Origin of the sequence: Staphylococcus borealis (genome assembly GCF_001224225.1) — a bacterium.
Lineage (GTDB): Bacteria > Bacillota > Bacilli > Staphylococcales > Staphylococcaceae > Staphylococcus > Staphylococcus borealis.
The window spans coordinates 1-56,305 of record NZ_CUEE01000002.1 but is presented as its reverse complement, the minus strand read 5'-3'; the positions used below and the strand labels follow the sequence as shown (position 1 = coordinate 56,305).

General features: G+C 33.3%; 77 protein-coding genes and 2 tRNA genes (1 of these 79 cut by a window edge). 13 read left to right on the top strand and 66 right to left on the bottom strand.

The window, feature by feature from the left end:
* From AK212_RS02985 to AK212_RS02970, 4 genes are all read left to right on the top strand, one after another.
* Positions 1–618, top strand: partial view of an LCP family protein gene (locus AK212_RS02985; protein WP_053029120.1) — the end only. 639 nt of this gene lie to the left of the window's left edge; only the last 618 of its 1,257 coding nucleotides appear in the window; the start codon falls outside the window, past its left edge; its stop codon occupies positions 616–618.
* 18 nt (positions 619–636) lie between these two features.
* Complete coding sequence (locus AK212_RS02980) at positions 637–1,107, top strand: DUF2538 family protein (RefSeq protein ID WP_053029119.1); 471 nt, start codon at positions 637–639, stop codon at positions 1,105–1,107.
* 141 nt (positions 1,108–1,248) lie between these two features.
* Entirely contained in the window at positions 1,249–1,671 is a 423-nt protein-coding gene (locus AK212_RS02975) for a GNAT family N-acetyltransferase (RefSeq protein ID WP_053029118.1), read from the top strand.
* A gap of 236 nt (positions 1,672–1,907) precedes the next feature.
* Positions 1,908–6,029 (top strand): GW dipeptide domain-containing protein, encoded by a 4,122-nt coding sequence (locus tag AK212_RS02970; protein WP_053029117.1) that lies wholly within the window; start codon positions 1,908–1,910, stop codon positions 6,027–6,029.
* Between the two features lie 189 nt (positions 6,030–6,218).
* On the opposite strand, the gene AK212_RS02965 is transcribed toward AK212_RS02970, so the two are convergent.
* Positions 6,219–6,638, bottom strand: coding sequence for a MarR family transcriptional regulator (locus AK212_RS02965; protein ID WP_053029116.1), 420 nt, complete (start codon positions 6,636–6,638; stop codon positions 6,219–6,221).
* Between the two features lie 182 nt (positions 6,639–6,820).
* Positions 6,821–7,267, bottom strand: coding sequence for a TspO/MBR family protein (locus tag AK212_RS02960; protein ID WP_196781150.1), 447 nt, complete (start codon positions 7,265–7,267; stop codon positions 6,821–6,823).
* 426 nt (positions 7,268–7,693) lie between these two features.
* Between AK212_RS02960 and AK212_RS02955 the strand changes: the two genes are divergently transcribed.
* Positions 7,694–8,701 (top strand): acyltransferase family protein, encoded by a 1,008-nt coding sequence (locus AK212_RS02955; protein ID WP_053029115.1) that lies wholly within the window; start codon positions 7,694–7,696, stop codon positions 8,699–8,701.
* Positions 8,702–8,825: 124 nt separating this feature from the next.
* Positions 8,826–9,986 carry an aminotransferase class I/II-fold pyridoxal phosphate-dependent enzyme gene (locus AK212_RS02950; protein WP_053029114.1) on the top strand — a complete coding sequence of 387 codons (1,161 nt, stop codon included), beginning with the start codon at positions 8,826–8,828 and terminating at the stop codon, positions 9,984–9,986.
* A 108-nt stretch (positions 9,987–10,094) separates the two neighbouring features.
* Here the strand turns inward: AK212_RS02950 and menB are convergent, their stop codons facing one another.
* Genes menB through AK212_RS02930 form a run of 4 tightly spaced genes read right to left on the bottom strand, consistent with a single transcriptional unit; the run spans position 10,095 to position 14,723 of the window.
* Entirely contained in the window at positions 10,095–10,913 is an 819-nt protein-coding gene (gene menB / locus AK212_RS02945; protein WP_053029113.1) for a 1,4-dihydroxy-2-naphthoyl-CoA synthase, read from the bottom strand.
* Positions 10,906–11,709, bottom strand: a complete 804-nt coding sequence (menH, locus tag AK212_RS02940; RefSeq protein ID WP_053029112.1) for a 2-succinyl-6-hydroxy-2,4-cyclohexadiene-1-carboxylate synthase — start codon at positions 11,707–11,709, stop codon at positions 10,906–10,908. Before menH ends, menB begins: the two co-directional genes overlap by 8 nt.
* On the bottom strand, positions 11,696–13,366 hold the full coding sequence (gene menD / locus AK212_RS02935; protein ID WP_053029111.1) for a 2-succinyl-5-enolpyruvyl-6-hydroxy-3-cyclohexene-1-carboxylic-acid synthase: 1,671 nt from the start codon (positions 13,364–13,366) through the stop codon (positions 11,696–11,698). Before menD ends, menH begins: the two co-directional genes overlap by 14 nt.
* On the bottom strand, positions 13,356–14,723 hold the full coding sequence (locus tag AK212_RS02930; RefSeq protein WP_053029110.1) for an isochorismate synthase: 1,368 nt from the start codon (positions 14,721–14,723) through the stop codon (positions 13,356–13,358). The genes menD and AK212_RS02930 overlap by 11 nt, the downstream gene beginning before the upstream one ends.
* Before the next feature lie 179 nt (positions 14,724–14,902).
* Here AK212_RS02930 and AK212_RS02925 point away from each other — a divergent pair, with 179 nt between their 5' ends.
* On the top strand, positions 14,903–15,841 hold the full coding sequence (locus tag AK212_RS02925; RefSeq protein WP_053029109.1) for a 1,4-dihydroxy-2-naphthoate polyprenyltransferase: 939 nt from the start codon (positions 14,903–14,905) through the stop codon (positions 15,839–15,841).
* A 105-nt stretch (positions 15,842–15,946) separates the two neighbouring features.
* Here the strand turns inward: AK212_RS02925 and AK212_RS02920 are convergent, their stop codons facing one another.
* The gene (locus AK212_RS02920) at positions 15,947–16,501 is read right to left on the bottom strand and encodes a GNAT family N-acetyltransferase (protein WP_053029108.1); all 555 of its coding nucleotides are present in this window, start codon (positions 16,499–16,501) and stop codon (positions 15,947–15,949) included.
* A gap of 184 nt (positions 16,502–16,685) precedes the next feature.
* On the opposite strand from AK212_RS02920, the gene AK212_RS02915 reads away from it, so the two are divergent.
* A complete protein-coding gene (locus AK212_RS02915; RefSeq protein WP_053029107.1) occupies positions 16,686–16,910 on the top strand; it encodes a TM2 domain-containing protein in 225 nt (74 codons plus the stop codon).
* 89 nt (positions 16,911–16,999) lie between these two features.
* Positions 17,000–17,101 (top strand): SAR1012 family small protein, encoded by a 102-nt coding sequence (locus AK212_RS13765; RefSeq protein WP_231119772.1) that lies wholly within the window; start codon positions 17,000–17,002, stop codon positions 17,099–17,101.
* 78 nt (positions 17,102–17,179) lie between these two features.
* Here the strand turns inward: AK212_RS13765 and AK212_RS02910 are convergent, their stop codons facing one another.
* Positions 17,180–17,398, bottom strand: coding sequence for an IDEAL domain-containing protein (locus AK212_RS02910; protein WP_053029106.1), 219 nt, complete (start codon positions 17,396–17,398; stop codon positions 17,180–17,182).
* Positions 17,399–17,611: 213 nt separating this feature from the next.
* Here AK212_RS02910 and AK212_RS02905 point away from each other — a divergent pair, with 213 nt between their 5' ends.
* The 3 genes from AK212_RS02905 to AK212_RS02895 all read left to right on the top strand — a co-directional run bounded on the left by AK212_RS02905 (position 17,612) and on the right by AK212_RS02895 (position 18,515).
* Positions 17,612–18,196, top strand: a complete 585-nt coding sequence (locus AK212_RS02905; RefSeq protein WP_053029105.1) for a competence protein ComK — start codon at positions 17,612–17,614, stop codon at positions 18,194–18,196.
* A gap of 152 nt (positions 18,197–18,348) precedes the next feature.
* Positions 18,349–18,423: transfer RNA gene (locus tag AK212_RS02900), tRNA-Asn, on the top strand.
* A 3-nt stretch (positions 18,424–18,426) separates the two neighbouring features.
* A tRNA-Ser gene (locus AK212_RS02895) sits at positions 18,427–18,515 on the top strand.
* Between the two features lie 488 nt (positions 18,516–19,003).
* On the opposite strand, the gene AK212_RS13325 is transcribed toward AK212_RS02895, so the two are convergent.
* From AK212_RS13325 to AK212_RS13600, 57 genes are all read right to left on the bottom strand, one after another.
* Entirely contained in the window at positions 19,004–19,132 is a 129-nt protein-coding gene (locus tag AK212_RS13325; RefSeq protein WP_126565426.1) for a hypothetical protein, read from the bottom strand.
* 608 nt (positions 19,133–19,740) lie between these two features.
* On the bottom strand, positions 19,741–20,274 hold the full coding sequence (locus AK212_RS02885) for a Panacea domain-containing protein (protein WP_053029104.1): 534 nt from the start codon (positions 20,272–20,274) through the stop codon (positions 19,741–19,743).
* A gap of 432 nt (positions 20,275–20,706) precedes the next feature.
* Positions 20,707–22,155, bottom strand: a complete 1,449-nt coding sequence (locus AK212_RS02880) for an N-acetylmuramoyl-L-alanine amidase (RefSeq protein WP_053029103.1) — start codon at positions 22,153–22,155, stop codon at positions 20,707–20,709.
* Between the two features lie 8 nt (positions 22,156–22,163).
* The gene (locus AK212_RS02875) at positions 22,164–22,460 is read right to left on the bottom strand and encodes a phage holin (protein ID WP_053029102.1); all 297 of its coding nucleotides are present in this window, start codon (positions 22,458–22,460) and stop codon (positions 22,164–22,166) included.
* A gap of 135 nt (positions 22,461–22,595) precedes the next feature.
* On the bottom strand, positions 22,596–22,895 hold the full coding sequence (locus tag AK212_RS02870) for a DUF2951 family protein (RefSeq protein WP_053029101.1): 300 nt from the start codon (positions 22,893–22,895) through the stop codon (positions 22,596–22,598).
* A gap of 190 nt (positions 22,896–23,085) precedes the next feature.
* Complete coding sequence (locus AK212_RS02865) at positions 23,086–25,038, bottom strand: phage tail protein (protein WP_053029100.1); 1,953 nt, start codon at positions 25,036–25,038, stop codon at positions 23,086–23,088.
* Positions 25,039–25,056: 18 nt separating this feature from the next.
* Complete coding sequence (locus AK212_RS02860) at positions 25,057–27,123, bottom strand: right-handed parallel beta-helix repeat-containing protein (protein WP_053029099.1); 2,067 nt, start codon at positions 27,121–27,123, stop codon at positions 25,057–25,059.
* Between the two features lie 15 nt (positions 27,124–27,138).
* Complete coding sequence (locus AK212_RS02855; protein ID WP_053029098.1) at positions 27,139–27,972, bottom strand: phage tail domain-containing protein; 834 nt, start codon at positions 27,970–27,972, stop codon at positions 27,139–27,141.
* A 2-nt stretch (positions 27,973–27,974) separates the two neighbouring features.
* The gene (locus AK212_RS02850) at positions 27,975–32,429 is read right to left on the bottom strand and encodes a phage tail tape measure protein (protein ID WP_174841942.1); all 4,455 of its coding nucleotides are present in this window, start codon (positions 32,427–32,429) and stop codon (positions 27,975–27,977) included.
* A gap of 267 nt (positions 32,430–32,696) precedes the next feature.
* A complete protein-coding gene (locus AK212_RS02845; RefSeq protein ID WP_053029096.1) occupies positions 32,697–34,775 on the bottom strand; it encodes a phage tail tape measure protein in 2,079 nt (692 codons plus the stop codon).
* A gap of 60 nt (positions 34,776–34,835) precedes the next feature.
* Positions 34,836–34,991 (bottom strand): phage tail assembly chaperone GT, encoded by a 156-nt coding sequence (gene gpGT / locus AK212_RS13320; protein WP_017175428.1) that lies wholly within the window; start codon positions 34,989–34,991, stop codon positions 34,836–34,838.
* A 47-nt stretch (positions 34,992–35,038) separates the two neighbouring features.
* A complete protein-coding gene (gene gpG, locus AK212_RS02840) occupies positions 35,039–35,401 on the bottom strand; it encodes a phage tail assembly chaperone G (protein WP_053029095.1) in 363 nt (120 codons plus the stop codon).
* A 62-nt stretch (positions 35,402–35,463) separates the two neighbouring features.
* Positions 35,464–35,631, bottom strand: coding sequence for a hypothetical protein (locus AK212_RS13610; protein ID WP_174841941.1), 168 nt, complete (start codon positions 35,629–35,631; stop codon positions 35,464–35,466).
* A 13-nt stretch (positions 35,632–35,644) separates the two neighbouring features.
* Entirely contained in the window at positions 35,645–36,259 is a 615-nt protein-coding gene (locus AK212_RS02835) for a major tail protein (protein WP_053029094.1), read from the bottom strand.
* Positions 36,260–36,667, bottom strand: coding sequence for a hypothetical protein (locus AK212_RS02830; RefSeq protein WP_053029093.1), 408 nt, complete (start codon positions 36,665–36,667; stop codon positions 36,260–36,262).
* Positions 36,664–37,086: a hypothetical protein gene (locus AK212_RS02825; RefSeq protein ID WP_053029092.1), complete on the bottom strand. Its 423-nt coding sequence runs from the start codon at positions 37,084–37,086 to the stop codon at positions 36,664–36,666. Before AK212_RS02825 ends, AK212_RS02830 begins: the two co-directional genes overlap by 4 nt.
* Positions 37,076–37,447, bottom strand: a complete 372-nt coding sequence (locus AK212_RS02820; protein WP_053029406.1) for a head-tail adaptor protein — start codon at positions 37,445–37,447, stop codon at positions 37,076–37,078. The genes AK212_RS02825 and AK212_RS02820 overlap by 11 nt, the downstream gene beginning before the upstream one ends.
* On the bottom strand, positions 37,437–37,733 hold the full coding sequence (locus tag AK212_RS02815; RefSeq protein WP_053029091.1) for a hypothetical protein: 297 nt from the start codon (positions 37,731–37,733) through the stop codon (positions 37,437–37,439). Before AK212_RS02815 ends, AK212_RS02820 begins: the two co-directional genes overlap by 11 nt.
* A 16-nt stretch (positions 37,734–37,749) precedes the next feature.
* Complete coding sequence (locus AK212_RS02810; RefSeq protein WP_053029090.1) at positions 37,750–38,928, bottom strand: phage major capsid protein; 1,179 nt, start codon at positions 38,926–38,928, stop codon at positions 37,750–37,752.
* 64 nt (positions 38,929–38,992) lie between these two features.
* Complete coding sequence (locus AK212_RS02805; protein ID WP_053029089.1) at positions 38,993–39,847, bottom strand: head maturation protease, ClpP-related; 855 nt, start codon at positions 39,845–39,847, stop codon at positions 38,993–38,995.
* On the bottom strand, positions 39,840–40,985 hold the full coding sequence (locus AK212_RS02800; protein WP_053029088.1) for a phage portal protein: 1,146 nt from the start codon (positions 40,983–40,985) through the stop codon (positions 39,840–39,842). Before AK212_RS02800 ends, AK212_RS02805 begins: the two co-directional genes overlap by 8 nt.
* 19 nt (positions 40,986–41,004) lie before the next feature.
* Positions 41,005–42,666: a terminase TerL endonuclease subunit gene (locus AK212_RS02795; RefSeq protein WP_053029087.1), complete on the bottom strand. Its 1,662-nt coding sequence runs from the start codon at positions 42,664–42,666 to the stop codon at positions 41,005–41,007.
* Positions 42,663–43,022 carry a hypothetical protein gene (locus AK212_RS02790; RefSeq protein WP_049379143.1) on the bottom strand — a complete coding sequence of 120 codons (360 nt, stop codon included), beginning with the start codon at positions 43,020–43,022 and terminating at the stop codon, positions 42,663–42,665. The genes AK212_RS02795 and AK212_RS02790 overlap by 4 nt, the downstream gene beginning before the upstream one ends.
* A 151-nt stretch (positions 43,023–43,173) precedes the next feature.
* Entirely contained in the window at positions 43,174–43,500 is a 327-nt protein-coding gene (locus AK212_RS02785) for an HNH endonuclease (RefSeq protein WP_053022130.1), read from the bottom strand.
* A gap of 123 nt (positions 43,501–43,623) precedes the next feature.
* On the bottom strand, positions 43,624–44,058 hold the full coding sequence (locus AK212_RS02780) for a hypothetical protein (RefSeq protein WP_053022129.1): 435 nt from the start codon (positions 44,056–44,058) through the stop codon (positions 43,624–43,626).
* 13 nt (positions 44,059–44,071) lie between these two features.
* The gene (locus tag AK212_RS02775) at positions 44,072–44,293 is read right to left on the bottom strand and encodes a helix-turn-helix domain-containing protein (RefSeq protein WP_048680209.1); all 222 of its coding nucleotides are present in this window, start codon (positions 44,291–44,293) and stop codon (positions 44,072–44,074) included.
* Between the two features lie 13 nt (positions 44,294–44,306).
* Positions 44,307–44,495 carry a DUF1514 family protein gene (locus AK212_RS02770; RefSeq protein ID WP_053029086.1) on the bottom strand — a complete coding sequence of 63 codons (189 nt, stop codon included), beginning with the start codon at positions 44,493–44,495 and terminating at the stop codon, positions 44,307–44,309.
* A gap of 3 nt (positions 44,496–44,498) precedes the next feature.
* Positions 44,499–44,726 (bottom strand): hypothetical protein, encoded by a 228-nt coding sequence (locus AK212_RS02765; protein WP_049379151.1) that lies wholly within the window; start codon positions 44,724–44,726, stop codon positions 44,499–44,501.
* A 4-nt stretch (positions 44,727–44,730) separates the two neighbouring features.
* A complete protein-coding gene (locus tag AK212_RS02760; protein WP_053022128.1) occupies positions 44,731–45,153 on the bottom strand; it encodes a hypothetical protein in 423 nt (140 codons plus the stop codon).
* Positions 45,153–45,335: a transcriptional activator RinB gene (gene rinB / locus AK212_RS02755; RefSeq protein WP_053029085.1), complete on the bottom strand. Its 183-nt coding sequence runs from the start codon at positions 45,333–45,335 to the stop codon at positions 45,153–45,155. Before rinB ends, AK212_RS02760 begins: the two co-directional genes overlap by 1 nt.
* Positions 45,328–45,606, bottom strand: a complete 279-nt coding sequence (locus AK212_RS02750; protein WP_053029084.1) for a hypothetical protein — start codon at positions 45,604–45,606, stop codon at positions 45,328–45,330. Before AK212_RS02750 ends, rinB begins: the two co-directional genes overlap by 8 nt.
* A 5-nt stretch (positions 45,607–45,611) precedes the next feature.
* A complete protein-coding gene (locus tag AK212_RS02745; RefSeq protein WP_053029083.1) occupies positions 45,612–45,821 on the bottom strand; it encodes a hypothetical protein in 210 nt (69 codons plus the stop codon).
* A 50-nt stretch (positions 45,822–45,871) separates the two neighbouring features.
* Entirely contained in the window at positions 45,872–46,186 is a 315-nt protein-coding gene (locus AK212_RS02740; protein ID WP_053029082.1) for a MazG-like family protein, read from the bottom strand.
* Positions 46,187–46,333 (bottom strand): hypothetical protein, encoded by a 147-nt coding sequence (locus tag AK212_RS13315; protein WP_154392010.1) that lies wholly within the window; start codon positions 46,331–46,333, stop codon positions 46,187–46,189.
* A complete protein-coding gene (locus AK212_RS13760; RefSeq protein WP_231119765.1) occupies positions 46,326–46,613 on the bottom strand; it encodes a hypothetical protein in 288 nt (95 codons plus the stop codon). Before AK212_RS13760 ends, AK212_RS13315 begins: the two co-directional genes overlap by 8 nt.
* On the bottom strand, positions 46,600–46,797 hold the full coding sequence (locus tag AK212_RS02730) for a hypothetical protein (RefSeq protein WP_053029081.1): 198 nt from the start codon (positions 46,795–46,797) through the stop codon (positions 46,600–46,602). Before AK212_RS02730 ends, AK212_RS13760 begins: the two co-directional genes overlap by 14 nt.
* Complete coding sequence (locus tag AK212_RS02725; RefSeq protein ID WP_053029080.1) at positions 46,794–47,474, bottom strand: hypothetical protein; 681 nt, start codon at positions 47,472–47,474, stop codon at positions 46,794–46,796. Before AK212_RS02725 ends, AK212_RS02730 begins: the two co-directional genes overlap by 4 nt.
* 2 nt (positions 47,475–47,476) lie before the next feature.
* On the bottom strand, positions 47,477–47,923 hold the full coding sequence (locus AK212_RS02720) for a DUF3310 domain-containing protein (RefSeq protein ID WP_002500239.1): 447 nt from the start codon (positions 47,921–47,923) through the stop codon (positions 47,477–47,479).
* Positions 47,920–48,123 (bottom strand): hypothetical protein, encoded by a 204-nt coding sequence (locus AK212_RS02715; RefSeq protein ID WP_002500240.1) that lies wholly within the window; start codon positions 48,121–48,123, stop codon positions 47,920–47,922. The genes AK212_RS02720 and AK212_RS02715 overlap by 4 nt, the downstream gene beginning before the upstream one ends.
* Before the next feature lie 4 nt (positions 48,124–48,127).
* Positions 48,128–48,301 carry a hypothetical protein gene (locus tag AK212_RS13605; protein WP_174841394.1) on the bottom strand — a complete coding sequence of 58 codons (174 nt, stop codon included), beginning with the start codon at positions 48,299–48,301 and terminating at the stop codon, positions 48,128–48,130.
* Positions 48,301–48,675: a hypothetical protein gene (locus AK212_RS02710; RefSeq protein ID WP_053029079.1), complete on the bottom strand. Its 375-nt coding sequence runs from the start codon at positions 48,673–48,675 to the stop codon at positions 48,301–48,303. The genes AK212_RS13605 and AK212_RS02710 overlap by 1 nt, the downstream gene beginning before the upstream one ends.
* Positions 48,662–49,078 (bottom strand): DUF1064 domain-containing protein, encoded by a 417-nt coding sequence (locus tag AK212_RS02705; RefSeq protein ID WP_053029078.1) that lies wholly within the window; start codon positions 49,076–49,078, stop codon positions 48,662–48,664. The genes AK212_RS02710 and AK212_RS02705 overlap by 14 nt, the downstream gene beginning before the upstream one ends.
* 10 nt (positions 49,079–49,088) lie before the next feature.
* Complete coding sequence (locus AK212_RS02700; RefSeq protein WP_053029077.1) at positions 49,089–49,331, bottom strand: hypothetical protein; 243 nt, start codon at positions 49,329–49,331, stop codon at positions 49,089–49,091.
* On the bottom strand, positions 49,321–49,485 hold the full coding sequence (locus AK212_RS13755; protein WP_231119764.1) for a hypothetical protein: 165 nt from the start codon (positions 49,483–49,485) through the stop codon (positions 49,321–49,323). The genes AK212_RS02700 and AK212_RS13755 overlap by 11 nt, the downstream gene beginning before the upstream one ends.
* Positions 49,482–50,261, bottom strand: a complete 780-nt coding sequence (locus AK212_RS02695; RefSeq protein WP_414609951.1) for an ATP-binding protein — start codon at positions 50,259–50,261, stop codon at positions 49,482–49,484. The genes AK212_RS13755 and AK212_RS02695 overlap by 4 nt, the downstream gene beginning before the upstream one ends.
* A 30-nt stretch (positions 50,262–50,291) precedes the next feature.
* Positions 50,292–51,056: a conserved phage C-terminal domain-containing protein gene (locus AK212_RS02690; protein ID WP_053029075.1), complete on the bottom strand. Its 765-nt coding sequence runs from the start codon at positions 51,054–51,056 to the stop codon at positions 50,292–50,294.
* A 319-nt stretch (positions 51,057–51,375) separates the two neighbouring features.
* Complete coding sequence (locus AK212_RS13310; RefSeq protein ID WP_154392009.1) at positions 51,376–51,705, bottom strand: hypothetical protein; 330 nt, start codon at positions 51,703–51,705, stop codon at positions 51,376–51,378.
* A 4-nt stretch (positions 51,706–51,709) separates the two neighbouring features.
* Positions 51,710–51,919, bottom strand: a complete 210-nt coding sequence (locus AK212_RS02680; RefSeq protein WP_053029073.1) for a helix-turn-helix domain-containing protein — start codon at positions 51,917–51,919, stop codon at positions 51,710–51,712.
* Positions 51,916–52,590 (bottom strand): putative HNHc nuclease, encoded by a 675-nt coding sequence (locus tag AK212_RS02675; protein WP_053029072.1) that lies wholly within the window; start codon positions 52,588–52,590, stop codon positions 51,916–51,918. Before AK212_RS02675 ends, AK212_RS02680 begins: the two co-directional genes overlap by 4 nt.
* A complete protein-coding gene (locus AK212_RS02670) occupies positions 52,591–53,139 on the bottom strand; it encodes an NUMOD4 domain-containing protein (protein WP_053029071.1) in 549 nt (182 codons plus the stop codon).
* A 12-nt stretch (positions 53,140–53,151) separates the two neighbouring features.
* Positions 53,152–53,589 carry a single-stranded DNA-binding protein gene (ssb, locus tag AK212_RS02665; protein WP_053029070.1) on the bottom strand — a complete coding sequence of 146 codons (438 nt, stop codon included), beginning with the start codon at positions 53,587–53,589 and terminating at the stop codon, positions 53,152–53,154.
* Positions 53,589–54,230, bottom strand: a complete 642-nt coding sequence (locus AK212_RS02660) for an ERF family protein (protein WP_053029069.1) — start codon at positions 54,228–54,230, stop codon at positions 53,589–53,591. Before AK212_RS02660 ends, ssb begins: the two co-directional genes overlap by 1 nt.
* The gene (locus tag AK212_RS02655) at positions 54,231–54,716 is read right to left on the bottom strand and encodes a siphovirus Gp157 family protein (RefSeq protein WP_053029068.1); all 486 of its coding nucleotides are present in this window, start codon (positions 54,714–54,716) and stop codon (positions 54,231–54,233) included.
* Positions 54,700–54,933 (bottom strand): hypothetical protein, encoded by a 234-nt coding sequence (locus AK212_RS02650; RefSeq protein ID WP_053029067.1) that lies wholly within the window; start codon positions 54,931–54,933, stop codon positions 54,700–54,702. The genes AK212_RS02655 and AK212_RS02650 overlap by 17 nt, the downstream gene beginning before the upstream one ends.
* 56 nt (positions 54,934–54,989) lie before the next feature.
* On the bottom strand, positions 54,990–55,181 hold the full coding sequence (locus AK212_RS02645; protein WP_053029066.1) for a hypothetical protein: 192 nt from the start codon (positions 55,179–55,181) through the stop codon (positions 54,990–54,992).
* Positions 55,178–55,489: a DUF771 domain-containing protein gene (locus tag AK212_RS02640; protein ID WP_053029065.1), complete on the bottom strand. Its 312-nt coding sequence runs from the start codon at positions 55,487–55,489 to the stop codon at positions 55,178–55,180. Before AK212_RS02640 ends, AK212_RS02645 begins: the two co-directional genes overlap by 4 nt.
* Before the next feature lie 48 nt (positions 55,490–55,537).
* The gene (locus AK212_RS13600) at positions 55,538–55,687 is read right to left on the bottom strand and encodes a hypothetical protein (RefSeq protein WP_174841940.1); all 150 of its coding nucleotides are present in this window, start codon (positions 55,685–55,687) and stop codon (positions 55,538–55,540) included.
* 75 nt (positions 55,688–55,762) lie between these two features.
* Here AK212_RS13600 and AK212_RS13595 point away from each other — a divergent pair, with 75 nt between their 5' ends.
* Entirely contained in the window at positions 55,763–55,933 is a 171-nt protein-coding gene (locus AK212_RS13595) for a hypothetical protein (RefSeq protein ID WP_167849371.1), read from the top strand.
* Here the strand turns inward: AK212_RS13595 and AK212_RS02635 are convergent.
* Positions 55,930–56,235, bottom strand: coding sequence for a hypothetical protein (locus AK212_RS02635; RefSeq protein ID WP_053029064.1), 306 nt, complete (start codon positions 56,233–56,235; stop codon positions 55,930–55,932). The two genes, AK212_RS13595 and AK212_RS02635, sit on opposite strands and share 4 nt — an antisense overlap.
* Positions 56,236–56,305 lie beyond the last annotated feature (70 nt).

Here is a 56,305-nt window from a genome sequence, read left to right as displayed (position 1 = left end):
GACTTAAAACGCGGCGAAAGACAAATGGATTTAATTAAATTGCTATTCCAAAAAGCTAAAAGTTTAGATTCATACGATAAATTAGATGACTTAGTACAAATTGTCGGAAAAAATGCCAAACATAATTTAACCGCTTCTGAAATTAAATCACTCGCATCTATGTATTTATCTGATGATATTGAATTTAAAACATCTCAACTTAAAGGTGAAGATGATTACCTACAAAACATTTACTATTACAATCCGAGCGTAAGTAATATTATGAAATATTCAAATATATTGCGTTCTGATTTAGGACTATCTAAAATAACAGATAAGGATGATTTCTTAGATCAACGTGTAATTAAACATTACGGCACACTAGTACCACTTACACCTCTTGATCAGTCATTATTGAAAAATAATCAAAAAGATACATCTTCTACTGATGATAGTACTGAAAATACAACTGAAACACAGTCAACAGAAACAGATAATTCAAATTCATACGGTGGTTATGACCAAAATAGTCAGGGTACTACGCAAAACGATAATTACAATCAAACCAACAATTTTAATCAGACAAATCAATCCGATTCATTTAATAACAACCAAAATCAAACGAATCAATTATATTAATTGGGAGGATCACATACTATGTCACGTAAAACATATGAAAAAGCTGCTAACATTAACGGCATGTTCAATGTTTTAGAGCAACAAATTATTCATAGCAAAGACATGGCTTTATTCAGAAGTGAGTTCTTTTACGTAAACCACGAACATCGCGAAAATTATGAAGCCCTTTTAGTTTACTACGGTGAGAATTCAATTAACCCTATTGTAAATGGCGCATGTTATATTCTTGCCCTACCTGAAATTTTCAATAAAGTGGATGTTTTTGAATCAGATTTACCATTCTCTTGGGTCTACAATGAGAATGGTATCACCGAGACAATGCAAAGTATTAGCGTACCTCTTCAATATCTCATTGCTGCAGCATTAGAAGTGACTGATGTTAACATATTTAAACCTTCAGGCTACACAATGGGCATGAATAACTGGAATATTGCTCAAATGAGAATATTTTGGCAATATAGCGCCATTGTTCGCCAAGAAGCATTATAAAAACGATATTCCTACTCCTTTTTACTTATTGTTTGTAAAAAGGAGTTTTTTTCTGTATATAAATCAGATAGAATAACTTTATAATTTTTTTAATTTGAATTTTTTAAATTTTTAATAATTATATCTATAGGGGGCTTTGAAATGTTTGAAATCGTAAAAAATAAAGACATGTTATCAGATTGTTTTTACATAAGACAAGAAGTATTTGTAAAAGAACAAGGTGTTCCTTTGGAAAATGAATTAGATTCATTTGAAGAAAGTTCAACACATGCTATTGGGTATGATACAAATCATATGCCATTTGCATGTGCAAGGTTTAGACCATATAATGACGCTGCTAAAGTAGAGAGAGTTGCTATTCTAAAAGATTATAGAAAAGATGGATATGGTAAAACTTTAATGCACGCCATCGAACGTTTTGCGAAAGATCAAGGATATCAGCAATTAGTATTAAATGCACAAGTACAGGCACAAGGTTTTTACGAGAAACTAGGTTATATGTCAACAGGCGACATTTTTATTGAAGAAAATATCGATCATATCAAAATGTATAAGAATATATAAACAGGGTACATTCAAATTACATGTATTATATGTAATTTTTTAATTTCGTTAACCTATTTGATAAATGTGCTTTTAATTATTAATTCTACCCCGCTAACCCCTTAGTAAATTCATAATTTGTTTAATATAAGTAAGAAAGTATTAAAGTTAGTTTACAAATAAGTTAAATCAAATCATAGCAAATTTTAAAATACTATAATGGAATTGTAACTATACTAATAACGAGGAGTAACAATATGACCAAAAAGTTTAATTTAAAATTTCCTTCCATGATTGCAATCACTTTATTTGGTGCTGCATTTACAACACAACAAGCACATGCAGCTGAAACGAATCAAAATTCTAACAACACAAATAATGTGATTGACGATCAACAAAATATAAAAAATGCTGAACAGGCTAAAAAAGAAGTAACGAATTCAGCACAAAATGTTTCAGGTGTACAAACATATCAAAATCCTGAAAATGTAAAAGCATCTGTTGCTACAGCAAGTAAAACATACGATGCTAAATTAGATAACTTAAATACAGTTGATACGTCATCACAAAATCAACAAGGTGCACAAAAACAAAATACAGCTAATACAAATACAGCAGATTCAAATAGTACGTCAGCTGAAGTTCAAAACAATGAACAACAAGCATCAATATTAAACAAAGTAGACCAAAAAGAGAATACGACTCAAACGCAAAATAATGTGAATACGAATAATCAAACATCACAAGCTTCTGTAAATGTTTCAGAAGTATCTGAACAACAAACAAATGAGCGTACGTCTGCGAATACAAACCAAGAAGCTACACAAGATGTTAAAAACCAAAATAATACAATTGATGAAAGTTCACAACAAACAGCACGTTTAATTTCATCAAATAAAAATAATACAAATCAATCAACTGTTACTCCAACTCAATCTAATCAAGCAGCTCAATCAAAGCAACAAACAGATCATAAACAAACTAATACTGAGAACATTAGTACTTATAGTGATAACGCGACAAATGCTACGCAATCAAATGTAGCGCAAGCTAAATCGTCGAAAGTAGCTAATTCTGAAAATACAACAACTACAAAAGCTTCAACAAAAGCAACAACGAAAGCTTCAACGAATGCTACTCAAACGTCAGCAACACACAACGCGCAATCGGGTTATTCTGGATTTAGATCAGTTGGTGGCAAAGGTGGTTCAGCAACACCCGTAAAAACAGTAAAACGCTATGCTGCTAGAGCAACGACATCATCGTTACCAAAATATAAACCACAAGTTAGTTCATCAATTAACAATTATATTCGTTCAAATAACTTACAAGCACCTAAGATTGAAGAAAATTATTCATCATACTTCCCTAAATATGGCTATCGTAATGGTGTAGGTCGACCTGAAGGTATTGTAGTTCATGATACTGCTAATGATAATTCAACAATTGATGGCGAAATTAATTATATGAAAAATAATTACAATTCAGCATTTGTTCATGCATTTGTTGATGGCAACCGTATCATTGAAACTGCCCCTACTGACTACTTATCATGGGGTGCAGGTCCGCAAGCTAATAATCGTTTCATCAATGTTGAAATTGTGCATACACATGACTATGTTTCATTTGCTAAGTCAATGAATAACTATGCAGATTATGCTGCAACACAATTACAATATTACGGTTTAAAACCTAACAGTGCTGAGAATGACGGTCAAGGTACCGTATGGACACACTATGCTATCAGCCGTTTCTTAGGTGGCACGGATCATTCAGATCCACACGCTTATTTACAAAATCATAACTATTCTTATAACGAATTATATGATTTAATTAATGAAAAATATTTAATCAAAACGGGTCAAGTCGCACCTTGGGGTACAACTTCAAGTAATAGCGGTTCATCTAATACAAATAAAGGTGGCTCAAGTAATAGTGGTTCAACTACTACATCACCTAAATTAACTGTTAATGCTAATACTGGACTAGCTCAAATTAAAACAAATAATAGTGGCTTATACACAACCGTTTATGATGCTAAAGGTAAAGCTACAAATCAAGTGCATAACACTCTATCTGTTACTAAATCTGCTACACTTGGCAAAGACAAATACTATTTAGTATCTGACTATAATAGCGGTAAAGTATACGGTTGGGTTAAACAAGGTGAAACGATTTATAACACTGTAAAATCACCTGTAAAAGTTAACCAATCATACAATATTAAATCTGGTACTACATTATATACAGTACCTTGGGGTAATTATAATCAAGTAGCTGGAACGGTTTCTAAATCAAATACTGCACCATTTAAAGCAACAAAATCACAACAAGTAGGCCAATCCACTTATTTATTTGGTTCATTAAATGGTAAAAATGGATGGGTTAGCAAAGCTTTCCTAACTGATATAACTAAACCAACATCAGGCAGTAAAACACCAGCAGTAGACAACACATTAAAAGTGTCTAACCTTAAAAATACTTTAGGTCAAGTTTCTACTAAGAATAAAGGATCATATACAACTGTTTATGATAAGAACGCAAAAGCAAATGCTACGCTTGGTGGTAAGACGTATAACATCACTAAGAAAGCTACGTTAAACAATAAAGATTATTACTTAATTTCTGATTATAATGGTAATACTTCAAGAGGTTGGATTCCGGCTTCAGAAATTACTGTTAAGTCTTCAACACCTACCAAGACAACTGCCACTTATTACAATATTAAAGGTAATGCCAATATTTATGACACACCTTGGGGAACAGCTAAACAAGTTAAAGCTACAGTTCCATCTAGTGGCAAACAATTAAAATCAATTGATAACCTTAAAGTAGGAAATGAAACATACCTACATGGTGTAATCAATAATATTTGGGGTTGGATTAAATCAACTGATGTGCAACAAGCACCTAAAGTAAACGCTAAGATTGCAGTGAATACAAAAGCTACTAAACCATCTACATCTTCAACACAAACAGTGTCTAAAGTAGCTCAAGTTAATGCAAATAACAGTGGTGCACACGCAACTGTTTATGATAAAACTGGTAAAAATGCGTCTAAATATGCAAATCGTACTTTCAATGTTTCTAAAGAAAAAACAGTTAATGGTAATACGTATGTGTTACTTCAAAACACGACACAAAATACACCTTTAGGTTGGTTTAATGTTAAGGACTTAAATATTCAAAATTCAAGTTCTGTACAAAAAACATCAGGCACATACAAAATTAATAATAAAAATAATGGACTTTACTCAATCGCATGGGGTACAAATCAACAACGTTTAGACAATAAAGACTTAGCTAATCAATCATTTAAAGTATCTAAATCTGTTGTTGTAGGCAATACATCTTTCTTATATGGTACTGTTAATGGTAAAACAGGTTGGATTGCTAAAGATGACTTAACATCATCTAATACATCATCAAATACTGGTGAAAAGTATCAATATGAATTCATTATTAATAACTATAATGGTTTTTATTATGATGATCCTACCTCTGTAAAAGCAACTTCATTAAAAGCATTTAATGAACAAATTTTCCAAGTAACGAACCGTAAAGTCATCAATGGTAAAACTTGGTATTATGGTAAATTAAGCAATGGTAAGTATGTATGGATTAAAGATACTGATTTGAAGAAAGAATTAGTTAAATATTCAAAATCATATAGAACTTTAAATCAAGCTGCGTCACTTCAACAAAATGCTTATGGCGCACCTCCACAAGTTCAAAGAAACGGTTATGGTTGGTCTAATGCTACTTATAGTGAAATTAAAAATGCGATGAACCCTGAACGATTAGCTAAAGATGAAACACTTAAGTACCAATTCTTACGTTTAGATCGTCCACAAAACATTTCTGTAGCAAGTTTAAACCAATTACTTAAAGGTAAAGGTGTACTTGAGAATCAAGGACAAGCATTCAGTCAAGCGGCTGCCACTTCAGGTATTAATGAAATTTACTTAGTTGCACACGCGTTAATTGAAACAGGTAATGGTCAATCTCAATTAGCTAAAGGTGCTAATATTGTAAATAATTATGTTACTACTAAGAGTGCTACAAAATATCACAACGTATTTGGTATAGCTGCTTATGATGCTAATCCACTATACAGTGGCATTAACTATGCTAAACAAGCTGGTTGGAACTCAGTATCTAAAGCTATTATTGGTGGCGCTAAATTTATAGGCAAAGACTATATTAAAGCTGGGCAAAATACATTATACAAAATGCGTTGGAATCCAGATCACCCTGCTACGCATCAATATGCAACTGATATTAACTGGGCTAATATTAACGCTCAATATTTAAAACAACTATACAGTGAGATTAAAGCAGTTGGTAAATACTTCGATATCACAAGTTATACTAAATAATGACATTCTTTAGTCAAATAACTGGAAGATAGAATGGTTAAAAAACTAGAAAATTTAGGGCTGGGACATTTGATTTTGTCCCAGCCTTAATAATGTAAACGATCATTCTTCTACTATGCTCATAAAAATAAGCCATAACATTAAAATGATCTTCTAACAAGATTCATTAAAATGTTATGGCTTATTTTCTTAAATATATATATGACGGCTATTCAGTTTGTCTAATAACTGATTTAGACTTTGTATTTCCTCTTTACTTAGACATTGGCAACGTGCTTCTATTAATTCACATCTTGCAGTATTGATTTGTTGAATTAAATTACGCGCTTCTTCTGTTAGACATAAGTCTTTGCAACGTAAATCTTCATGTGATTGTTGACTTGTGATATAGCCTTTCTGAACTAATTTCTTAATCCATCTAGAAACAATAGATTGTTCTCTGCTAATCTTCATCGTTAAATCATATTGTGATAAACGATCAAAGCTATATAATATACGCAATAATTCTAGTTGATCATTTGTAATGTCCGTGCGTTGTCCAAATCGTCTGTTAACCAAATTCAGGTCATTATTTGTTAGTGTAATAAGTTTTTCTAGTTGATTATACATTGTTGTTCTACTCCACTTTTGTAATTGATAATACTATTATACTATGATTTTTTTATATGTCATGTACTTTCAATATTTTGTCACAATACATATCTCAATAATTCAATTTTAATTTCATTCAGTTTAACTCACCATTGAGGCAAACGTGAAATTTAACGAAACATTGCTTGAGCTTGACATTTCTATTGTTTTTTATAGTTCGGGTTATCTTTATTAAGGAAATAATTACCTGCATTTAAATAGCTTGCAAATGCAGACCACATGACATACGGAATTTGTAATAAACCTGCAATGCGATGTATTTTAAACATTGAAATTGTATTAACGACGACAGAGATAAACAACATCATACTTTCAATAAAGGCAATGCCTCTAACTTTCTTTTTAAAGTAAAGTATTGACCATAAATAATTTAAAGCTAACTGACTATAGTGAGTCACTTTAATCTTAGTCGTCTGTTCATTATTTTTCGTAGTGAGTAAATAAGAAACGCCCATGAGTACATATAAGATTGGCCAAACAATTGGAAAAGCTTTTGTAGGCGGTGAAAATGGTGGCTTTCTAAATTGGTTATAATCCTCTTTTGATTCTTTCGCTATGACTCGACCAATGATACTCCCACCTACCATTGGATGTAACAATTTAAACGTATTTTTTAGTATATTAATGGTAATCCTCTCCTTTTGCTTATTAACTTCCTCTTCCCTATTCAAAAAATAATATTCATATTTGAAATAATTATCTTAAAATCAAATAAAATATATATCAAAGGAGTCCGGGACATAAATACTATAATGCAGCTATTTTGCAAATTCGCAGTAGCTGACTGAACTGAGAAGGCGCTTTAACAAAGCTTTTCTCAGTTCTAGTCATCCTTGCGGGCGGGGCCCCAACACAAAAAATCACGAAAGTGATTTTACAAGCTAAGCAAGTTGGGGTTACGACGAATTTAAAAGAATTCTGTCCCACTCTCAACATTTTTTCTAAATTGTTGCATTGAAGTGTCAAAATATACTAAATTAGATACAGTTATTAATAAAAAAGGAGACAATCGTATGTCCATTGATACAAAAAGAGATTACTTTTTCGATAACGCTCGAGCCATCCTCATCTTTTTAGTCGTGTTCGGTCATATGATTCAACCCTATACTTCTGAAAGTAAATCGTTATCTGCATTATATTTACTGATTTATAGTTTCCATATGCCATCATTTTTATTTATCTCTGGATACTTTGCCAAACATTTGGATAAACCACATTATTTAGAGAATGTAGCTAAAAAGTTACTTGCACCATATGCGATATTTTATGCCTTTTTCTCAGTTTATTATTTTTTAACTGGTAAAAGTGACGCAATACAAATGGATCCATTTAATCCAGTATTTGCTTTATGGTTTTTACTTACATTATTTAGTTTTCACGTCATACTTGTCATTGTACGTCGATACAAAGCATATTATGTGTTACCTATCGCATTAATCATTTCAATACTTGCTGGTTTTTCTGACGATATCGATGGTTATATGAGTATTTCTAGAACAATTGTATTTTTCCCAATATTCTATGTTGGCTATTTAACAACACGTTCACATACGCAACTATTGCGTAATAAAAAAATAAACGTATTTTCAATTATTGTACTTATCATATTTTTCATCGTTTATTACATCCATCCAATCAATTCAGATTGGCTCTTAGGTAGCAGTCCTTACACTTCTCTCGAAAATAATAACGAAGATGTATATAGTCCCTTAAAACGTTTATTACTTTACTTCATCATATTTGTAACTATGTTCTCGTTTCTTAATTTAATGAGTACGACTAAACGTTTTTATACTTATATTGGCAATCGTACGATGTATATCTATTTACTCCATGGACTAGTTATAGGTATCGTTAGAGGTTATGAAATATATCCATTTAAATCTCAAACATCCGTTCTTACTTATGGCTATTTATTTATAATCTCAATCGTGATTGTTTATTTACTATCAACGAATTTTGTTTGTAAATGGACTAATCCTTTAATCAATTTGAAGAAACCTTCTTCATTTAAAGGATAATAACAAAATCATATAAAACAATACTTACCAAATTATGGTAGCTAAAATATGTTATTATAAGATTATTCTAAAAATTTATAGTAACATGTACGGTTACTATAATTTGGTTTTTTGAGGTGTAAAAATGAAATTAACTTTAAATTCAAATGCTAAATTTTTAAGGGCACCAAGTATTCGTCAGTTCTCTAATCGTATGAAGGATATTGATGATTGCGTCAATTTAACGATTGGTCAACCCGACTTTCCTATGCCAGATGTGGTGAAAGCGGCCTATATCACTGCAATACAAGAAGATAAAACGAGTTACTCACATAATAAAGGATTACCTGAAACACGTCAGGCAATTCGTAACTATTTCAACAATAAATACGGTTTCTATTATAGTGAAGAAGAAATTATTGTTACGAATGGTGCAAGTGAAGCACTTGATACTTCATTACGTAGTATTATCGAACCTGGTGACGAAATATTAATTCCGGGGCCTATTTACGCTGGCTATATTCCATTAGTAGAGACTTTAGGTGGGCACCCTATATATATAGATACAACAAAGACAGAATTTAAAATCACGCCTGAATTAATTGCTCAACACTACTCTGATAAGACAAAAGCAATTTTGTTGAATTACCCTACGAATCCTACGGGTGTCATATTAGATCGTGATGAAGTTAAAAGCATTGTAAATTATTTAAAAGATAAAGAAATTTTTATTATTAGTGATGAAATTTATGCGGAAAATACATTTAAAGGTAAACATGTTTCCTTTGCAGAATTTGAAGAGATACGCGATCAGCTTTTACTTATTGGTGGTTTGAGTAAATCTCATTCTGCTACAGGTATTCGTATCGGCTTCTTACTAGGGCCTGAATATTTAATTGAAAAGCTAACATTTATGCATGCCTATAATTGCATTTGTGCAAATGTCCCTTCACAAATTGCCTGCATTGCCGCACTCAATGAAGGATTAGATGCACCTCAATATATGAACCAAGCCTATATCGAGCGTCGTGACTATCTAGTCAGTAAACTAACAGAATTAGGTTTTGAACTTGATGCTCAACCAGAAGGTGCGTTCTATATATTCCCAAGTATTCGACAGTTTACGTCCAATGATTTTGACTTTTGCGTAAAAGTGCTTGAAGAAGCCCACGTAGCAATGGTGCCTGGGTCTTCCTTTACCGATATGGGTAAAGGTTATATCCGCATTTCTTATGCTTACGATATGGATGTCTTAAAAGAAGGTATGCGTCGATTAGAATTATTTTTAAAAAAATATTATAATTGATACCTTAATTTAAAAGGACACTTGTTAATAGCGATTAAATTGTTTATCAATTTATCACTATACAAGTGTCCTTTACTTATATTTATATTTGTATTATCATTAACCGGTTTATGGGAATTTAGGGAATTGATCGAAGTCTGGATCACGTTTTTCTTTAAACGCGTCACGACCTTCTTTCGCTTCATCCGTAGTATAGTAAAGTAATGTAGCATCTCCAGCCATTTGTTGTAAGCCAGCTAAGCCATCCGTATCAGCATTCATAGCAGCTTTTAAGAAACGTAAAGCTGTTGGAGAATGTTTCATAATATCTTTACACCATTTAACCGTTTCATCTTCAACTTGGTCTAATGGTACAACTGTATTAACTAAGCCCATGTCTAAAGCTTCTTGTGCATTGTATTGGCGACATAAGTACCAAATTTCACGCGCTTTTTTATGGCCAACGATTCTTGCTAAGTAGCCAGAACCATAACCAGCATCAAATGAACCTACTTTAGGACCTGTTTGTCCGAAAATAGCATTGTCAGCAGCGATTGTTAAGTCACATACTACATTTAATACGTTACCACCACCGATGGCATAACCTCTAACCATTGCGATCACTGGTTTAGGAATGACACGGATTAAACGTTGTAAATCTAATACATTTAAACGAGGAATTTGGTCTTCACCTACATAGCCACCATGCCCACGTTTCTTTTGGTCACCGCCTGAACAAAAGGCTTTGTCACCTTCGCCGGTTAGGATGATTACAGAAATATTTTGATCATCACGCGCACGACTGAAAGCATCAATCATCTCAGCAACCGTTTTTGGTGTAAAAGCATTTCTCACTTCTGGACGATTAATTGTTACTTTTGCAATACCTTCATAAAATTCGTATTTTATTTCATCATATTCTCTAAGTGTTTCCCACTGTCTAGTCATTTTGCTCCTCCTTTAAAAAACCTAATACTATTGTATCAAATTCCGCTTTATCTTCCACATGAATTGTATGACCTACATTTGAAAAGGTATGGACTTGGCTATAGCGCATATCTTTGTTCATAGCTTGTCCAGTCTTCACAAATTTTTGGTCTAATTCGCCAGTTAATATAAAGCACGGTATTTGAATTCGACTGATTTGATCCCATAGGTTAGGCATATGCCCTGTACCATAATCACGTAATGCCTTTGCCAATTTATAAGGGTCTTGAGCCATACGCATATCACGCATAGCTGTCTTTTGCGCTTTATCCAAATGCTGTTGTGTATAGAATAGCGGTAATTTTTCCCAATCATTTACAAAGACTTCTAATCCAGCTATTTCTAACACTTTCGCTCTAGAAGCATCTATTTGTTGTCGCTCATAACGATTATTTTCTTCTTTAATTCCCGGTGAACTACTTTCAAGAATCAATTTGTTAATTGTGTGTTTACCATACAGTGCATAGTAGAGTGCTACCCTACCACCCATTGAATAGCCTAATAACGTGACTTTATAAGATTCATACATGTCTAATAATTCATCCAATTGCTTCGCAAGAAATGGAAAATCCCATGTTACATCCATTGAGGATTGATCTTGACCATGGCCTGGTAAATCAACGGTTAACACATTAACCTCTTGTAACAATGGATCCACGTGCGCATCAAACGTACGACTATCACTTATAAAGCCATGTAGAAGTACTAATAATTGATTTGTCTCTCGTTTTGACTGATAAAAGTTATAATGTAACATTCAGAATACCACTCAATTTCTTATATAGAATTTGATGTTGCGACATATTGTCATCTCTATTCGTTACCAACTCATAAATATGTGAATGCATGTGTGACAGCTTTTCTTGAGTGAAATCCGCTACCGAATTATAGCGTTTGAATGAAAAATCATAAAGTAGCGCTGTATATTCAAAATTTAATCCAGTTGGTGTGCCAAACAATCTTTCAAAATAAGCTTCTGCAGACGCCTTCTGAGGAAGATATGAGAATATACCGCCACCATCATTGTTTAGCAATATAATATTTAAATGAATGTTGTTAATTTTTGCCATTAAAAGACCATTCATATCATGATAAAAGGCTAAGTCACCTATCAATAACGTTATTTTCTTATGTACAGCCATGCCAATAGCTGTAGACACAACACCATCAATACCATTTGCGCCACGATTTGCGTATACTTCAACTTCACTATTGTAAAGTAAATTATCTACGTCACGAACTGGCATACTATTACTTACAAAAATAGCATCTTCTTTAGTCAGTTTATCAATGACTGTTTTTACAAATGCCGCTTCATCTGTCGCATGTGACATATGTTTATCGATATGATGTCTCGCTTGAGATTCAAGTGTTCGCCACATTTCTATCCAATCGTTACGTTCAACTGCTGATTCTTCAATAAGGTTTCTGAAGAAATCATTTGCAGATATTTCATAAGACACACTAGGTGGTGTTGGAAAAACATCTATCTTGTCATTATTTTGAACAAGTATTTGATAGGCATTCGTATGTTTAAGCCATTGATTTAACTTTTTAGAGATAACTGGTTTCCCAACTCTAATAACAAAATCAACATCTAAATCAAGCCCTGCACGAAAATATAAGTCATACGTCGTTATCACATTAGGATGATTATACTTACGTAACTGACTCAATGGGTCAGCAAGTATAGGTAAACCGTGCACAGTTGCATATGTAAGAATTTGATCAACAGCTTGATGTTGCATGTCACCGACAATAATCAATCCTTTTTTCTCTTTTAAAATATGACTGATATCTTGAACGTTAATATTTTTTTGATAATGCGGTAACTTTTTAGTATAAGACGTCAACCATTCTTGTCTTTCAAGATTAGGCGTTAACGGCTCTCTAAATGGTAAGTTAAAGTGAATTGGACCTCTATGAGGACCATATAAATATTGGCTTGCAATCTGCATTTGGTAATAAATGGCATCTAGCATGTATTCAGTACCATCAGCGACAGGCATATCAAACTGAAAATTAACATAATTTGCAAACATATTCACTTGATTAATCGCTTGAGGTGCGCCTACACTTCTTAATTCATGCGGACGATCACTTGTTAACACGATTAAAGGTATACGACTGATTTGGCTCTCTGCAATTGCTGGCGTATAATTCGCTGCTGCAGTACCTGAAGTACATAAAATCGCTACAGGTCGTTCGCTCCCTTTTATTAAACCTAAAGCAAAAAATGCCGCACTACGTTCGTCTGGGTGTACCCAAGTCTTAATGTTAGGATGTGCCTCAAACGCAATTGCTAGTGGTGTAGATCTTGAGCCGGGACTAATGACTACTTCACGTACACCATAGGCATATAACTCAGATGCAAAGGTATATACTTGTTTAGTTAATGCTTCGTTATGATTCATTCTTATCCACTACTCCTAAAGCATTCATCATTGGTGAAAATTTAACCGCTGTTTCAGCTAATTCGCTATCTGGATCAGAATCTTTTACAATTCCGCATCCTGCAAATAACGTCGTTTGATTTTGTTTCATTAACATTGAGCGTATGGCTACAATAAACTCACAATCATCATTCATGTCAATGTAGCCAACCGGTGCACCATATAAACCACGCGTTCCAAACTCATTTTCTTCAATAAATTTGAGTGCTTCATCTTTAGGATAGCCACCTAACGCTGGTGTAGGATGCATGTCGTCTATTAACCCAATAAATGCATTGTTTTTTAACTGACCTTGTATTTGCGTATATAAATGATATAAATGGTCATTTTTTAAAATATTCGGTGTATGATTATATTCAATATGATCAACGTAAGGTGTGATATCATCTAGAATACTTCTAACTACAAAATCATGTTCACCTAAATTCTTTTTATCCTTTAAAAATGCTTGTATATTTTTTTCATCTTCTTCAGTGTCGTTAGATCGTTTAATCGTACCAGCTACTGCTTTCGTAGATAAAACACCATCTTCTACCTTAAGAAGTTGTTCTGGTGTTTGTGAAAAGAATACAGATTGGTTGGACTCTAAAATAAATAAATAGCTATTTTTTTCATTTTGTAGTGCGCGATTAAGCACGTAAGGTATACTAATTGGCTTATCAAATTTGATCATACGACGTCTAGCAAGCACAATTTTTTTAGTTTCATCAAGCTGAGCAATCGCATCTCTAACCAGTTCTTTCCACTCATCAACGTAAATATCTTCCATTCGTAAGATATTTCCTAATGTTTCATCTTGATCATCTTGTCCAATGTGCGCCTCTTCAAAGAAAGCGACTACCTCTTTGAATGCTTCAATATCAAAATTGGCTCTTTCCACTGTATAAGTCAGGTAAGTAGTCTGATTAATATTCGAAATGAGTACTTGAGGCACTACAAAATGATTGATGCCAAATTCTCGCCACTCATCATCAGACTTATGGCTAGAGAATTGAAATCCTCCAATGACTTTTAAATGATGCTTTTCTATATCTGGGTGAACTAATTCAACATCTTTTTTAAATTTTTCCCACTCACGAAAGATCGATTGCTTGTTATCAAAGTTATTTTTGAACCTTTGAACAGCATGATAGCCGAAAAACGAAGACGCATTATCATTTAAGCGAAAATAAAAGCGATCCCCTGCTTGTGCTTCTGTTAAATTGAACAACTCGTCAGGCGCAAGTGCTCTATCAATTTTCACTTCAACAGATACCCAGCTTTTGTTACTTTCATATATTGACTCAATAATGTCATCTTCCTTTATATTCGCAGCCATTCATTTCACTTCTTTCATTATCTATTTTTTCTCATTACAATATTGTATCATTTTTAACTATTTATAGTGGCATAATTGCTTAATCTTCTAGGGAAATATTTCACGGCAATTGACCTTTATATATGATTCCTTTAAAATACATATGTTAAAACTATATACTATAAGAGGTAGATTAAATTATGGCAAATCAATATCAACAATATTCTACTGTTAGAAAATATTGGCATTTGATGCGACCTCATACTTTAACTGCTGCTGTTGTACCTGTATTAGTTGGTACAGCAACTGCTAAACTTTTTTTATTAGGTAGTCAAGATCACATTAAATTCATGTTATTTCTTGCAATGTTAATTGCTTGTTTACTTATTCAAGCTGCAACGAACATGTTTAACGAGTATTATGACTTTAAAAAAGGTTTAGACGATCACACTTCCGTTGGTATCGGTGGTGCTATCGTAAGAAACGGTATGAGTCCAAAACTTGTCATGAATCTAGCAATTGCTTTTTATATCATCGCTGCATTTCTCGGTATCATTTTAGCAGCTAATAGTTCATTTTGGATTATTCCAGTGGGCATCGTTTGTATGGCAATTGGTTATTTATATACTGGTGGCCCAATGCCTATTTCTTGGACACCATTCGGTGAACTATTTTCTGGATTATTTATGGGCATGATTATTATTTTATTAGCGTTCTTTATTCAAACTGGCAATGTTAATGGCTTTGTAGTTTGGATTAGTATTCCGATTGTTATTACAATTGGCTTAATTAACATGGCTAATAATATTCGCGATAGCGTTAAAGACCAAGCGAGTGGGCGTAAAACATTACCAATCCTATTAGGTAAGAACGCTTCAATTACATTTATGGCAATTATGTATATCGTTGCATATGTGTTCGTTATTTATACTTCGTTATTTGTAGATGGCGGTTCACTATTTTATTTACTTGTATTGCTATCATTTCCTATGCCAGTCAAAGCGATCCGTCGCTTCAAGAAGAATGACACACCTGCAAGTATGATGCCTGCAATGGCTGCAACTGGAAAAACAAATACAATCTTCGGTGTATTATACGCATTAGGCATATACATCAGTGCTTTATTAGGTGGTATATAATACATCACTTGTGACATTTTAAATGTTGATACAAGTAAAATAGGACGGAGGACGAGACTTTGAAATGATTTCTAATTTCTGTCTCCTCCGTTCTATTTTTTTACTTTATGATGAATAAACCATGTGTAAATATTGATGACCATATAATTCCACATCTTCAGTCCATTTAAAGCCTAATCGTTCATACAATTTCTTAGCTCTCGGATTATCATAGTCGCAACTTAAACTCCACTTTGTATCTGGATACGTTGCGATTAAATAATTAAACAGTTTCGTTGCAATACCTTGTCCTCTAAACTTTGAAAAAGTAGCAACAGCTTCAATATACCATTCATCATCCTTCGATTCTTTCAATGGCAATGGCGTTCCAAGTGCTTTTATGTCATCCTCTAATGGTAATTCATTCCATGCTGCTTCTAACTCTAATTCTTTAGAGCCCTCATAGGCAATGATACAACCTGCCACTTCGTCGTCTTGCTCATATACCCAGATATTATTATAATTCGTTCTATAATTAATATTAACGATACTCTCTTCAATAGCTTGAATGACTCTTTCTTTGGAAATTTCTTGCACAATATCAAGTTCCATATCTTTCCAAATAATGTAACATAATTCTGCAATTGACTTACTATCGCTCGGACGTGCTTTTCGTATCATTAGTTAATTCCCCTTTCGATTAGTGTATTAACTATATTATATAAAATTTACAAATAATAATAAATTAATTGCAATAAATTGAAGCATTGAAATTTTGATTATAAATACATTATCTAATATCTGAGTATTATTTGATTTAATTTTTGAAATGCTTAAAATATAAATTTAAGGAGGCATCATTATTATGAGAGTTAATAAAACATTATATGTATTATGTTCTTTGTTTTTAGGCGGTGTCGGTATTCATAAATTTTATGCAGATAAAGTATGGCAAGGCGTCTTTCATTTAGTTTTCTTCTGGACTACAATTCCTACTATCGTTTCTATTATTCATGGGATTATTGTCATCTTCACAACTAAAGCAGATCAATATGGCTATATTTATATACCAAATAAGCGACATCCATAACTTTTTAATAAATAATTATAGATAATATCTTTAATTATGTGTAGAACGGGTAAACTCAAATAAACAATTTAAAAAAGGAGCAAGTTAATATGAATATCATTAAACGTGTCATTCGAATCGTGATAACAGGCTACTTAGTAAAGTGGATTCGTAATAAAATTGAGGGTAAATCAAACGGTGGACAAAAATAGAAATAAAAAAGGTCTATTCGCTAACTATAATTAAGTAGTGAATAGACCTTTTATAATGATGAGTGACAGGATCCTAATTTACTCATTGAGAAATGCCTCCAGATTTTTATATTCGTTCGTATAATTGATAAATGCTTCTTCATTCTTATTAATAAGTGCCTCATCAATCAACTTTAATAGTTGCTTTTTTCTTCCTTGACGAAGGGCCTCTTCAATGACCATCTCTACGCCTAAATCATTAACTGTAGTAACAAAGTCTTCTAACGTCGTATGTTTGACATTCGTGTTGTAATTCATTGCAATCACTGCCTTTCTTTTTTGTATAAGGATAGTATACAAGTTTTTATTTTTTAAATCAATCGAATATTCTGACTTTTCACAAAAAATATGTGTAATTTTATATGTAATGAATATCTTGACAACATATAAAAATTTTATATAATAAATTTATATTATTAATCGTTGTATTTTTAGCGCTTAATAATAACTTTATTTTAAGGAGGTTAAGAGATGACAAAAATTTCTCAAACCCAAAATACCGTATATATTATTCGGAAAGGCGACATGGTCATCAAACCAGTTATTGATGCCTATGAGCAAACTAAAGGATCAGAAATATTAAAGTATGATTCCTCAATTGTAACGAGTCCATTTAAAACACAAAAGATTGTCGAGCGATCATGTAAGTTTTATGGAAACAGTTATATTAGTAAAAAATCCGAAACGCAACGTATTGCTGGTATTACTAGCAAACCGCCTATCTTATTGACCCCTCTATTCCCTACGTACTTTTTCCCAACCCATTCAGACCGTTTAGAAGAAAACATGTGGATCAATATGCATTATGTTCATGAAATCAAACCTCTCAAAAATCGAAAATGTAAAATCATCTTCGCAAATCACCAAACGTTAACACTGAATGTATCCTATCATAGCATTTGGCACCAATACTCTAACTGCATATTCTATTATTACATGGTTGATAAACAATCACGTATGAAATCAAATAATCCAGAAATGCCAATTGATTATGAAAAAACAACTTTAAATATTTTCGAAGCACTTTCACATTATTCACTATTGCAAGATAACTAGTTTCACGTTTAATTTTAAATCATACGGAACTTTTATATTAATATAGTGTAAATGTTCCGTATATTTTTTGAATATAATCCCTTGCAAATTTTAAGTTTATTGATATAATAATATTTGTGCTCATAGAGATACATTATATAAATACATACTAATCCGCAGTAGCTCAGTGGTAGAGCTATCGGCTGTTAACCGATCGGTCGTAGGTTCGAATCCTACCTGCGGAGCCATATGGAAACGTACTCAAGTTGGCTGAAGAGGCGCCCCTGCTAAGGGTGTAGGTCGCGAGAGCGGCGCGAGGGTTCGAATCCCTCCGTTTCCGTTTGTTACCTTTAAATAGTATCAAATAGTCATTAAAAACCCCGTTATTACGGGGTTTTCTTTATATAGTTTAAAATAGTTTTAAATCTAAGCCGACAACGAAGTCGACAACTTACTGAATGTTGCTCAATGTTGTCGGTTTTGTTGTCGGTTTGTCTCTTCAATCGCTTGTCGCTCTAAGGTTAGAGACGTTTCGTTTTTTTACTTTTTAATATCTCTGAAGTAGATTGGAAATTATTGAACTTTTTTATTTCTTTTCTGGATATTATCTGTTATCGTTATATTTAGTTCATCGATAATACTATAGATGAAAATATAACAACTCCTTTCTGCGATATTAATTTCCGGCGTTATCTGATCTCTCTAAAGTTTTCAGATAGCGCTATTTTTATAATCGATAAATACATTTGCACTGTCATAATTGAAAACCTCCATAATTTGTTATATACTTCAAAAACAAGGAGCCCCCCTAACGCTCCGAACAAAATTTCATCCTTTGTTATTTGGTTTTCGGTCTAGGTAACCGAGATGCCATTTCCTAAGTTGTTTTAACACTTCCGGAACTATCAGTACTGCCAATACTGGATGTTCTAGAAGTGTTTTTATTGAATTTCTGATTTTTTTCGATTCCCTTTATATAAATATTTTGATATACTCACTTTTGGAGTTCATCTTTATATTTATGTTGAACAAGAAAATCACCTTTTCTATAATTATTTAATTTTCTATGCGTTATCTGAATCCACACCTATGTTTTCAGATAACGCTTTTTTATTTAAATCAATATCTTCCGTGTTATTTTTAGGCATAAAAAAATAACCGTATCTATTAAGATACGGTTAAAATAAATCATTCGTAAACATTTTAAAAACAGATTTAATTTCATTAAAAAGTTGTGGGTTTAAATCGTTCAAATCACTAATTTCATTTCTATGAACATTAGTACAGTATATAGTACCTACTTTGTGACATCGAATAAATGAAGGAATATGATTCAGGCTTAACAAGTTACAGTTTTCTTTACCTATTTCTAAATCGTACATGAAGTGTCTTTTAGTTTGATCATCGATTTTCGAGACTGGCAAATAAGTAAAATCACATGGAAATTGATTTTTCTCACAACCTATTATCAAACCGGGTCTAACCTTAAAAGATATTTTTGCTTTTTTGTATCATAATAAGGTAATCTGATTTTAACAATTTTACCTATATAGTCATGAGGAGAATTAGTAAACACTAATAAATTCCTCCTCATCTAAGTCTTCAAATTCATCTAGATACATATCATATTTAAAGTCGTATAACCTAACCTTTTTTGCATCTTCTTTTATGTCTTCAATTGAAAGTTTATTATGTCCTCGCTCATTTGAACTTAAACCTTTACGACTATTAAGCCACGAAAATTCATTATGAGATTTTTCTCTAAGGGCCCACGTTGCATATTTACCGTATTGATAAATAGCATTTTCAATTATAAATTCTTCAGTATCGTCAATTTTATTTTTAGAGGTAACATCTTCCACAAAATAGTCGAACAAACCTCTTAAGGACGGTAAAACTGGACCATGTACCCAACCTTCAAATTGTTCATCGATTATAGTCTCTCCGGTTAACGCAATTGAGGTTTTTTGAATATAGTACATTAATTTTTGTACCTTCATTTCATCACCTACTATACTGTTACCGGTAATTTCTTGGTATTTTGATATTAAATTTTGTGCTATAACATGTGATTTATCAGGCTGTAAATTTAGTTCCATAATATTACCTCCTTTCATTCCTTAAATAATATACCCTTTTTCTAACTAAAAGTAAACTATGGCAAAATAAAAATAACATAACTGTACAAAAATAAATAGGCCAACCGTCGCAACAGTTGACCTCAGATACACTCCGCAGATGTGTACCGCAATTTCTATTTAATTATAACATAAAAAAGCCTACTAGAGAGCGTATCATCTAGTAGGTAAATACATCACAATAACCTACCCTCATTCGAGGACACAGCAAACCGGCTCGTCAGCCGCACGTATGAATTCTCAGTTAATGTGATGCAGACACTTTAAGCGGTCCGTGCCGTTGACCGAGTCGTTTCATGGAACAACTATTTCATACTACTATTATAACATAAAAAACAGGGACAAGCACCGTTATGCTTATCCCTAACATTGTGAAAGTGTAGTGTAATTAGATTATACCTTACTAAATTTTCCGTAACTATTTGTTCTATTACCATTTTTATCAATTTCGCCTGTTGCGATATAACGCCGTTTTAAATCATGATTTAAGTAGGTTATCCAACGATAACCGTTAACTGAAAAAGCACCGTCATAAATAATGCTTTCGCCATTTTTTAACACGCCTGTGATTGTAGCTTTAGTATTGTGGGCAGTTCTAACATTGTTACCTTTAATCGTAGAAACTGTATAGCGACCTTTTTCTTTTTTGTAAGGTACGCCTTTATCATTTAATTTATAACCTCTAGGCACTGCAACGACTTCATCTTTTTTATGTGTCGCTTTTTTACTACTCGCAACTACTCCACCGATAGGCTTGCCATGAATAGCACCTGCGATTAATTTTGCATATAAATCATGGTTCTTTTTAATCCAATTCATATCAGATGTGTTAGTAATAAAGCCTAGTTCGGTTAAACGATAATTCATATTGATTTCTGCCGACACATTCGCATTTAATAAATTATCACGTTTAGTAATACCTCTAATCTGACCTAAGTTATTTTTAATTACTTCTTGAATAGATTGATCAATCGTATCTGCATTAAAAGCACTAGATATAATGACATGACCACCACTTGCACTAGCACCTGCTGCGTCCAAATGAAACTCTGCAATTAAGTCATACTTCTGCTTTTTAACCCAATACATACCATAATCTTTTTTGTTGCCTACACGAACACCGTAAGCAGTATCTTGATACATATCCTGTGATTGCTTGCTACCACCATATAAGGCAACTTCATGCCCTGCTTGTCTTAAATATTTAGCAATTTGTGGTGTGATATTTTTACGGATGAAATCACGTTCATTTGTTCCGTTACCAACTGCACCCGGGTCGCTATAACCATGACCGGCCACAATCATGATTTTTTTAGGTTTTGTTTTCTTGTTTGCTTGATTATTTTTAATAATTTGTTTTGCTTTAGTACCAACGCTAATTTTTTTAGGGAAATCTAATCGAATAAAATACATAGGGTCGTCATAAAAGTGCCAACGTCTTGTGACTTTCTCCGGCCCCCATCCCGGATTAGTAACGCCATCAGTCCATCCCTGTCCTAACCAGTTTTGCTCTAATACCTCAAACTGTGTAAGTGTGGCTCTTGTTACGATTGCAACATGCCCGGCACCACCTCCATATGTACCGGGAAATACAGCAATATCTAATTTTTGAGGTAAGAAACTATCGTAGTTTTTAATTGATTTACCATATTTAGCTATTGTGTTTGCGTTATCGAATGGGATATTTGTAGCATACAAACCATATAACCTTTCGCCTGTAACGGCCATAAAGAAAGCATTTGCGAAATCGTAGCACTGAAACCCATATCCTAAATCTGGATTATATTGTCGTCCTTCTGAATTATCTAACCACTTTTCTGCTTGTGCTTTTGTCATTAACATACTATCACCTACCCTAACTCATCTAAATTTGTAGGTTGTATATCTTCGTTTTTAACAGGCGCTTGACCTGTTGCATGACGATATTTTTTCTCTGCTTTATATTTTTTTAATTTTTGATTAGCCCATTTACCCTCTTTAGTTGTAGGATTATCTTTGTATGTTGTGTATAAAGCAATACCTGTTAAAATGATGGAACTGATTGTTTCTTCATCCACAGGGATAGGCGAGATACCTCTATTCGCTAAAAATTGATTGACTAAAGCTAAAATTAATACTATATATCTTGCAATGACTTTTGCGTCCATTTAATTCACTCCTTAATAAATTAAAAAGCCGACACTAAAGTGCCGACCTTCCTAATAACTATTTACATTTACCAAACCAAAAACATGGCCAGAAACTTGCGCCAAATACGAATTTGAACATGGTACTCACCTCCCTCAAATACCAAAGAACATGCGCAGAACAGCTACAACGAGTGATGTGCCTATCGCACCAATTAAACCAAGCACCCACATTTTTAATTCTTTAATATTTTTTTGATTTTCCTTTTTATTTTGTGTTTCAATTTCACGCTCACGATTGATAGCGTCAAGTGTAAAGTTCATTTTTTGATTAACTAAATCTTGATTATGTTGCCCATCTCTAATTTTTTCCAAAGACGCGAATATTTTTTCGTCATTATCCTCTAAGCGTTTAATTCTGCTTTCGTAGTCGTGTCTTTGGTTTTTATCTTCCATAGTGCCAGCTCCTTTTTCACATAAATAAAGCCATAACCTTCACTGGTCATGGCTGTTTATCATTATTTAATTTTTCCTGTAATTCCCTTAACTGATGTGAAAGTTCGATATTTTTAGCTTCAAGTTCAATATTGCGAGCAATCTCATAATTCATTTTATTAAGTAATGCTTGTTCAGTATAATTAATAAGCTATTCCTCCTCTTTAGGTGATAACGTATCATTAAGCATATTACCTTCGGCATCTACAACAAAAATACCTTCATCACCTTTAAATTGAATACCTGTGTTGCCATATAAGATAGTAGGAAAATTATTAATCATTTTAAACTCTAGTTGATTGATTTTTTCGACAGGTTGGGTATCACTGCCTATACTTTTAACTAAAAGTGATGTAAAAGGATTAGCTTCACGTCCTAAACTAGCATTATTATTACCAAATAATGTATTGTCTTCGAACTGCCATATTGAATTTTCTTCATTATCGCTAATAGTTACATTATTAGCGATAAGTGATATTCCTTTTGTATCACTGTTAACACCGATACCTGTAAAATCATTTAAACGATCTAATTTATTACCTATTGAAGTACCAAAGTAGGCAAGTATAGTTTCTGTATTTTCTACTGTATCAATACTTAATCCACCTGAAAAACTATTAAAAGTATTGCTTCTCACAATTTGATTGTCTTTTGAGTTAAAACGAATTGAGGCATCGCCAAACAAGTTTTGTTGTGATGTAATTAAATCGAGTTGATACTCGTTGTTATTAGATACTAGCTTTCCACCTTTTACTCTGCCTGCATCTAATTCGCCATGAGTTATTGCACTTGCATTAATACCATCACCGGTAATTGCTTGTATTTTACTTTTTCCACCGTCTGTCGAAAGCATAACGCCTACACTATTTAATGTGACAATTTTTTTATTATCAGTTTTATTTACGGCATGTATACCACTTTTATTAAGTGTTAATTCAGAAGTCACACTTCCTAATTTTTTTACTAGGGCTTTGCTGTTAGCACTCATTGCTTTATCTGGAAGTTGTTTTTTACCTGTAACGACATCATTAATTGTAGAAATTGCAGTGTTGAAGGATGAACTATAAGTATCTGCCATATTTTTATTACCAAAAGTAATTTGAATATCAGTTAATTGATAATTTTGATTATAATTTGTTTCAATTTTTATAACTCTTAGCTCAATGTCCAAACCTATTCTTTCGTCTACTAAGAAAACACGATCACCTAATTTGGCATGTCTATATTTATAACCTCGATAAGCTAAGTCGTTTAAATTAGCAGTAAATGAGATGTTCAGACTATTATCAATAACAGCTTTCATTTTCTTGAGTAAGGTTTCAGGTTTCTTAACCCTACCATCTCTTATAGCTGGTGCTGTTCTGCGATGACCTATGATTTTTTCAATAGGGTGTATATACGGATTGTTTTCCATCGTTCCAGGTCTTAACTTAGCTGTTTTAGTGATGTCGACACTATCATCATCTGCTCCTTCTTCGCCACTTTCATCCTCATAATCACCATAACCCTCAATATAGGTGTATAATTCAGATGCATCTGTTTCTACGCTAATATCAGTAGCATTAACTTTATGTTGATATTGAAAGTTTGTATCCACCCCTATTTGTTTTTGAAAGTACATAGTATTGTCTTGAATAGAAATTTCAAACTCAAAACGTTCAATAAATTTTTTTAACAACTCTAGTCGGGTAGCACCTTCGCCTAAACCTTCAAATTTTTCTTTTCCAATAATATCAGCGACAAAAAAATTAAAAGGTGAATTATCAAACACTAATTTCAATGCTTCTCTTGCGCTATAATTGCCATCTAATTTTTCTTCCCTACGATTAGAATTTAACCAGTCAAGCATATATAAAATAGCGGTACAGCTAATCGTATATTTATTGCCTTTACCGCTCATTGTAGATGTTATTATTCTATATTCTTTCTCTGCAAAAATAATTATCCACATTTTTAAATCGTCGTGCTTATCCATAAAGTGAGAGTTAACATCAGTATATTCAATTTCAATATCTAAACGCTCATCACCATTAATTTCTCTTTCGTGTTTAACCTCTGCTTCTACAACATATTCATTGTTTTCTAAATCTCTGATAAATAGCAAAATTCCACCTACTTAAACTTAATTCATTGATATAATACCGATGTTTCTTAAAACATTTTTAATAGCATTTACTTCATATTCAAGTTGTTGAAGTGTATAACCACTTGTGTTTGATAAAGTTTTTTGCTGTTCGATAGGTGTTTTACCATAAAAGCCAATTTTTTGATTAGGTGATGTTCCAATTTTAGTTCCTGTATCATATCCAAGTTGAATATTATAACCGTCTTTCACTTTTGTTAATGTATTATACATTGTATATATAAATTCAGAACCACTAACAATTGCAAAAGTGTTTGGTGCATAATACATAAAACCAGTGCGTCTATCTTTTTCGAATGATAATGATGGTTGACTGAGTGAACCAGTAGGTAACACTATATTGCCGAATGTTGCATTTTTTCCTTTGGATGGCGAAATAGCATACGCTAAAGTCGTCTCTTCAGTAACAGGCTGTGTAGTTAATTTATCGCTATAAACTAAATTATTAATACGGTTACCTTTTGAAGAGATTTCCCAAGGCTGCTTAGTATCGAGATAAAGACCAGCTATTTCATTATCCTCTGCTTTTTCTGATTGTTTTAAAAATTGACCGCCACCTTCGATTTTAAACCCTGTGACTGGACCTTTAATATAACCATTTCTTACCACATTTCTTGAAGAACCTGTAATAACAATGCCAGTGTTATAACCTGCAGGATTATTTGTAAAATCTAATGTTACATTTAAAATGTAGTTATCACTATTAGAGTGGTCAAAAATCGTAGCAGTCGTTGTTCTATCATCAATATAGATACCTACCCAACCACTTCCGGTAAAAGTTGGATTAATTACTTTATTAAATTGGCATCCTTGGAACATCCATAAAGCAGAACCTTTATTTCCGCTTTTAAGATTATAAACGCCTATATCTCTAAAATTACAGTTAGTTATATTATTTTCCTTTGCACCCTTGCATAAGAAAAGTCCACCATGATCACAATTTTGAAACGTTACATTATTTATGTTGCATAATCTAGCATGAGGGAGTTCAATTCCAAAGACGCTTGACGGACTTCCCCCACTTATTTTATTACCATCTATTATTCCACCATGAATATTGACATTTTTGGAACCAATATAGCATTGTATGTCATTGGTTGATAATGGCATATCATCTTTTAGTTCTACTATATTGTCAGTAACACTCGTCACTTCACTGTACAAAACTTTGGATAAACCAATCACTTCGCCGGAACTATAATTATCAGCAGTTGTTCCATAAGCACCGCGTTCTATAACATGCACAGTTTTATTTGTAATTGAAGAATATCGAATAAGTTCATTCCCAATTCGCATCACACTATTTTTAGGAAAATGACCGTCGTCGTTAGCTATAGGTATTTCTTTTGTTGTCAAATTAATATCTGATGTTAATTCGGTTCTTTGTTTAGTAGAAATGTTACCCATTCCTTCGATAACAAACACACAATCTTTATAAGTTTCTGCATTTTTATCTAATGTAATTTTATTTGATCCTTTAGTAGTTGATACTGTAAAAGTATCTACTTTTAGTGATAAAATGCCTGGTGCATAACCATCAGGATGTTTTAAAACCACATCTTTTAAATTGAGTTCTACATTCGAACTTAACTTAAAGCCTTTGATTTCGTATGCTCCTGGATTGATACTGATAACGCCACCACCTTTTTCTGCGATGTTATCATTTGCTTTTTGTAAAGCATCTCTATTAGTTTGCCAACTAGAACTTTCTGAAAAACCATAAATAGACGGATTAACTCCAGCGCTACCTTCAATGTTAATTAGTCTTTCATTTAAAATTTTATATCCACCTCTTGCTTGGATAACTTCAGAATTGGTGTCTTCTCCTTCAATAATTAGTTCGTTAATTTGATTTTGTACATCTACGTTCATTTTATTAGTTTTCTTTGCTTCTTCTAGTACGTTGTTAGCATTTGTTAAAATATCATTTGCAAACTCTCTTAACTCTTTCGCTTTAAAATATTCATTGAATAATTGTGCAAAGTTGTCGTTCAATGCATTTAAATTATCTCTATTCCATAAAGGATTAATAACATATCTTCCCATTCTATCGCTCTCCTTTTATTTAAAATGGTATCTAAAATCAAAATCGATACTGTCGTAGATCCCATTTAGAATTTTAAAATCATTCTTTTTAGGTCCTAATCTAATAAATTGTCGATTGGTATTTCTCAACATATTGTTATCTTCCACATAGATGAGAGGGCCATTTAAAACTAAATCTTTACCATCAATTTTTTCATTATATATGAATATATCTTTTGTGATAAGATTTTGAATTTGGAAATTACCGTTCGTTTTTAAGTTATTGACTGTAATTTTTAAGTCCATATTTCGATAATCTATCCATGTGTTTCCACCATTCCAAACGGAAAACGTATCTGACTTAAATGAGTAGTTAGGCAACTCGATATTGATACCATCTGCCAAGCCGAACTTTTCTACTATCGCTGTATAACCGTATTGTTCAATTTCTTGAGTTGTGTAGGTACTCATAAAAAATGGATGACCTGTAATTTCAGCTTTAACTTCTAAATTAGAAAAAGGACTTAAGTTTATACGATCTGGCATGAAAGAATCATTAATTACTATTTTTAGCATACGAGTTGGTAATTTATCATCACTGACATAAAAGTAAGGATAACTATCTAGTAAACCATATAACTCACTTCTAAGTAGTTTCTCGTCATGATCTCCATATAAATGTTTTAAAAAGAAAGATAATGTTATCTCTCTATCTTTATAATCGAAGCCGTAGTCTATATTTCCAGGCTTGCCTTCTCTATTTGAAAAATATCTTTCTTTACCGATACTTGAATACAAAAAATCCAGTGGCACAACGCCAACTGGATAATAAATTTTATTCATATTCGGATTGAACAGTGTAAACGGCAAAACTACCTACCTCCCATCAATTTAGTTTTCATATTTAATGCCTCTTGTTCATTGTTTCTTTTGTTTATCTCTCTAGGGTCTAAATAAACATTTGTATCTTTATTTTCGATGCCTCTATTACTTCTAGCAATTTCCATTAATAAATTAATTTGTTGCTGTTGTTGCTCAATCATTTGTAGTAACAACTCATCATTATTGCTTGAATAAAGATTATTTGGTGATTTTAAGTTATTAGGTCGTTTATTTCCTCTTGTACTACTTTTCTTATCTATATCTTGTGCTGCAAGTGCTAGCATTTTCATAGCATCGCTACGTCTAGCTGGATCAGTCGGAATTATCCATTCAGGATAACCACCTTCTGCAATGTTGTACCAACCTGCATTTTTGATTAAGCCCCCTGTGGCGTAACCATGACCATGACCGATAACTCGCAACATTCCTGTTCTACCATAACGTTTTTTGGCATAATTGATTGCTGCCATGGCATTATCTAAACCGTTCATAATATTACCGTGACCAGGTAATTTATTTGCAGCGAACGTTGGCGGAATAACTTGTAATAAACCTCTTGCTAAATTTCCTGTTCTATTGTTTATATCTCCGATATTACCTTGAACAGCCCCTGCATTACCGCCACTTTCCGTTTGTATTTGTCTTATCCAAGCGTTGACATAAGCTGGTGTAGTTGGTAAGCCATTAGCTTTTAACGCTTTCTTAATTTCTGGTTTCCATTTACTTGCTGCTCTTGAACCACCAGATTTACCACCACCGTTATGTGTTTTTAGCCATTTAGTAGGGTCAAACGCGCGTCCATTACGTTGCATTTCATAATGTAAATGAAGCCCTGTTGAACTACCAGCATTTTGTCCGTCCTCTCTAGGATCGCCACCGGATACGCCTAAAAGTGTACCCGGTCTTACTTTTTTAGTACCATTGAACGCTAATTTGTGTAAATGGCCGTAAATTGATTTCAAATTACCGTTAGTGATTTCGACGTGTCTACCAAAACCACCACTCCAACCGTTAAATGTTCTAGCTGTACCTGACATAGTAGAATAAACTTTATCATGTTTGTAGTTGATATCTAATCCATAGTGAGGTCGTGCGAATGGATAACCAGCTGCTCTTGCTGCTGCCGCTGTTGGTGCAAATCCAAAGTTAATGCCTTTTGAAAGGTCGATATATCCACCGTCGCCACCGCCAGCTTCTTCAAACCATTCTTTAACTTTATTAACGGCTCCCTCTTTTAGTTTTTTAAACATACCTTTCATAAGGTTAAATGGTAATTCAGCGCTTTTAGGTATGCCAAATGAAGCCATGCTAATACCGAAACCTTCAAATACTTTTTCTAATAATTTTTTTGGCTTTTCTATCCAATCTAGTACATCGCCAATTTTATTAGATAGCCAATCTTTGCCTTTTTTAGCAGTGTTCAATGCGCTACCAACGACTGCTTTTCCACCTTCTACAACTTTACCAGTCATAGCTTTAACGCCGTCTTTAGTTTTTTGAGCTACGTCACCCACCAAATCGTCATCTTTTTTATGTTTTTTTGGTTTTTTACCTCCACCTAATAAATTGCCAATAGCTGTACCTATACTGAATTTAGGGACCATATTATTACTCAACATAGCATGAGTTTGTGCGCCATTTAAAATACGAGTTCCTTTGGCAAGTGGAATTGTTGTATCTGTAGCTGGCGTGATAAAAGCTTTACCGCTTGGTGGTATAACTGTTTCATGTCTAAAACCACCTGGACCATTTCCAGGACCTTTATCTCCAACGGTAGCTAAAGTATTACGATTAAGTTTACCTTTCGTAATATAACTTTGAGTATGAGTGCTTTCAGTACCAGTAGAGAGTTTTATTTTAGGCAACTTAGGCATATCTAATTTTCCAGCTACCCAGTTAACGCCATCGATAAGTTTATTCAATCCGCTTTTTACAGCTTTAACCATTCCAGTAATATGACCTTTGATTTTTCCAATAATGTTTTTAAGTCCACCATTCATATTATTGAATGTTCTTCGAACACTATTCCATAAACCTTTAGCCATATTAATCGTTGTATTCTTGATACTACGCCAAGTGTTCGACATAAAACTTTTAACTTTGTTAAAAATATTACGCGTTCCATTTGATAAACTATTCCAAGTACCTTTAACGCCACTCCATAAAGATTTCGCTAATCGCACTGTTGTATTCTTGATGTTACGCCAAATATTACTCATAAAGTTTTTAAGTTTATTAAAAATTCTTTTAGTGCCGTTGTATAAGCTGTTAAATGTATTTTTGACACCAGACCATAGTGCTTTAGCTAATCTTACCGTTGTATTTTTAATATTACGCCAAACACTACTCATGAAGTTTTTCAGTTTATTAAAGATATTACGCGTTACTTTAGACAAACTATTAAATGCATTTTTAACGCCATTACTTAAACCTTTAGCTAATTTTATTGTTGTGTTTTTGATAGCTGTCCACGTTCTTGTGATAAACGCTTTTAAATTAGCTAGTATTTTTCGAACACCATTATACATGCCTTTAATAGCGTTAATAACACCGTTTTTAATAGCATTCCAAGTTTTAATAGATATTGATTTAATACTTTGCCATAGACGAGTGATGAAGTTTTTCAATGTATTAAGAATGTTTCTAGCTGTGCTGACCAATGTTCGAATAATGGCTAGCACTCCAATTTTTAAGGCAGTCCATAATTTAATAGCAGTATTTTTAATACTTGTCCACAATGCAGATAGGAAACCTTTTAAAGTTGAGAAATTATGTTTGGCTAAAGCTACGAGACTTCGAATGATTACTAATACACTACTTTTAATTGCAGTCCAAATTGCAATGGAAATATTTTTAATTCCATTAAGAATAGCAACTATAACGTTTTTTAATCCAGTAAATAAAAACTTAATAGTGGCTACTAACACTTTAACTATTCCAAGCGTTACATTTTTTACTATCGTCCATATTGTTCTAAAAGAACTGATGATCAATTGTCCGATAGTTTTAACAATAACTACCATATTACCAAGTGTAGAGCGTAATATACCCGAAATAATTAATAAGTATCCACTAAATACTTGTTTTACACCTTCCCATAAAAGCTTAAAGTCTCCTGTGAACAAACCTTTGAATATTTTAATAACGCCACGAATGACATTCAGTCCACCTTGGACTATTTCACGTAAGCTAGTGAACACATTGATGACAATTTGTTTAATACCACCGAATATAATACCAAAGAAAGCTTTTATACCCGATAATATTGGTTTAATTACACCATTAAATAGTGAATTCAAAATTGAGCCTACTGCAATCTTGATAGTAGTGAATACCATGATAATAAAATCGCCGTTTTGTTTCCAAAATGTTTTAAAGAAAGCACCGATAATAGCAGATGTTGTTTTTATGAAGTTAACAAAATCATTGTAAGCACCACGTACCATTAAAAGAGTAGAATAAAATTGTTTTGCTGCTTCATCAGGTAATATCTTTTTAAGAATGTTTAAACCTTTCCCAGAATTATTATTCATAACAGCGCCTATTGCACTAAAGAATTGTTTAATTACATTCCCTAAACCAATGAATGCATTTTTTATTGGCGTGACTACTGTGTTGACGATATTTCTAAATGTTTCTGATTTTTTATAAGCAATTACAAAAGCTGTTCCTATACCTGCAATAGCTGCAACTGCGATACCAACTGGACCTGTTAATGCAGTCATTAGTCCGCCAATTAAAGGTATCTTAGTTAATAATTGTCCGATATTAGGTAAAAGACCTTTAATACCACCATTAAATAGGCTAAAGAACTTAGCTCCGCCTTTAGTATCATTAAGCAACGTCATAGCTTCTGAAATACCTACGATGCTATGTGCTAATACACCAGTTGCGACAATGAGCGGAGGTATAGCAGCACCTAATAAAGTGAATGCTGCGATTGCTATCTTAGTAGCATTACTTGTTCCTTGTAAGTGTTCGAATAGTCCAGTCAACTTATCTGCTAAGAACGAAACGATAGGTGCAACTGCATCACCAATTGTTCTAGCAAAGTTAATGAAAGTGTTTTTTAACATTTTCAACTTACTACCCATTGTTTCATAACGGATGTTAGCTTCATCAGTCAAAGCACTATTTTCTTTCCAACCTTCTGAGCCTGTTTTAAGTGCTTTATCTAGAACTTGATGATTGTTAGCCATACGTCTAATTGTATCGGCTTCCCTTATCCCTTTGATACCTACATCATCTAAGGCTTTTAATACACCTTTTGCTCCACCTTCAGTGTCGCCTAACCCTTTAACAAACATTGATAACGCTTTACTAGGGTTATTCTCCCAAATTTGTGCAAATTCTTTACCACTAACGCCTGCAGTTTTAGCAAAACTATCTAAAGTGTCGCCACCTTCGGCAACAGCTTTTGTCATCTTATTCCAAATTTGTGTCATGGCAGTACCCATTTGTTATCCTAAAGGTTTTTTATCCTTTAGTTCTTATAGTTTCCTATAAGTTCAGCATACATTTTCATCCTCAACTAAATGTTAGGAGATGGACACTCGTGGAGTGATTATATTCTATTATTAGTTTCACACTCTATGCGTTACGGTTGTTAGAAATCTTTAATTTCTAACTTACCTCGGTATTGACTTGGATAATAGGTATAATAAAAAACACATTACCAAATTACCTTTAGTTTTTACCGATTTTGCCCATTTTTAAGCTACAAATCTCTTTGTAGTCCGGCGGTATTGTTCACCGGCTTCTGCCTCGATTCCTACTGATGACATCGCTGCACTGACTGACATAATTTCATCAGAACTAAAACCTGCTTGTGCGCCTGCACCAGCTAAACGTTGTGCCATTTCAACAATTTCTTTTTCAGTTGTGGCTGTACTGTTACCTAAAGCAACAACGGTTGAACCTAATCTATCTACATCTTTGATTGGCATGTTTGCAGCATTAGCAAATCTTGCAAATTCTGTTGCAGCTTCGTCAGCAGTAAGGTTTGTAGCTACACCTAAATTCATCATTGTTTTAGTAAATGATGTGATATCTTGCTTTTTGATACCTAATTGTCCTGCTGCTTCTGCAACGCCTGCAATCTCAGTTGCAGCAAATGGCATTGTATTACTCATTTTAGTAATCTCATTGCCCATTTTATTTAATTCGCTACCACTCATATTAGTTGTTTTAGCAACACCTGCTAAAGCTTGTTCCCAATCAATAGAAGATTTGATAGCTGTCCCCATACCTGCAACTGCTGGCATAGTCATATAAAGCATTGAAGTAGATCCTACACTTCTCATAGTAGAGCCTACATTTCTAATTGAATCTTTATATTTATTAACACTTTGAATACTTCTACCAAACCCACTAGATGCTAAACGTTGTGCATTCCGTTGTTCTGTTTCTAATTGTTTATAACTTTGTGTTGTTTGGTCTAGTTCGCTCTCAAGTTCATTCATCTTGATTTTTTGTTGAGTGATAGCACTAGATAATTCTCTAGCTTCTTGACTGTCGCGACCTTGTGCAGTGGCTACATGGTTGTATTGTGCGATTAATTCTCTTAAAACTACACGTTGCTCTGACATGTTAGTTTTAAGTGTGTTTAAATGATTACCATAGGCTTTTACACTTTCTCCTGCACGCGCAAGATTACTTCTTGATAGTGATAGAGTATCGTTAAATTGCGACATCTTCGCTCTAATTTGAGCCATAGAAGAAATGCCTTGCTTTTGTTCCATTTCTAAACGATTATGTGCTTGTGTTGTTTGATTTAATTGAGTGTTTAACTCTTTTAATTTCAAACGTTCTTCGGATAATTTTACATTAAGCTGTTGTGCTTCTTGGCTAGTTGCACCGTATTGCTTTTTAGCAAAGTCATACTGTCTAGATAAATTTTGAACAATAAGTTGCTGTTGTTTCATTCCATTGTTCAATTCAGAAATGCGTGCTTTATAAGCTTGTGCAGTTTGCCCGCTCATCTTAAATTTATTTGCACTGATCGTTAACGATTGTGATACTTGCGACATTTTTTGTCTAATTTCAGACATTGAAGATGTTAACGTTTTTTGTTCGAATGCAAATCGTTTAGCTTCCATAGTCGTTTTCTTATATTGATTATCTAGTTGTCCTAAAGTTGCTTTTTCTTGTAAGATTTTCTCTTTTAACTCTAACGCTTCTTTACTCATAACGCCTTGTTCTCTCGCTACTTTCTGATAACGACCTTCTAATACTCTAATTGTATTTTGATGTTTCTGAATAACTGTGTTTAATTGATTTAAATAATTCTTATAACTGTTTGTAGACTTTTCTGTACTTTGAAATGCCATATTTGCAATGTTAAGTTGACGTTTCATTGTACCTAGAACATCGTTAATCTTTTTCATTGAGAAAATCGTTTGTTTAGTCGTTGTACCAAATTGTTTCATCTCTTGTTCCGTTGAATTCAATTGTCGTTGATACATTTGTAACGCTCTATGTTGCTTACTATATTCTTGACGTAACTTTTCGGCTTCAACACTAGAACGTTGTTCTTCTAAAGTCATTTTCTTCAACTGATTAGAAATATCTTTCATAGAATTTTCAGTTACATCAATCGCTTTAGTTAATTCTTTCGTTCTTGTTGCATAAGACTGCATGTTTTTCTCTGAGTGCTTGAAATTAGCATTAGATCTACGCATTTCTGAATCTAACGTTTTGAATTGCGCTCGTATCTGTTTCATTGTACGTTCAATACCAACATCACGCATATTCATTAAGATTGATAAACCTTTAAATCTTGATTCAGCCACTTACTGTCCCTCCTTCCTTATTTAGGTATAAAAAAACAGCCTTAGTACCAATGACTAAGGCTACAATGCAGAGAATAGCGCATCGGCTTTTTCATCAGTATCAACAGTATTTAGATGACGTTCATCTAAAATTTGAAGTATATAATAAAACGGCATTTCAAGAACTTGGTTTGCTGGTGTTCCATTTTCCACCATATCTTTTACGACTTTATCCAAATTCTTCAACATGCCATTGTAAGTTAAATCTTCTTTTTTAAATTTGTTTAGCTGATGCTCTGAATAAACTTTTTTGTTTCCTCGTCTTGTTGGCCATTAGCAATGAATTGTACTTGTTTTTGTAATGTTTCAAGTGCATCAGGCGCATGTAGACGATTTCTAATATCTTTAGCAGTGAATTGTTTACCATAAATTTTAACTACTACATCAATTAATTTATCTAATTGTTCTTTAAATGATAATTCAACTTCTCCATTTTCTGCTTTCTCTAATTCAGCCATGATATCCACTGATTCATATAATGTGTCTAAAGGAATGAAATGTGGTGTTAAGTATGTTTCTAATTTAATTTCTTCTGCTTCTGGATTTTCTACTAATCGAATATAGTTACGTTTTAATTTGTTTGACATGTCTTGATATCTCCTTTTTATTTCGAAATAAAAGGACGGCATTACACCGTCCTAAAGATAATTTATTTTTCTTCTACTCTTTCAAAGAAAGGTAATTCATAACCTTTTGCTTTTAATCGTTTTTCAAAGTCATTGATTGTTTTAACTTTCTCTTCGACAATTTCATCTTGTCTATACTCTTTATCAGTTTTTAAATCAATTGCATCTTTTAAAACTTTGTATTGAGCCATGCGTTAACACTCCTTATGCAGAAGCTGTGTTAACTTCTGTTTTACTATCATAAGCACCGTTCAATAGTTTTTCGAAGAATGAATCTTCTTTTGCTCCCTCACGAGCACTATCGAATAAAATCTTACGTTTACCGTCTGCGATACGATGCATTGCAGTACCTTCTGATTCTTCAGATGAAAATTCCCAATCTTCTTCAGCAGTTTTACCTTCTAAGTTAGGATCTGAGAACATTACTTTTGTTAAACCTACATGTTGGTAAGTACCGTCTCGACGTTCACGTTTAAACCAAACTGCTACATAACGGTTTTGTTTACCTTTAACTTCTTCAAAAACGCCATTTTCATCATAAATTTCATTGAAAATTAACTCACGAATTTCTTGTGGAAATGCATGCATAGTCATTGAAATTTTACCTTCACCATCAGTGTTACCTGATTCGATAATACTACCATCTGCATAAGCATTTACGATTTCGCCACCAGTTTCAACTGAAATTTCTTGTAAACCACGTGTTTGGATTACGTTACTGTATTTAATTGTGCCATCCAATTCATCTGTATCTAATAAGGCAAAGCCTAAGTCTTTAATGTTAATAAATGATTTTGGTGTTTTAGCGTATTTTACCATTTAATTTTCCTCCTCATAAAAAATCGCCTCATATCGTCTAGTTGAGCGATACAAAGCGAACTGTTTATCATATTCATTGCCTAAGTTACTAACTTGACCTGCTTTAAGATTTTTCCAAAGCAAATCGCTAATTCTTTGTGATATTTCATTCCTTCTTAAACGAGCATTATAGTCATCACTAGCTTTAACAAAGACATCAATTTGTACGATATAGCTGTAAGCAGCACGTTCTCCGTCATAGTGTAATTCTGGGATAGGATCATCAAAATCATCTATAACAATATAAGGTTTGGTTATATCTTTGACATCTGGATAATCATTAAATTTAACATTATTGATATTTAATATCTTCATTAACTTTTCGTCTTGTTTAATGACGCTATATATCTCATTTAAAATATCAATCATAATAATTTCTCCATTTCTTCTTGCACTGTCTGATAAAATATTTTTTCAGCTGAACGGATTGCTTTATCTATCGCACCATAACCTTTAGGTTTAATAAATTTGCCGTTTCTAGCATGAAAACCTTTCTCATTTAAATGAACAATAGAATATCTATGATGTGGTCCTTCCCAATAAACACGGATAGAACGTATACCTTTATCCCAATATGGCTCCGAAAGTTTAGCCTCTGCATATTCAGCACCAGTATATCTAAAGGTACGTATATTACCTTTGATTGCTTCAAGAATAATCTTCCCTGCTTTTATTAAGGCTTTATCTATAATCTCGTTTAATCGTTTGCGACTGAATCGGCGTTCAAGCTCTTTTTGTAGTTCTTTCAAACCATCTGCTCGAATACCTGTAAAATTTTTACTCGCCATTTGATACCACCCCTGCAGTTAGCATTAAAAATTGTTCGTTCTCTACATCAGGTTGTACCAATTTAATATTTAAATCTTGATGAACATAAGGTGATTCGATTTCTACATAATGTTTTTCATTAGGAATATATTGGCCATGTGTTTCTCGCATAAAAATTTTAACGTCATGCTCTGTACCATTGGAAATAGCTTGTTGAAGCTCTGTCATTTTCCATTGTGGGACGTATGCCCAACAACTATAGAGTTTATCTTTTCTTTTTATACCAGCTTCAGGACCAGTATTTTCTTGATAAGTGTAAAAATGAACACGTGTATTTAACTTTTTTGTAGTGATATATGGTTTTTTAAATTTACTCTTCATTTTCATCACGCTTTCTCAAATTATTAAAACCAAAATGCAATAAATCATCTTGGTAATTGTCGTTGAAAAACTCTAAAAGGTCTTCATAATCATAGCGAGCGCGTGCAAAAACTAAGTTTTTACCATTTAAATCACTATTAATATCAAACTCACCAAAACGAGTAGTTAAGTTATGATATGACATTGCTAACACTCTTTTTAAATGTTCATTTTCTGTATCATGGGAAATTTTTGTATATTCCTTAAATTCATCTAAGGTTTGATTTGAAATAGTGATGTTTTCCATTTACATCACCCCGTTTCTATGCTTGAGCTGTACCGTCTGTAGTACCACCAGCTGGTGTTGAAGTTCGAACTGAAGTAGATAATTTCAAGTCATAAACACGAGATGCGTTATTATCTGCAGGTTGTGCATAGGCAAACGTTTTAGCAGTGTATAAGATACAGTCTTCTAAAGCTAACGTTTGGTCGAATTTCTTAACTGTTAAACCGCCACCACGTACTGCATCATAACGATCTGAAACAAACGCTACTAATTTATTAGCAGGTACAAATTCAGAAGTTACGATTGATACGTTGTAAGGTAATACAGTTACAAAACCACCATTGGCAGTTAAATAAGTGTATCTAGCTTGGATATCCCAAGAGTCTTGCGGATTAACAACTAATACAACTTTTCCGTCAATTTTTACTGGTTTACCGTTTTCTTTAACTGAAAGACCTTTCAATACGTCTTTTAACTCGTTAACTGTTGTGTCTGCGTCTGCAAAAGTTAATGTGCCTGAAGTAGCTTTATCTACAACGCCACCGTTTTCTTGAATATCTTTCATTAAACCAACTGGTTGGTTTTTAGCAGCACCTTCACCTGTTAAGAATCCTGCTTCTAATGCTACTGAAATAGCTTCTTCAATTTGAGTACGGACAAAACGCTCAACCCAATTTGGTCCAAACATTGTTAAATCGTCAGGTACAACTACAAAACAAGTTAATTTAGATTGTTTGAATTCTTCTTCGTTGAAAGCAGCATCTAATTGGCCTTTAATTTCGCCAAAGATTTTACCCCAAACTGCTTGACCTGTTGCGTCAGCTTTAATGATACGAGTTACTAAGCCTGCATTTTGGATATTGATTTTAGAAAGTAATGGATGTTCGGTTGATAAGTCATCAAACACACGGTCAATAACTGTTTCAGGTAATAACTTTTCTTCTTTGTAGCCAACTTCAGTATTGATTTCGTTAAAGAATTTACGTTCTTCAGAAGTTAAAGGTGATTGTGAGCGTTTGGCTAAAATACCATTATCAACCACACGGTTGTTTACTTCTGCAGAGATTTCATCTCTTAAGTCATTTGATAACGCATCGAACATCTCACCAAATGCTTTTGATTGTTCTTCATCAGAAGCACCATTTTGTACTAATTCTGCAAAATGTGCTTTATGATCATGATAGTTTTTTAATTTGTCTTTGACCTTAATAGTCATATATAAATTCCTCCTTAAATTTGTGCATAAAAAATAGCCATTAGTGTTAATTACTAATAGCTAGTTAGAATGCAAACCTTTTAAATTTATTATTTTGTGGTGGTGTAGGTTCTTTCTTTTCTTCTTCACCTTCGCCACCTTCGCCTTTTTCTAATTTATCAAGACGAGATTTGATGTTTTTAATATCATTTTCGACATCTGCTACACGTTGCTCTAAAGAATCACCACTTGATGGTTCCTTAGGCTCTTCTTCCGCTTCATCAATCATAGCTGTGATTGTTTGTAATTGTTGCTTAAGTCTTGCTACATATTTAGAGTCTTTCAAGTTTTCTACACCTTCTTTCTGCTTCTCAACAGATTTACGAGATGATTTCTCATCTGCAAAACCTTTATTGATTGCTTCATCTGCAGTTAACCATGTTTCATTAGTGATTAGATTAACAATCTCATCACGATCTAAACCTGTTCTATCGTGATAAATGTCAACAATAGATGTATCAATTGCAGTTAAAGCGTTCAATGTTTTCTGAATGTCTGATTTATTACCAAAAGCCATTGTAGAAGCCTCATGTACCATCATATTTGCACCTGTTCGGATGATAATCTTATCTCCTGCCATTGCAACTAATGATGCAGCACTTGCAGCTAATGCAGTGACTTCAATCGTAATGTGATTTGATAAGGACTTTAAGTAATTATAAATTTCTATCCCTTCAAACACATCACCACCGCCAGAATTTAAGCGAATAACAATATCTTCTTTAACATTATCAAGCGAATCTTTCACAGCTTTAGCGCTGATAGTGTCGTCAAGAAAAGATAAGTTAGCAATAGTGCCTGACAACGTTAAGATGTGCTTGTTATTCTTAGTTTCGTTTCTAAAGACTGGCGTGACATTTCTCACAATTGGATTACTCATTATTAGTCTCACCTCCTCCAACTGGTGAAACTGATTCATAATTCTTAGTCAGTACATATTCATCTAAATGTTCATCATCTCCTGGCTCATCACCAAGCATGACGCGTATCTGATTACCAGTATATGTACCAGAAGAACGTAACTTATCAATAGCTTCTGCTAATTCAATTGGATTTTTCTTATCTATACCGACAATTTCAATACGTTTGTTATCTTTTAAATATTCATCTTTAAAGAACAATTTAGCATTTAACTCACGTTCTAATTTCTTAGTTAACGGTTTAAAACAGAATTTATTTGTTGCTTCAATCGCTTTTTCTAAGTCTGCGTTTTCTCCTAATATAAGAGAAGGCGCTACACCTATGATACGTGCAATATAAATAAGAATATCTTCAATCGCTTGTCTTAATTCTTTGAAATCAGAGCCATTTACACTAGAGTTATTCGTTGAATGTTCTTCGTACTCTAAACCTTTAGTTAAAGGTACAACTGCAACTTGATTTTTCTCAAAAGTATTAAAAATCATATCAATATAATCTTGAATACCTTTCGTACTTAATTGTGTTGAGCCTATATTTAAAACGCCTCGTATTTGATTTTTCTTAAGTTGCATATTTAACATACGTCCAAATACTTCACCGTAATCTTCAAATAGACCTAGTGAAAATTTATCTAGTTTTTCATTGGCGTATTCTAAATAAATCACATCATCCATTGAAAAGAATCGATTATATTTATAATCGTTCACCATAACCGAATTAAAACGATGTGGTAATAGCCCTAATTCTGTTTCATGTTCAAAATCATCTGCCACATACAAATAATCATCATCTGATTTAATAATTAGTGCTTCATTATCAACAAGAAGTTTATAAATGAATTTCTGCCAAAACTGTGTAGCGTTTTGATTAGGATTAGGCCGAACATTCAATAAATAATACATATCATCTTTAGTGACATGATCGTTTTCTTTTACTCTAAATTCAGATTGAGAGATTGTTCTTGCTACATACTCAACGACCACATTTAAAGCCATTCTTTTAATATAGGCTTTAGAACTTGTATCTTGTAAAAGTTCTAAGTCATACATCCACGAAATCTCATTGTTTTTTCTAAATACCTTATCGAATAGTCCCATAGCTTACTCCCTCCTTCCTTTAAAATCTCAAGCCTTTCAACAGATTGATTTCTTCTTCTAAATTAGAATCTTTTAAATCATCTGCTCTATACAATGCATGTATAAGTGCTTGGAAACCGTCAGTTTTACGTCTTATAGGCTCTTTCTTTTCATACTCTTTGTTGCCGTCTTTGCGTATCTTAACGGCAACGTTTTGCGTGTACCAACGCATTAAAGGATTATCACCAAAGATAAGATGATGTTGTGCAAACATATCTTCAACTCTTGGTGCAAGTAAGGACTGAATAGCGCGTGTATTTTTAATCACTTCATATTCGATACCTACATCTTCAAATAGAGGTCTAAGTAAGTCCATTCGGAAGTTATCAGCTACGACTTTTTGTAATCCATAATTCTTTTGTGCTTCAATGAACCAATCAATAATATGTTTAGGATTTATTGTTGGTTCATCTACAATAGTTAATAAACCTCTTTTCTCCCATTCGTGAATAGGTGGCTTTAATTTGTATTTATCAAGAAATTCTTTTCTAGCAAATGAATGAGTTTTCCAAATATAATCATCACCCGATCTAAACAGTAAACCGACTGCTGCAAAGTCTTTTAAACTTGCATAGTCAAGTCCACCAATACATTCATTATTTTCAAGTGGTGGAATAGGTCGATTAGTTGCCATAATGTCATCCCAAGGTGCTACAACACTTTGTGTATCTGTCTCAGGCATATTCATTCGCTTAGTCATAAATTCTGGTCGATTAGATGGATTAAATTGAAGTCCTAAATATTGTTGATGAACTTCTTTGAATAATTGAGCGCCATATTCACTTTTTGGATTTTCGAACATAGGATTTGCTTTCTCCCATAAATCTGGTTTATCTATTTCTTCTTTATCATCAATTTTACAGATAAAAGGGAATAATCTATCTTCAGGGTTTATGCCTTTTAATACGTTATCTGCTCTTTCTTTTAACCTATCTAAGAATCCTTCTCTTACATATCCGTCAGTACCGATATAAAAAGTACGTGGATGTGCAACTTTACCTAGTCCGCTTCGTTTGATGTTAATAATTGTATCTTTTTCATAAGCATGTACTTCATCAAAGAAAATACAACCTTCACGAGCGCCATCTTTTGTTTTTTCATTAGAAGTATCGAATAAGAATTGTGACTTGGTGCTTGTTCCTTCCACATACACTTTACTTAAATAAAAAGGGTTATTAGGTCGCTCGCCTGTAATATATAAATTGTTACTTTCTATCATTTCATAAATTTCTCTAAAGCTTACTAGCGCTTGTTTCTCACTATTAGCTACTACTGACATATTGTATTTAGGAATACCATGTAATGGTGTCATAAAGAACGCTGCTAAAGTACTAATATAGCCATTCTTACCACCACCACGAGCCATAGATATAAAGAATTCCGAGAAATAAGGTGTTTTGGTATCTTTTTCATATAAGAATACAAAACATGAAATGAATTTTTGGAAGTCTTGTAGTTTAAAAAACCATTTCTCACTAAATTTGATATAATCTTCTATTTTTTGATCGTCAAAATAAAGGTCGTCACGTTGCAAGATATTATCTTCTAAAAAAGAAACAAGTCTAACGCGCTCTTTATTAAAGATAACGTTGCCTGATTTGTATTTTTCTATATAGTCTGTAACATATTTAGGTATCTTCATGTTAAATCAGGTCCTTTCGCTTGTTCTTGCTTGCGTCTTTCTTCGGCTTTTCTTTCTAAATGGAATGATTTCTCTAGTGCGAGTAATGATCCGTTTACTTTATTCTTTTCTGCGATAGCTGGATTAGGTTTAACATATTCTTGCGATGCATTTTTAACTACCGTTATAGGTCCAGATTGTTCGATATAAATGTCCAAAGCATAAAACAACTTTAATAAGTTAATATATCGTTCTACTTTTTCTACTTCTATGTCATTATCTGCATCTATCTGCTGCAATAAGTAATCTTCAGAAGCATTGATTCGCTTAATTTGGTTAGAAGTTAATTTGTCTTTAAGATATTTATCTTTTTTCAACCCCCTCCCCCTTTACTTAATTTTTTATTTATTTATTTTTTAATTTGTCAAGCCCCCTTACGTATCTTTTTGAAAGATAAATCCACGGAGTTGACCCAAGCGCCGGTTTCCGCGAAGCCTTTCATCAAGCGATTTATTCAGACGGGGGGATTTACCATTGTTCATCATTGAATTTGTTTTTACGACTGTTTGGATTATGTTCAAATCTTCCATGACGTTTGTTGTGATGGAATTTACACAGTGTTCTTAAATTAGAAAGTTCATATGCTAAATCTGGTCTTATTTCTAACTCTTTGATATGGTCAACTTCTAGAGATTGTTTCTGATTAATTGTCAATCTACCTTCTGCATTACACATGACACATTCAAAATGATCGCGTGCTAATACTTTTAATCTTGTTTTACGCCACTTAGCATTAGAGTAGAAACCTTTATTCTTTGTACGTTGTTCTATATAGTCTGCATATGCTTTACTCATCTTCATTAACTCCAAACAAAAAGACACACCACCTATGTGATGTGCCTTCGAGTATTTATTCAATTCGTATAGCTATATTATAAAGTTATATATATCATTAATGCACATTACCTTCGATGTCTTCTATCTCTTCGATGTCTTCTCTTTATCGTAGTGTCCTTGTTGTGCATCCATGTACACATTAACTATCTCGTTGATACATGCATAGAACTTAGAGTCACTATTGATTTCCATTAAGTCTTTGATAGTCTTGTGTTGCATGTTTAGTTTAAGCATTTGTAATATGTGATAGTTCCTATCATCTGTTATATATTCTTCATACTTATCAATGAACTCTATCTTATTAAGTATCTTTACATTACGTCGGTACTCTCTATTCCTATTAAGTACTTTAACTAATACCTTATCACCTGTACCACCTTTGGCTTTAGGCATTACAGACTCGATACCATATTGCGCAATAGATGTACTGTCTGCGTCATAGACTTGCGACTCTATAATATTACGCATCCACTTATAATCATTAATCATTCCTTTTACTTCATCTCGTGTGTACAAGTGATTACCTCCATTAGTTATTATATTCAGTTACGTCTATATCATCGTTAACTAATTCATTCACAGATATTCCTAATCTCTTAGCAGTTAGTAATGCAGTATTCACATTCAGACACTTTCTACTATTCTCCATATCTGACAAATATGATTGGCTTATATCCATTCTATCTGCCATCTCTTGTTGAGTAAGTTTCATTCTTTTTCTAATCGCTTTTAGATTTTCTCCGAATGTCATTACATTACCTCCATTACTTAAACTGTTTCTTTGCTCTTTGTATTTCAAACTCCACATCTTCTATATCGCAATCCCTCACGTACTTAGTAAACAGATACACATTCGTATATCTGTGTGCATCTAACTCTTGACGTAAAACTGTGTTATTACCTATTGCTATGAGTAGAAGTATGCCGAGTATAATGGTTAATGCTATCCACATACGCTACAACTCCTCTACGTAAGTATTAAGTACCAGAACTTTAAAATCGTATTTCATTGCTTCTTTAATAGCTTCTTCACGATTATAGTATCTTTCTGCTTCTATAATATTATTTGTAGTCTGCATTACTTTTTCTATTAGGTTGTCGTTGTTTGCATAAACGTTAATGATATCTTGGAAATATCTACCACTTTTAGTTTCTAATACAAATGATTGTGTAATTGGTAACATGTATTTAGCCTCCAATATATTTATCTTTAAGTTTTAATAACTCATTATAATTAGCATTGAGTTTTGCTTCTGATACTTCAGCGTCAGTTGAGAATTCATCTATAATTATTTCGGAACTGTGATAGTATTCTTTTAGTAAATAATCAACCAAACTTTCTTTACTGTTTATACGTTTAATATCTTCATTTATATTTGGATTTTTGATTTCTTTTTCCCTTGCTGCTTGTACTTCTTGTTCAGCTTTCTCCATTTCTATTTCTAAACTTTTATAAAACTCGTCATGAGGTTTAAAGTAAATTTTCCATTCGTCATTATTGTTCGAATACTTTTCTTCAAATAACTTTCTGTTTTCAGGTTCATCTAAAACTACAACCCATTTTTCTTTTTGTTTAGCAAATACTGTTGGTTCTTTTATTCTTTCGAACACTACTCACTCACCTCTGCTTTAATTCTGTTCAAGTCGTATTGATCCCACTCACTAGCAAAGTCATTCGGTGCAGTATCGATATCGTCTTCACTCTGCAACATAACAATTAATTCGTTAGTTACATATTTACTAAGTTCATATACAGCGATGATGAACCATATTTTTAGTATCTTTTTAATCATTACTACGCACCTCACTTTTAAAATTAATATCTTTTACAGTGATACTATTATGATCTTCTAATAAGTAATAATAACTAGATAAGAAATCTGCTATAACTATAGGATGCTTAACAGCCATTCCTTGTTGAGTATTAATTCCGGACAATTTTAAAAAATACACGTCGCTATAATTGATTACTGAACAATTACCGACAATCAAGGTGTCATCTTCTATTTCAAAATCAATGCCTTTGCTAATTAATTCTGAAGTTATTATTTTGAAATCACTCATTCCGTTCACTCCTCAATTCTAGGTCTATCTCTATGAATTGCATTCATGTTCACCCAAATAGTTTGTAATGCATAATATTCTGCTTCTAACTGTTTGATATAACTTTCATTAGCATTACTGAACTTTGCATGATTTAACTTTTCTTCCAGATATACTTTTGATATACCAACACGTTCATGTAGTCCTTCAAATTCTCTTTTATAATAATCTTCCACACCGTTTTCACTCCTTACCAAGTATTCTTTTAATCTCTGCTACTATGTCCTTACTCTTTAAGGTCTGATTCTTTGATGAATGTGCCATTGATTGTCTTTCCTTTTCTCCCTTTAATCTCATCATATGCATACTGTAAACACTCCTGTAACGTCATATCATGTTGTTGTGCCAAAATGATTAATGTAACGACTGTATCGCCTATACCATCTTTTAATGCGTCCATTTGCCCACGAGATAATGCTGATGCGACTTCGCCTGCTTCTTCGTAGAATTTAAGTGCTTGTCTATCTGAATTACCATTGTGTAAATTTTTATCAATACTCCATTGTTGTACTTGTTCTACTAATTGATCTAATGTGTTCATTTATTGTTCCTCCTTAAATGTATGTTGCTTCACTTGTTTTTCGTACTCTTTATCGGATATTGGTACTGATTTAATAGAATTATCAATACTCATTTGTAGTTCGGTATATGGTTTAAACATACCGTGAATAACCACTTCATCACTCATCACTACCACTCTCCAAATCGCTTATTTTATATTTAACAGCTTTAAATGCAGTCAGTAAATTTCCGAAGTATTCAAACTCATTAGAATTTGGTGCAAACTCTTGTCTTGTAGTTAACGTTTCAATTTTGTCTAATGTATATTCCTTTATCTCATCAAACGCCTCTGCCTTCCTTTTAGCGTTTTGCCATTGTTCAAAATAAGTATCTGCTTGTAATCTCAATGCTTTTATATCTGATAGCAGTTCATCATAACTTTCCTGCGATAACTTAACTTCTGCCATTCCTTACACACTCCCTATTCCTTTTAATATCGTTCTCACTAACTTTCATCGTCACTCTACTTCCTGCTACCTTAACCACAAAGCCTTTGACACCTAACTCACGTAACTCATGCTGTATTTGTGTAGGTGTCTTGCCTTGTGTGTTGTAGCGATAGCGTTGGTTGATTGTGTTGGATAATATCATGCGTTCAACTCCTCATATTCGTCTGCCCACACATACATTAGTCCATCATTTACACATCTACTGTTGCATCTTCTTGCAATATGTCGTCGGTCAACGAATAATACACTTTGTGCCTCTACCGTACTCGCGAACTCCTCTACAATCTCATTGTTACTATCCACTAGATAAAGTGGTTTAGAACGTCCTGTATTTCTTCGATATAATCTGTACTTAGCAATAGTAGAAGGGAATAGGTTATCTGCTACAAGATTGTTGTATCTACTATCTCTAGGGTAGGCATGATAACCTGTCTTTAAACCACCTATAAACGTTTCATACACAATATCAGCTGCACGATATTTACTATTCTTGTAAATTACTGTGATTACACCTTTACAACCATTACCGAATTTATATTTACCATTCGGCGTTTTCATTCTTCCTAAGTTGCTCACGTATAGATCGTACTTCTCGCTATACTTCCAAATCTCATCTTCTACGACAACTTTCTCATTAAACTCTTGTTTCTTCTTAAATCTAGGTAGCGTATTCGAGAAGAAACATTTTAACTTATCGTTATAGATACCATTCTTACTTTGATACCATAGTGTGTTGTGTGGAATACCTGTAATGTTGTGTAGATGAGATAAGTCAGTTTTGGTTACTGTGTGAGTAAACGGCTCGTACATATACACCATAGTTAGTCCTCCCACTTTTCAAATGCACGTTCTAAGTACCAACGTGCTTTATCTAAATCTTCTTTACCATTCTTATGATTAGCACGACTGATATATTTGATTGCGTTACCAATCGCAAATGCTAATTCTGGTTTGTAGTTCTTAGTTACTTGCTCGATATAATCAATGACTTCAATATCTCCGTAAGTGTAATGTTTTGGTTTATTCACTACATCTTGTTCTTCCTGCATATCCACCTTACGTGTGAATGGCTCGTTTGCTTTTTCAAAATCCCAACTATCATCTATCAAGATTGTCCTACCATCTTCTGTTTCAACTTCTGCCCAAAAGTAAATTCCATTAAATTCATTAATACCTTCAGTTTTTTCAACGATTGCTAAACCAGATATTGATTTTTCTGATTTAAATATTCTTATTACATCATTTCTCTTTAATTCACTAATTCTCATTCGCCTATCCCCTTACCTTGTTCAATTTCAACGGGAACCTTGCCTTTACCATAGACAAGTTCCCAACCTCTTAATTTTTGCTTGTAGTATCTTTTACGAACTGTCGCATCTCCGACATCAAAATACTTATATACGTCACATAGTCGATATTTTTTACCACCGATATACACATCTGGAATATTTTTATATCTATCGTACATACGATCACTTCCAATGCTCTTTATATAGTTCTATATCTTCGACTTCCACATCATCTAATGTGTCGATAGGATATTTCTTTGCTTGTTCGACAACTCTATCCATTTCTTCATCAGTTTCTTCATAAGCTGGTAATTCAATCGTGCCTTTAATGACCACTTCAGCTTTGACTGTTGCCATTACTCATCACCTACCAATTCGCCATCTTTCCAGATGAGTGTCATTGTATCTCCGTCTTTCAACCAGAATTCTCTACTAAGGTCATCTTTTACTTGTTCAATAGAATTCCCAAACCATTGCTTTCCATAATTATCTTGAAATATCTCAAGCATTTCTGGAATTTTTGTATCTTCTGTAAGTTCTTCTTCAACTTCTACTGTGAAAGTTTCATCTTTAGTGATTAAATGCTCTATCGACACTGTTTGTGCCATGTCAAAATACAAAGAACCTCCGTCGATATTGCTATAAAACGCTTTTTCTTTAACACCATTCTTCCAAGCCCAATCAATCAATTCTAATAAATTCATGTTCTTTTCAACTTTAATTTTTACCATTCTTCATCTTCTCCTTCTTACGCTTCCTGCGTACCTTAATTAGTTCTTCATACGTTATCCATTCAAGCCCTGTGTATTTAGGCGCTTTACATATCCAAGTTAGCGGTATATCTCTGTTTTGATACCTAAATATCTTTGCTTTAACCTTTGCTACTGGCGTTGGCATACCTTTTACATCTATAACTTCAAGTAAGGCATCACCTTTCCATAAAGCAAAATCTGCCACATATATAATTGGTTTATTTCCGTCGAATTTAGGCTGCAATTCATACTTAGGTTGCAACTCGATACGATCATATTCATTGCCTAAGTTACGTTCTAAATATTGGTAGTAATCGCATTCGACTTTGCTATCGAACACGACACCTTTATATTCAACTTTCTTAGCATTGTATTTACTCACGTTGTCACTCCTAGAACAAGAATTCATCTATTGTTGTCTGTTGTTGTAATTCTTCTTTTCTAAATAATTTATGCTTACGTTTCATCTTTGCTAACTCATCTTTAGTTACAGATGGTTTAAAATGCTTATCACTCATTCCACCTTTATTAGCTAAATAGAAAGTACCGTCATCTCTAGGCAGAACCCTAAGCATTTCCCAACCATCGCTTTCGTACAAGCTATATGCGTTAGGTTGATTTTCTCTAAGTCCCATATTCGACCACAGCCTCTCTCACACGACGTTCTGCAAGTTTCTGGAAGTATATATCCTCCAACTTGTCTTGGTCGCCCTGTGCGTATTCTATGAGTTTCTGAGCATACACATCTGAACACTCAAGATTTAGTTTGATGTCGTCCAATGTAATCAAAATTTTAGCCCCCTAGTTCTGTAATCTTGGCCGTCCATTTTGATTAGCGTTGTGTTACTCATTATTCTGCTAAATATTCGTTGTAAATCTTTATTCCTAGCCATTTCCTTTTCATCTAGGTTGGTAGTAAAGATGTTGTGCTTGCCTACTCTACTTTCGACTAACTCGAACATCTTGCTGGTAGCAAAGTCGTTCATGTTGATACCGTAGTCATCAAATACCATTAAATCGACATCGCTTACTATTCTTGCTAGTTCCTGTTCGGTCATGCTTGATTGATTGCTGTAAGTGTTTTTTATCGTTGAAATAAGCTGTGGTACGTTCATATAAAGCACTGTGTAACCATTTGCTTTAACCACTTTTACAATACTCATAGATAAATGTGATTTACCTGTACCGAATGACCCTTGTATTAGTAACGACTGCTTATTATCTAAGTTGAAGTTATCTGCGTATCGTTTACATAACTGCTTAGCGTATTCTAGTTGTTGGTTAGTAGGTTCATAGTTATCAAACGATGCTTTTTTTAAATCTTCATTCATAATAGATTGATTAAATATACTTTCTGCTTTTCTACGTCTTTGCTTTTTGTGATAGTTTGCAGTTGATTTTCTGGCAAACTCTTTCATCTCACAGTCGCAACCGAACCTAACTTCATGTATTTCCCCGTCTTGTTTTTCAAATTTATAGTAGTCATAAATCCGACCACAATCTTCGCATTTTAAATTTTCTTCTTTCTCAAGAACCTTACTTTTAAAGCTAGTTGATCTAGCTATATCGCTAAACGATTTCAAGTTATCACTCCTTTAAAACGGCACGTTATCCATGCTTGTTGATTGCGCAGCACGATTAAATGCGTCTGTGTATTGGTTTGACGACTGGCTAACTTTGCTAGTTTGGTTTTTATAATTATCAAAATTTCCACTAAATAATGTTTTCGGTCGTAGGTATTCTTCCATTTTGGGATTACCTTTCCATTGAGCAACCATGTTGTCTATAACAGTAAAGAAATCTTCTTTTGCATTATCTTCGTTAAATCTCGCTTGAATTAATTTTTGATTAGCTTTTGATTTGTGACTATAATTTTTCTCAGTTTTTTCATTAAGATAGTCGATAATTTCTTTATAAGGAATAGGGGTCGGGTTGCCCGACAATGTATCTATTCTATTTATATTATTAATACTTGTAGTATTAATACTTGTATTATTCTCTTTAACATTTGTGATAATAGGGGTATTAACAGAATTGTTAATAGGGGTATTATCATTTGTGTTAATAGGTCTTAACATTTGTGTTAAGGGGTATAACTTTCTTTGTTTAATTTCATTACCTTCTCGAATGATTTCAACATTGAGGTAACCACTGTTTTTTAAGTTTGCTATCCGTCTTGATATTGTTACTTTCGTTACTTCATATAATTTGGCAAAGTAACCATTACTCGCTGTGCAATAACCATACTTGTTACTTAATGAAGTGATTTCAGCAAAAAGTAACTTCTCGCTATCGGTTAATCGGTTATCATATCTTACGTTTGCAGTAATTATTGAATAATAGCTAGGTTGTTCGGTCATTTATTTACTCCTTTCTGATATAATCCTTTGATATAGGAGGTGGTTTAAATGGACAATTGGAGTAACTCCAAAAGATTATTAACTTTAGCTGAAAAACAGCACTTGCAGTTAGATAAAACTCATCTTTTCTTTTGGGAAACTGATTTATTTTTAATTGCTAAGTCTGCATTGAACATTGCATATACACTCACTGAAAATAGTTTTAATCAAGTACATTTAGAATGTCTGAAATATTTACATAAAGCTTTGGAATTAGAATTAAAAACAATTAAAATTGATGATGATTACTACGCTTATGATGCTTTTATACGTAAACTATTTAATTTTGTGAGTATCTTTTCTCAGGATCAGGGTCAAAGCTTTTATCAAAAGAAGGTTGAGTTCTTTCAAGCTCTTCTTGATACTTTTCGTCAATTACCGGTTGTAGATTTCGGCGATGCAACATTATCAAACTTTTTAACTTAGAATTGACTTCTTCGTCGTTTAAAAGTAAATAATCATTCCAGCTATCAGCTAAAGGATATTTTATGATTTCTTGTTCTATATCAAAGCTGATAGTTTTTTGGTTAAAATCAGTTATTTCTGTATTGTGTAATTGCAGTAAAAACCTTAATACTTCAAATTCATTTACCATTTTATTTAGTTCCATTTCTTCACTCCCCATACAACAAATATTCTTCGCTATATTTCAGATGTTCAGCTATTTTAGGTATTCTTTCTTTTTTAGGTAGATGAACGCCATATTCCCATTTTTGAACTGTCGATTTAGTTGTGTCTGTTTTACTAGCTAATTCTTTTTGTGTCATTCCTAACCGCGTTCTGCGGTCACTGATACGCTTTCCTACATCAAATCTATCTATCAATCTGCTGTACCTCCTTTTAGCATTTTATTTAAACGATCATCTACTTTTATCCAGCTGTTCTCTAAGTGGTAATATTCATCAAAACTTTTAACGCCCATTTGGTGTTGAGTTGAATGATGTTCTCTGCAAAGTGCTAACACTTCGTAACCGTAGTGGTCCATTGTTTTGCGATTTGCACCACGTCCTATTGCGTAATGATGTGCTAAGTCTGAATGTGGTTTGCCACAGATAACGCAGTTACGATTGACCGTTGACCAATATAAAAATGATTCGTCTTGTTTGAGTAAGTCACTTGTTTTATATGCGAGTGGTATATCGTTATGAAATATCCAGTCCAATGTAACCTCGATAATTTGGCTTGCTTGTGTACGTGTGCAATCACTTAATGAGATGCGCTTGTCGTAGCCGTAGTACGTCCGAACGTATTCGATGAACATATGGCGCATGTAGTCCATAGGTTGAGCTGTATGAGCCTCTATGTCCTTTACAAGTGCAAATATCTTACGGCGTTGTTTGTCGGTAATTCTGAAAGGGTCTACGACTTGCACATCGGCTTCTACTTCAAACCCGTTATCGAGTAAGAGTGAAGTTTTGTTATCTAGTTCTACACCCTCAATGACAACGGTGGTTGTACCGTCATCTTGAGTAATGTAATTTTTAATAATTGGCATTTAAATCAACTTCTCGACTTTATATTTGTTGCCGTTAGTATCAGTAAGTGTAGAAGTATTCTTTTTTAATTTATTGCTTACATATCCATGAGAACGTCCTAAAAAAGCACCTGCTTTCGATAAACTATTAAACTCATATTCAATACCTAGATGATTAATTAATTTCACTTTCATATTTGTGGTTATAAGACCAGTTTCAAAAGCATGTCTGTTGTTTTCTAAATGAGTACACCATTCTAAGTTTTCGACATTATTATTCTTAGGGTTACCATCAATATGATTGATACAATTCTTGCCTTCTGTTTTCGGTATAAAGGTAAATGCTACTAATCGATGAACTAAAAAATCTTTGGGTTTTCCATCTTTCCAAAGTGCTACTCTTACATCTCTACCATTAGGCGTTTTGTCTTTTAGATAACGCTGTTTCCAATGTCTTACTCCGTGTTTCTTTGTATAAGTAGTTTTATGTTTATGAGTTCTTACTCGACCTTTATTACTTACTTCGTAAATACCTTCATAATCTACAACGTCTCTCCATTTTTCATTCATTCGATCACCTCATCAGAAAGGAAGTGTAGAATCGTCTATATCATTGATACCATTATCATTACCAAACGGATTATTGCCTGCCGGCGCTTGTCCTCGTTGTTGTTGAGGTTGATTGTTTTGTTGGTTGTTATTTTTTGGTTCTAAAAATTGAACGCTGTCAGCCACAACTTCAGTTACAAATACGCGTTTGCCCTCTTGGTTTTCATAGCTACGTGATTGAATACGACCGTCTACACCAGCTAACTGTCCTTTGCTCAAATAGTTATTTACGTTCTCTGCTTGTCTTCTGAACACAACTACATTGATGAAATCAGCCTCACGTTCTCCGTTGGCATTAGTAAACGTTCTATTTACTGCAAGCGTAAAAGTTGCTACGTTCACGTCGTTTGATGTTGTTCTGAATTCTGGGTCTTTGGTTAATCTGCCTACTAAAACTACTCTGTTTATCATTATTTATTGCCTCCAGTAATTGATTTTGCGTTGTTTTGAATATTGTTTATTATTTGTACTGCTTTATTTTCTGTTAAGTTGTAATTGTTAATGCCAAACTTTTGTTCAACGATATATTGCGGGGCTTCTTTTTTTGTCCCTTTGATTAAATTTGTAAATTCAATCACTTCTTTTTTTAGTGTTCCGATTGTTTGTGCACTAGCCATTTGTACGTTTTTATTGCTAGTTTGTTTAGCTTTTGCGTTTCCGCTAGCCTCGTTACCGTCATCATCTTGATCGCTCGTGATACCAAATACTGCACTTAGCGAGTATCTACGCATATAAGTTAATGCTGAGCCTACGCCTTGTGGTGTGTTTTTATCAGGCTTAGTAGTTGCTGGTGGATATTCGATAAACTCTCCACTCTCATGCAATAGCACCGTAGATATTCCGACTTTACCGTCGTCAGTTGTTACTGGATATTGTGAATACGTCAAACCGAATTTAGGTGCTACATCATCTATCGCCTCAACCACATTCTCAAGTGGCACATACTTGCTTTTAAAAAAAGGGTTATTAGCGTCTTTCATAGGTTGTTTAACTTCTTTGTGAAAGTTAGCTAATGCTTTGTTGAGTTCCGTTATACTTTCAGATTTATTCATCTACTTCACCACCAAACTAACAGTGTGTTTCAACTTTGCACCCGGAACGTCTTTACCGTTTTTCAAATCATCAGTAAGCATTTTAGTGTTGAGTTTTGGTGCTTGTGATACCCAATATTCTTTAGGTATTAATTTTTCATCTGTGACCTCTTTACTTGGTCCGTTACTACGTTTGTAAATGTAGTTAGTAGACGTACGGTACTTATCCAGTTTGCGTTGATCTAACATATCGAGTAGGTAACCTTTTAATCTGTCAGAAAGGTTTACTTTTTGTTTTTTTATTGCTTGTAGACGTTTAATTTCCTTATCTATTGTTTCAACATCAGCATCTACCGAACGCTTTAAGCCGATTGTGTTATCAACTTTTATATTCAATTCTTCTTCGATGCTATCCAAAGTATCTTTTAAATCGTCGAAAGAATAACCTTCATCTAATTTATTTAAAACTTCTAAGTAAGATTGCGTTAAATTATATGTGTTCAACATTTATCATCGCCTCCAGTTTTCTACGCTCTGCTTCTAATTCTGCTAAGCGTGATGATTGGCCATTATTTAACATTACTAAGTCGTCGATGTACTCCAGTGCGTTATCTAGTTGGTTGTTTGAGTACTCGAGCATAGCTTCCAATTTTTTTACTCTGTCTTTAGCAACTAAAAATTCGATAAACTCTTTCTCTCCTACTTTGATATATGGCTCTTGCATGATTGCTCCTCCCGTAATATGATAAAGATGAAATTCATTTTATTTGTGCTCGACTGTTACTCATTGCCGTGAGTTTCAGTCTTTTTTTTTGCGTAATACATCTTGTCGAAAAATAAATATGTGAATAACGCTGTGAAAATGGCGTAACCTGCTGCGTCAGTAATGAAGATATTAATCATCATTAATGCAAAGAACGTTACGTTAAAAGCCATTCCTGCGATTAAGATTGTTTTGTCTTTAATTGTCATTTCTTCATCCCCTTATAAATCTCTTTCTTATAATCTTTTAAAAATTTCCACATTAATTCAGCGTCGAAGTAATGAGATGAACTTCCACCTTGACCTTCAAACCAAATGTCATTTTCTTTGAGGTATTTATTAAATCTAGGAACTTCTAATATTCTTTTTTCTATTTTGTACCTACTCAACTTCGACTCTTTGATTAGATCTTCCATAGTCCAAAACGCAGGTAATGAATTACTTACCAATCTTTCAAATTCAACTTTAGGTATAAGAACATGAGTGTCGGGTAAAGTGACTGTTATAGTTTGTTCCATTTATTAACACTCCTTTCGTGTATAATTTGGTTATCCTCACTTGATTTATTAGAAAAGAAATAATTCTGCATTTTTTTCATTTTCTTTGTTTACAACTCTAGTAAGTATTTCTGGTTTTAAACTTCTCTCAATCTTTACAACCTTCCACGTCACAACTGCCATTGTGATAAGGAGGGTTGTTTTGTATAAAATGTTCATGTTATGTCTCCTTAATTTGTTTGTTCTATATTTGGTATAATTTGGTTATCTCCTTATAGAAAGGAGGTGTTGCCTATGGCTAAGAACCCACCTAAAGATGGACGTCGTAAAGGTGCGGTGAAAAGTCGTTCTCAAGTTAAAAACCCTAAAACAAAACGTTATGTTAAACGTGATTCTAAAACTGGTAGATTTATGGATATGAAATCAGATTCAAAACCGTTTAAGGGAGTTCGTAAAGAACATTAACTTGATGAAAGCTGCTCTAATTCATTTAGAGTGGCTTTTAAATTGTTTTGATTTAAAACTTGGTTAAACACTATTGATAAGTTTTTCACTTGTTCTTCATCGTGTTCGTCATAACCAGCTTCATATAACATTGCATGTAACATCTCATGCACTAAAACTTGCTTCTTACGTTCGATTGATAAACTTTTTTTAATTTGTATTACGCTTTCTCTATAGATACATAAACCTAAGCAACTTGGATCATTGTCAACTTCTTCAACTTGAAATATTTTGTATTTCACACCACATACGTCGATATTCATATCTTCCTCCTTTAAGTTGTTTGTTCGATTGTGGGTGTTAAAGTTCTTCTGTTAAAAATTTATTAATAAA

Bases quoted from the DNA above. Each gene is read 5' to 3' on its own strand.
- AK212_RS13315 (WP_154392010.1), bottom strand. From the start codon at position 46,333: ATGAGTGATGAAGTGGTTATTCACGGTATGTTTAAACCATATACCGAA.
- AK212_RS02965 (WP_053029116.1), bottom strand. From the start codon at position 6,638: ATGTATAATCAACTAGAAAAACTTATTACACTAACAAATAATGACCTG.
- AK212_RS02910 (WP_053029106.1), bottom strand. From the start codon at position 17,398: ATGAATTACAACACGAATGTCAAACATACGACGTTAGAAGACTTTGTT.
- ssb (WP_053029070.1), bottom strand. From the start codon at position 53,589: ATGATAAACAGAGTAGTTTTAGTAGGCAGATTAACCAAAGACCCAGAA.
- AK212_RS13610 (WP_174841941.1), bottom strand. From the start codon at position 35,631: ATGGCTCAATACAAAGTTTTAAAAGATGCAATTGATTTAAAAACTGAT.
- AK212_RS02655 (WP_053029068.1), bottom strand. From the start codon at position 54,716: ATGTTGAACACATATAATTTAACGCAATCTTACTTAGAAGTTTTAAAT.
- AK212_RS02815 (WP_053029091.1), bottom strand. From the start codon at position 37,733: ATGGAAAACATCACTATTTCAAATCAAACCTTAGATGAATTTAAGGAA.
- menD (WP_053029111.1), bottom strand. From the start codon at position 13,366: ATGAATCATAACGAAGCATTAACTAAACAAGTATATACCTTTGCATCT.
- AK212_RS02800 (WP_053029088.1), bottom strand. From the start codon at position 40,985: ATGGGACTATTCGATAAGGTATTTAGAAAAAACAATGAGATTTCGTGG.
- AK212_RS02825 (WP_053029092.1), bottom strand. From the start codon at position 37,086: ATGGCGAGTAAAAATTTTACAGGTATTCGAGCAGATGGTTTGAAAGAA.
- AK212_RS02860 (WP_053029099.1), bottom strand. From the start codon at position 27,123: ATGGGAAGATATGTTATTAATCCTTTATGGAATAGAGATAATTTAAAT.
- gpG (WP_053029095.1), bottom strand. From the start codon at position 35,401: ATGTCAAACAAATTAAAACGTAACTATATTCGATTAGTAGAAAATCCA.
- AK212_RS02970 (WP_053029117.1), top strand. From the start codon at position 1,908: ATGACCAAAAAGTTTAATTTAAAATTTCCTTCCATGATTGCAATCACT.
- menH (WP_053029112.1), bottom strand. From the start codon at position 11,709: ATGTTACATTATAACTTTTATCAGTCAAAACGAGAGACAAATCAATTA.
- AK212_RS02740 (WP_053029082.1), bottom strand. From the start codon at position 46,186: ATGAACACATTAGATCAATTAGTAGAACAAGTACAACAATGGAGTATT.
- AK212_RS02950 (WP_053029114.1), top strand. From the start codon at position 8,826: ATGAAATTAACTTTAAATTCAAATGCTAAATTTTTAAGGGCACCAAGT.
- AK212_RS02690 (WP_053029075.1), bottom strand. From the start codon at position 51,056: ATGACCGAACAACCTAGCTATTATTCAATAATTACTGCAAACGTAAGA.
- AK212_RS02640 (WP_053029065.1), bottom strand. From the start codon at position 55,489: ATGGAACAAACTATAACAGTCACTTTACCCGACACTCATGTTCTTATA.
- AK212_RS02960 (WP_196781150.1), bottom strand. From the start codon at position 7,267: ATGGTAGGTGGGAGTATCATTGGTCGAGTCATAGCGAAAGAATCAAAA.
- AK212_RS02820 (WP_053029406.1), bottom strand. From the start codon at position 37,447: ATGAAGAGTAAATTTAAAAAACCATATATCACTACAAAAAAGTTAAAT.
- rinB (WP_053029085.1), bottom strand. From the start codon at position 45,335: ATGATTAAAAAGATACTAAAAATATGGTTCATCATCGCTGTATATGAA.
- AK212_RS02925 (WP_053029109.1), top strand. From the start codon at position 14,903: ATGGCAAATCAATATCAACAATATTCTACTGTTAGAAAATATTGGCAT.
- AK212_RS02955 (WP_053029115.1), top strand. From the start codon at position 7,694: ATGTCCATTGATACAAAAAGAGATTACTTTTTCGATAACGCTCGAGCC.
- AK212_RS02880 (WP_053029103.1), bottom strand. From the start codon at position 22,155: ATGTTAATGACAAAAGCACAAGCAGAAAAGTGGTTAGATAATTCAGAA.
- AK212_RS02675 (WP_053029072.1), bottom strand. From the start codon at position 52,590: ATGCCAATTATTAAAAATTACATTACTCAAGATGACGGTACAACCACC.
- AK212_RS02710 (WP_053029079.1), bottom strand. From the start codon at position 48,675: ATGGTAAAAATTAAAGTTGAAAAGAACATGAATTTATTAGAATTGATT.
- AK212_RS02650 (WP_053029067.1), bottom strand. From the start codon at position 54,933: ATGCAAGAGCCATATATCAAAGTAGGAGAGAAAGAGTTTATCGAATTT.
- AK212_RS02730 (WP_053029081.1), bottom strand. From the start codon at position 46,797: ATGATATTATCCAACACAATCAACCAACGCTATCGCTACAACACACAA.
- AK212_RS02830 (WP_053029093.1), bottom strand. From the start codon at position 36,667: ATGATTGATATTTTAAATGAGATATATAGCGTCATTAAACAAGACGAA.
- AK212_RS13310 (WP_154392009.1), bottom strand. From the start codon at position 51,705: ATGGAACTAAATAAAATGGTAAATGAATTTGAAGTATTAAGGTTTTTA.
- AK212_RS02885 (WP_053029104.1), bottom strand. From the start codon at position 20,274: ATGGAACTAAATTTACAGCCTGATAAATCACATGTTATAGCACAAAAT.
- menB (WP_053029113.1), bottom strand. From the start codon at position 10,913: ATGACTAGACAGTGGGAAACACTTAGAGAATATGATGAAATAAAATAC.
- AK212_RS02660 (WP_053029069.1), bottom strand. From the start codon at position 54,230: ATGAATAAATCTGAAAGTATAACGGAACTCAACAAAGCATTAGCTAAC.
- AK212_RS02750 (WP_053029084.1), bottom strand. From the start codon at position 45,606: ATGAGTGATTTCAAAATAATAACTTCAGAATTAATTAGCAAAGGCATT.
- AK212_RS13760 (WP_231119765.1), bottom strand. From the start codon at position 46,613: ATGGCAGAAGTTAAGTTATCGCAGGAAAGTTATGATGAACTGCTATCA.
- AK212_RS02975 (WP_053029118.1), top strand. From the start codon at position 1,249: ATGTTTGAAATCGTAAAAAATAAAGACATGTTATCAGATTGTTTTTAC.
- AK212_RS02775 (WP_048680209.1), bottom strand. From the start codon at position 44,293: ATGACATTCGGAGAAAATCTAAAAGCGATTAGAAAAAGAATGAAACTT.
- AK212_RS13600 (WP_174841940.1), bottom strand. From the start codon at position 55,687: ATGAACATTTTATACAAAACAACCCTCCTTATCACAATGGCAGTTGTG.
- AK212_RS02765 (WP_049379151.1), bottom strand. From the start codon at position 44,726: ATGTTACCAATTACACAATCATTTGTATTAGAAACTAAAAGTGGTAGA.
- AK212_RS02810 (WP_053029090.1), bottom strand. From the start codon at position 38,928: ATGACTATTAAGGTCAAAGACAAATTAAAAAACTATCATGATCATAAA.
- AK212_RS13595 (WP_167849371.1), top strand. From the start codon at position 55,763: ATGGCTAAGAACCCACCTAAAGATGGACGTCGTAAAGGTGCGGTGAAA.
- AK212_RS02645 (WP_053029066.1), bottom strand. From the start codon at position 55,181: ATGACAATTAAAGACAAAACAATCTTAATCGCAGGAATGGCTTTTAAC.
- AK212_RS02870 (WP_053029101.1), bottom strand. From the start codon at position 22,895: ATGGAAGATAAAAACCAAAGACACGACTACGAAAGCAGAATTAAACGC.
- AK212_RS02980 (WP_053029119.1), top strand. From the start codon at position 637: ATGTCACGTAAAACATATGAAAAAGCTGCTAACATTAACGGCATGTTC.
- AK212_RS02795 (WP_053029087.1), bottom strand. From the start codon at position 42,666: ATGAAGATACCTAAATATGTTACAGACTATATAGAAAAATACAAATCA.
- AK212_RS13765 (WP_231119772.1), top strand. From the start codon at position 17,000: ATGAATATCATTAAACGTGTCATTCGAATCGTGATAACAGGCTACTTA.
- AK212_RS13605 (WP_174841394.1), bottom strand. From the start codon at position 48,301: ATGGCAACAGTCAAAGCTGAAGTGGTCATTAAAGGCACGATTGAATTA.
- AK212_RS02785 (WP_053022130.1), bottom strand. From the start codon at position 43,500: ATGAGTAAAGCATATGCAGACTATATAGAACAACGTACAAAGAATAAA.
- AK212_RS02670 (WP_053029071.1), bottom strand. From the start codon at position 53,139: ATGAATGAAAAATGGAGAGACGTTGTAGATTATGAAGGTATTTACGAA.
- AK212_RS02635 (WP_053029064.1), bottom strand. From the start codon at position 56,235: ATGAATATCGACGTATGTGGTGTGAAATACAAAATATTTCAAGTTGAA.
- AK212_RS02805 (WP_053029089.1), bottom strand. From the start codon at position 39,847: ATGAGTAATCCAATTGTGAGAAATGTCACGCCAGTCTTTAGAAACGAA.
- AK212_RS02930 (WP_053029110.1), bottom strand. From the start codon at position 14,723: ATGGCTGCGAATATAAAGGAAGATGACATTATTGAGTCAATATATGAA.
- AK212_RS02725 (WP_053029080.1), bottom strand. From the start codon at position 47,474: ATGGTGTATATGTACGAGCCGTTTACTCACACAGTAACCAAAACTGAC.
- AK212_RS02905 (WP_053029105.1), top strand. From the start codon at position 17,612: ATGACAAAAATTTCTCAAACCCAAAATACCGTATATATTATTCGGAAA.
- AK212_RS02770 (WP_053029086.1), bottom strand. From the start codon at position 44,495: ATGTGGATAGCATTAACCATTATACTCGGCATACTTCTACTCATAGCA.
- AK212_RS02720 (WP_002500239.1), bottom strand. From the start codon at position 47,923: ATGAGAATTAGTGAATTAAAGAGAAATGATGTAATAAGAATATTTAAA.
- AK212_RS02715 (WP_002500240.1), bottom strand. From the start codon at position 48,123: ATGTACGATAGATATAAAAATATTCCAGATGTGTATATCGGTGGTAAA.
- AK212_RS02875 (WP_053029102.1), bottom strand. From the start codon at position 22,460: ATGGACGCAAAAGTCATTGCAAGATATATAGTATTAATTTTAGCTTTA.
- AK212_RS02700 (WP_053029077.1), bottom strand. From the start codon at position 49,331: ATGGGACTTAGAGAAAATCAACCTAACGCATATAGCTTGTACGAAAGC.
- AK212_RS02835 (WP_053029094.1), bottom strand. From the start codon at position 36,259: ATGGTAAAATACGCTAAAACACCAAAATCATTTATTAACATTAAAGAC.
- AK212_RS02850 (WP_174841942.1), bottom strand. From the start codon at position 32,429: ATGACACAAATTTGGAATAAGATGACAAAAGCTGTTGCCGAAGGTGGC.
- AK212_RS02920 (WP_053029108.1), bottom strand. From the start codon at position 16,501: ATGATACGAAAAGCACGTCCGAGCGATAGTAAGTCAATTGCAGAATTA.
- AK212_RS02915 (WP_053029107.1), top strand. From the start codon at position 16,686: ATGAGAGTTAATAAAACATTATATGTATTATGTTCTTTGTTTTTAGGC.